The following is a 56,822-nucleotide window of genomic DNA, read 5'->3' on the forward strand; positions in this document are numbered from 1 at the left end:
TTCCGGCACTTCGATCATCCTGGCAAGTTCGAGCCCGATCGCGGGCCCGGCCTTGGAGAAACGGTCGAGGTAACGGGACGCAAGATCCTTCTCCGGTCCGGCTTTGAGCCGTCCCACGGCGAAAAGGCTGATGCGCATGTCCTGATCCGTTGTTTTCAGGGCTCTCGGCTGCTACTGCGCCGGCACGTCGTCAACGCGCCGCCGTTAGCATGCAATCGTCGCCTCTGGTCGGCTCAGGACTGTCCCGGCCTGTTAGTGAAGCACTGTGCCTTCCTCGACATCCGGAGCGGCCCACATCTTTTCGATGTTGTAGAACTCGCGGATTTCGGGGCGGAACACATGGATGATGATATCACCAGTGTCAATCAGCACCCAATCACCCGTCTCCATGCCTTCGACACGGGCCCCGCCGAGGCCCTCTGCTTTCAGGTCGGTGATGAGGTGATCGCAGATCGCCATGACATGCCGGCTCGATCGTCCGGAGACGACGACCATGTAATCTCCGAGAGCGGATTTTCCGGCAATATTGATGGTGACGATATCTTCTGCTTTGGAGTCCTCGAGGCTGGTGAGGACCTGATCGAGGGCATGGGCGGCGGCATCATCGCCACGTTCCAGGCTCTGCGGAATGACGGAGGCCGTCCTTCCCTTGGCGTGTACTGTTGTCAGGGTCGTTCCTTTCGTCCGGTAACAGCAACATCCTCTTCGTGCGAATCCCGTCTGATGACCGGCCGCATAAGGAAGGTGGCATTGAATGCTTTATCTTTCAAGTGATCGGAATGTTCCAGTTTTAGGAATTGGAAGTCTTTCCCGATGCCCGGATTGCCGTCGAACTGAGGGCCGAACGCGGACCGTGGATGAAGGTCCAAGCGGGCGGACGGCGCTTCCACAGCGTACCGGCATCTGTCTCGTCGACACGGGCATGCTGGAATGTGCGGGCCATCTTTGATGACAGGAAGGAAAGGGTGGCACCCGGCCGGTCTATCACGGCGATCGGGAAGGTAGAGACGATCTCCTGCCACTTCTGCCAATGGTGAAAGGTCCTGAGGCTGTCTGCACCCATGATCCAGATGAAATGGATATGCGGATTGCGCGCCTTGACGAAGGAGAGCGTATCGGCGGTATAGGCGCCGCCGAGTGCTTTCTCGAATGCGGTGACCTTGATGCGCGGATCCTGGATCAGCCGCTCGCTCATGGCGATGCGGTCGGGGAGGGACGCGAGTTCCGACCGGCTTTTCAGCGGATTGCCAGGTGTCACCATCCACCACAGCTGATCGAGTCCGAGCCGGCGAAGGGCGATCTCGGCGACCAGAAGGTGGCCTTCATGCGGAGGGTTGAACGAACCGCCGAAAAGGCCGACGGCCATGCCCCGTTCCACATGCGGCATGGCGAGATGGCGTCTTTCGATCCGCTCTTCCGTCACGTCAGGGCCGGATCTGGCCGGTGCCATGCACCCTGTATTTGAACGAGGTCAGCTGTTCGACGCCAACAGGGCCGCGCGCATGCATCTTGCCCGTGGAAATGCCGATCTCGCCGCCCATGCCGAATTCACCGCCATCGGCAAACTGGGTAGACGCGTTGTGGAGCAGGATCGCCGAATCGATCTCGTTGAAGAAGCGCGCGACCACGGCCGGATCTTGCGCAATCACCGCTTCGGTGTGGTTGGACGAATAGGTGTTGATGTGGCGGATCGCACCGGAAATGCCATCGACGATCGCCACCGAAATGACGGCATCGAGATATTCCGTGCGCCAGTCTTCCTCGTTCGCAGGCTTGAAGCCCGGGTGAACCTTGAGCACGGCCGCCGAAGCGCGGATTTCGCAGCCGGCTTGCGTCAGCGCCTCCAGCACCGGCATCAGGTGGGTCCCGATGGCAGCGCTGTCGACCAGCAGTGTTTCGGCCGCACCGCAGACGCCGGTGCGGCGCATCTTGGCGTTGACGACGATCGCCTTTGCCATTTCCAGATCCGCGGAGGCATCGACATAGATGTGGCAAAGGCCTTCCAGATGCGCAAAGACCGGCACGCGGGCTTCGGACTGGACGCGGGCGACCAGGCTTTTTCCGCCGCGGGGAACGATGACGTCGATGGCGCCTGACAGGCCTGACAGCATGGCGCCAACGGCCGCACGATCCGTCGTCGGCACGAGCTGGATCGCATGTTCGGGAAGACCCGCCTTCTTCAGTCCCGCCACCAGGCAGTGATGGATCGCCTGCGATGAATGGATTGAATCCGAGCCGCCGCGCAAAATCACCGCATTGCCGGCCTTGAGGCAAAGCGCGCCGGCGTCGGCCGTCACGTTCGGGCGGCTCTCGTAGATCACGCCGATCACGCCGAGCGGCGTGCGGACACGTTCGATATGCAGGCCGTTCGGACGATCCCAGGCCGCGATCACTTCGCCGACCGGATCCTTGATCGCGGCGATTTCGCGAAGCGCCTCCGCCATGCCGGCGATCGACTTTTCCGTCAGCGTCAGCCGGTCGATGAAGGAGGGGAGGAGCCCCTTGCCCTCGATGTTGCGGAGATCCTCGGCATTGGCGCTCAGGATCTCGGCGCTGTTGGCGAGTACCAGATCGGCCATGGCATTGAGCGCATCGTTCTTCTGCTCGGTCGATGCCGTTGCCAATGCGCCGGCTGCAGCCTTTGCGTTGACGCCGATCGCATCCATGATTGCGGCAACGTCGGTCGTCTGGACCTTATCCAACATGGACGGCATCCTCCTTGCGGGTGGTCGTGCGCCTGATCGCGCCTGTCATGACAAGGTCGTCGCGATGGACCATGGCGGCACGGCCGGCATAGCCCAGAATGGCTTCGATTTCCGTCGATTTGCGGCCGGTGATCTGGCGCGCTTCGTCGGCATCGTAGCTGACAAGACCGCGGGCGATCTCGCGGCCTTCCGCGCCGATGATCGCGACCGTATCACCCCGGTGGAAATTGCCCTCGATGCGGCGCACGCCAGCTGGCAGCAGACTTTTGCCAGAACCCAGCGCGCGTTCGGCGCCTTCGTCGACCACAAGTTCTCCGGCCGGCTGCAACTGTCCGGCAATCCAGGTCTTGCGGGCCGTCACCGGTGTGCCAGATGGGGCAAACCAGGAGGATCGCGCGCCCTGTTCGACGGCGCGCAGCGGATGATCCGGCTTGCCCGATGCAATGATCATGGCGCAGCCCGCAGTCGTCGCGATCTTGCCGGCGTCGATCTTGGTGCGCATGCCGCCGCGCGACAGTTCGGAAGCCGCACCACCGGCCATCGCCTCGATCTCAGGCGTGATGACATTGATGATATCGAGAAACTGCGCGTCCGGATCGAGATGCGGCGGTGCCGTGTAGAGCCCGTCGATATCGGAGAGAAGAACCAGAAGGTCGGCGCCGGTCATGGTGGCGACGCGTGCGGCAAGCCGGTCGTTGTCGCCGTAGCGGATTTCGGATGTCGCGACGGTGTCGTTTTCGTTGATGATCGGGACAGCGCCGATCTTCAGAAGCTGGTTGATCGTGGCGCGGGCATTGAGATAGCGGCGGCGCTCTTCCGTATCGCCCAGCGTCAGCAGGATTTGCCCTGCAACGATGCCGTCACGCGACAGGCTTTCCGACCAGGCACGCGCCAGCGCGATCTGGCCGACGGCTGCCGCTGCCTGGCTTTCCTCAAGTTTGAGGGCGCCGTGGGGAATGTCCAGCACAGTCCGGCCGAGGGCGATCGCGCCGGAGGAGACGACGAGAACATCGATACCCTTGGCCCGAAGCGCGGCGATATCGGCGCAGATCGCGTCGAGCCACGGAGATTTCAGGCCGGTCTTGCGATCGACCAAGAGGGCCGAGCCGATCTTGATGACGATCCGGCGATGGTCGCCGAGCGGCTTGCGACCGCCGGCTTGCCCGGAAGAGACTTGCTTGTGACCGATCTCGTGGCCTGGCGTCATTCGTCGACGTCCTCGTCGAACTCCTGAACAGGAACGGAGCGGTTCGGCAGAGCCGTGTCTTCGCCGACGCTTGCCGCGACGATGACATCGCGCAACGCACGCAGAACATCGGTCATGCCCGTGCCGGTGATGGCGGAGATCAGGAACGGTTTCTGGCCGCAGGCTTTCTCAAGCTCCTTGGCCTTCTTCTTCAGTTCCTTCTCGTCGAGCACATCGATCTGTGACAGCGCAACGATTTCGCGCTTGTCGGTCAGACCGCCGCCATAGGCCTGAAGCTCGGTCTTGACCGTCTTGTAGGCCTTGCCGACTTCTTCCTCGATGGAAGACACGAGGTGCAGCAGAACGCGGGTGCGTTCCACATGGCCAAGAAAGCGATCGCCGATGCCGACGCCTTCATGAGCGCCTTCGATCAGGCCCGGAATATCGGCGAGAACAAACTCGCGGCCGTCGATCGTGGCGACACCGAGGTTCGGGTGCAGCGTGGTGAAGGGATAGTTGGCGATCTTCGGGCGGGCGCGGGTAACCGAGGCCAGGAAGGTGGATTTTCCGGCATTCGGAAGGCCGACAAGTCCTGCATCGGCAATCAGCTTCAGCCGAAGCCAGATGGTGCTTTCCTCGCCCTCAAGGCCAGGGTTTGCCCAGTTCGGTGCCTGGTTGGTGGCGTTCTTGAAATGCGTGTTGCCGAAGCCGCCATTGCCGCCCTTGGCAAGCCTGAACCGCTGACCCTCCTTGGTCATGTCGATGATCAGCGTTTCGTTGTCTTCCTCGAAGATCTGCGTGCCGACCGGAACCTTGAGCGTGACACTGTCGCCATTGGCGCCGGTGCGGTTGCGGCCCATGCCGTGGATGCCGACCTTTGCCTTGTAATGCTGCTGGAAACGGAAATCGATCAGCGTGTTGAGGCCGTTGACGGCTTCGACCCACACGTCGCCACCACGGCCGCCATCGCCACCATCAGGTCCACCGAATTCGACGAACTTTTCCCGTCGGAACGAAACTGCGCCCGCGCCGCCGTCACCGGAGCGGATATAGACTTTTGCTTCGTCGAGAAATTTCATCGGTCTGGTAGTCCTGTTCTTGGTCGCTCCCGCTCTCCGGCGGGACGTACTTAAGGTTTTCGATACCGTCCGACAGGCTTTAGGTCAAAGCCTATCGACAGAATGCGCTGAAAACGGCCCCGGCGGACAAGCCATCCTCCGGGGCCGATCGTGATCAAGGCATGATCAGGCGCGATCATGCCGGGGAGCGGGTGCCAGAAGCCGGAAATCCTCCGGCACAAGCTCCGTCTCGATATGCGGTACCATGACATTGCGGGCACGGTTGAACACATCGCTTGCGCCGGTGATGCGGAAGCCGAGCTTTGTCTGCACATTGAGCGAACCGAGATTGTCGGCAAACGCGCCCGAATGGACGACAGTATCCGGCATGCGGCGGAAGAAGCGGTCGAGGACCCCCGACGCCGCCTCGCTCATATAGCCGCGGTCCCAATAGAGCCGGTTCAGCCAGTAACCGAGATGCCAGCGCCCGTGCCTGAGTTCCAGCCCGACAACACCGATATGCACATCGTCGCCGGTGGTGATCGCCAGCTGCCAGTTCGGCAGGATGCCCGAAGTTTGCGGCACCAGCCAGTCGAGCGCATCCTGACGGTCATAAGGCTGCGGAACACGCGACAGCATGCGGCTGACCTTGAAATCGCAAAGCGTTTCGGCAATCGCTGCCGCATCCGACAGGCGGTGCGGGCGAAGCGTCAGGCGTTGCGTGACGATTTCAGGGCAGGGGCCAGGCTCAGTGCGAACCGCTTTTGCCTTTTCGAGAACGACGGCACTCATCTCAGCTCTCCCCAGCTTCTCAGCGACATCCATGTCTTGCGGTCCAGCCGGAACCATTCGACGGGGACCATGCCGCCCACTGCCAGGCATTCGATCATGCCGGTGCCCTGGAACTGGAAGCCGCATTTCTGGATCACCCGCTTGGAGGCGATGTTGGTGACCCGGCAACGGGCATCGATGTGATCGATATGGCTGCGGGTGCGGAACGCCATGTCGATCAGCGCGTGGGCCGCTTCCGTGGCATAGCCCTTGTTCCAGTGGGGTTCGCCCAGCCAGTAGCCGATTTCGAGGGTTCGTTCGTCAAGCTGGGGTTCGAGTGCGCAGCAGCCGAGAAACTGGCCGTTGTCAGCTCGGGTCACGGCATAAACGCATTTGCCAATCTCGCCCGCATTCGTGCGTCGCACGAAATCGGCCGCGTCTTTAGACGTGTAGGGATGCGGCATGCGCGACACCATGGTCGCAATGTTCGCATTGTTGGCGAGATGGGCAAGTGCGTCAATATCGTCTTCGTGCGGTGCGCGCAGAACAAGGCTCTGCGACAGTAAGACGGGGCAATCGCTTCTCAGCCGGTCCGGCCTGAGCCGTTCCTCTGGTCTGGTTTCCGGCGGCCGTAATTGGCCAGCCCTTACTAATTCGCCTTGCATGGTTCAGTCTCCTTTGAGGGATAAAAGAAAAAGGGAAGATGGGTAGCGCCCCATCTCCCCTTTTCTTTGACTGAACCTTCAAACGTTCAACCGGGTCGATGAGACGCCGGTTGCTAAACGCTTGCCGGCTTTATTCTGCGGCTTCGGCTTTCGGCATAACGGACACGTATACGCGGCCATTAGCGCGCGTACGGTAATTCACGTTTCCTGCCGTCAGTGCGAAGATCGTGTGGTCAGTGCCGATGCCGACATTGGCGCCCGGATGCCACTGCGTGCCGCGCTGACGCACGATAATGTTGCCCGGAATGACGACTTCGCCACCGAACTTCTTCACGCCAAGGCGCTTGGACTGAGAATCGCGACCGTTACGCGACGAGCCGCCAGCTTTTTTATGTGCCATTGGTGTTCTCCTTTAACTTTCGAAAACCTGGATTAGCCGAGGATGTCCGTGATGCGGACGACCGTGTGATGCTGGCGATGACCGCGAATACGCTTGGAATTCTGGCGGCGACGCTTCTTGAAGGAGAGAACCTTCTTGCCACGGTTATGCTCTACAACTTCAGCCTTGACCGTCGCACCCGAAACGAAGGGAGCGCCGAACTTGGCATCGGCGCCGACGCCGATGACCAGGATTTCGTTGAATTCTACGATTGCGCCAGCTTCTGCTTCCAGCTTTTCGATGGTGAGCACGTCGTTGGCGGCCACGCGGTACTGTTTACCGCCGGTCTTGATGACTGCGAACATTGGTTATCCTTTCATGTTCGTTCCGGCTCTATCCCCAAAAGGACGGCCGTCTTTTTCTCAGTCGGGCTATAGCAGGGTTGCGAAAGACGGATCTTCCAGAACGCATCTGCCGGTGATTTTCTGCACGCCTCGGCGCGCAACGTCTGGTCTGGACATTTTTCCACACTTCGACGCGTCCGGCCTTACGCGAGGCCCTAAAAACTGTCAAGGCGAAAGGATATGAAGACTTGCATTTCACCCCTTGCCAGCCCGATTTTTCGCCGCTATGAGACAGCCGCGCATCAAATGCGCCGACCAGCAAAGCGGAGAGGTGGCTGAGTGGTCGAAAGCACCGCACTCGAAATGCGGCATACGGGCAACCGTATCGTGGGTTCGAATCCCACCCTCTCCGCCATGGTTGGCCTTCGGGTTTGCAGCACTTTCCCAACGGCTCTAAAGAGGCACTGTTTTTGTTTCGAAGATGCGCTCTCATCAACCGCCACACTCACGCCGCAACCATGTTCTCACCAATGATCGGCTAGCCTCGTTTTCGGACGTCATCGAACTTCAGGTTGAACCGCGCTAGATATTTTACGAGGCGATCCGCGTCGTTGCTGCTCTTCTTATCCAGTCGCGAGTTGGCGAAAAGGGCCCGGCCGGCGGCGCTCGCAGTTGGGTGTTCCCTGCAGGTGCGGATGACTTCGGAAAGCTGGGTTGCATCGAAGCGATCCAGGCACGCGGCCGCTTCGGAACTCAAAAACTCCTCAATCAGTGTATCGGCCGCGTGACCGTCTGATGACGCGCGCCAAAAGGTGTTCAGCCGCCGAACCTCGTCATCGACGACGTCCGTGGTGATCCGACCATGGGGCGCCAACGTCGCCATGCGGGTGATGGAGGCCGACAGGTCGCGGAAGTTGGCGCTCCAGACGCCATGCGGGCCGGTTGCGAAGCTGAGGTAACGCTCGCGTGCTTCCTTGTTGAAGGTGATGTTTTCGCCTTCGCGTTCCAGGTAGCGCTTCAATTCGAAATCAAGGTTGGGCTCGATGTCCTCTTTGCGCTCTCGGAGGGCCGGCAACTGGAAGGTCCAGAGATTCAGGCGGGCGTAGAGATCCTCGCGGAACTTGCCCCTTCGTACATCGTCGCCAAGCTCGCGATTGGTGCCGGCTAGAAGCTGGAAATCGGCGGAAACTTCCCGATCGGCGCCAACGGGGAGGAAACGTTTCTCTTCGATTGCGCGCAGGCACATGGCCTGCTCGTCGATGCCCAGTTCGCCGATCTCGTCGAGAAACAATACGCCCTTGTCCGCTGACCTCAGCAATCCGGAACGCTCACCGGCGGCCCCCGTAAATGCACCTTTCACGTGGCCGAAGAGAGTCGACATCGCCTGGTCGCCGCGCAGGGTCGCGCAGTTGACCTCAATGAAAGGGCCGCTCACCTTGCGCTGGCTCTTCTTGAGTTCGTAGATCCTGCGGGCAAGCTGGGATTTGCCCGCCCCCGTCGGACCGGTCAGCAGAACAGGTGCTTTCGAGCGAATGACCACCTTCTCGATCTCGTCGATCATCCGGTTGAAGGCGGCGTTGCGGGTCGAAATCCCTGATTTCAGAAACGAGGCGGCATCTTCACGCTCGGAGGCGAAGCGCTTGGCGATCTCGTCGTAACGCGAGAGGTCTAGGTCGATGATCCTGTGCGTGCCGGCGAAGTCCTGGTCCGGTTCGCGGTCGCGTGGCGGCGAAAGCTGCAGCAATTGGCCGGGAATGATGCGGGCCTCGGTCAACAGGAACCAGCAGATCTGCGCTACGTGCGTGCCGGTAGTAATGTTGACGAGATATTCCTCCGTGTCTGGATCAAACGGGTAGCCGCGGGAAAAATCCCGAAGACTTGTGTAGACCTCTGAAAAATCCCACGGATCACGAAAGTTGATGACATTGCTTCGGACCTCCGTTGCCGGCGATACTGTCGCAATATCAGCGGTGATCCGATTGGCGAGCGCGCTGGCGTGATTGTCATGGATGAGTTCCAACCGATCGATGAACAGGCCGGCTTGCTGGCAGAGCCCGACATTGGGTCGCCAGCGGCTCCAGCGATTGTCCCATTTCCCCATGTCCAGGGTGGTTCCCAAAATGCTGATGGCAACTCGTCGTTTCATGGCTTATCCAATTTTATAAGCAAATATATTAATAGATATATTATTGGAGATTCTGAACTTTGACAACTTCCGGAGGCTCATCGGCCGGTTGTAATTTTTATCAATAATAACAGTTAGATATAAAATATTTTGCTTGGTTATGGCTGATTTACTCGATCTGGCACGCGTCTTGAAATGTATCTGGCATGAACCAACGAAAAGGTGCTGTCATGGTCAACAAGGCGATCTTCAAAACCTACCTCGGAAAACTGCTTCCGGGCACGGACACGAAAAACCACGAAGCTGCGCCGGCTTACACACTGACGCCGCGCGAAACGCTGGCGCAGTATGCCGTGACGGGCACGTTCAACGGAACCTTTTATGCAGATGGTGCCGATCAGCTGGAGGCGGTCAAGGCGCTTGCGCTTAAGGTCGAGCCGGAGTTCCTGGCCAAGGTGGCTATCCATGCCGCCGAAAAAGGCCACATGAAGGACATGCCGGTCACCCTGCTGGCCATGTTGTCCGGTCTCCAGAGCGAGGCGTTTGCCCGTGCGTTTCCGCGCGTGATCAGGAGCGGCAAGATGCTGCGTGGTTTCGTCCAGGTGATGCGGTCGGGTGCGACAGGACGCAAGTCCCTCGGCACTCGGCCGAAGAAGCTGGTGCAGGCATGGTTGGAACGGGCAAGCAACGAGCAGATCCTGCGCGCGTTGGTCGGCAACGATCCTTCGCTCGCCGACGTTATCCGCATGGTGCACCCGAAGCCGGCGTCGGAAGAACGCAAGGCGCTCTATGCCTGGGCGATCGGCAAGCCGCACGACTATGCGGCATTGCCGGACCTGGTCAAGGCGCTGGAAGCCTTCCGGCGCGACCAGACGGGTCCGGTGCCGGACGTGCCGTTCCAGATGCTGACCTCGCTGCCGCTGACGCGGGAGCATTGGGTCGAGATCGCCGAAAAGGGCGGCTGGCAGATGGTGCGGCAGAATCTCAACACCTTCGCACGCAACGGCGTGTTCGAAGTCGAAGGGTTTGCCGAGGCGCTAGCTGCGCGGTTGGCCGATCCGGACGAGGTTCGCAAGGCCAAGGTCTTCCCCTATCAGCTGATGATGGCGTGGAAGATGGTCAGTGGCCAGGTTCCGGATGTCGTGCGCGATGCGCTGCAGGACGCGATGGATGTTGCGATCTCCAACGTGCCGTCGCTTGCCGGCAATGTGGTGCTCTGCCCGGACGTTTCCGGCTCCATGGGCTCGCCTGTGACCGGTTTCCGCAAGGGCGCGACGTCAGCGGTTCGCTGCATTGATGTCGCTGGTCTGATGACCGCTTCGTTCCTGCAGCGCAACCCGAAGGCACGGGTGCTGCCGTTCGAGAATGATGTCGTGAACATCTCGCTCAACCGTCGGGATTCGGTGATGACCAATGCCGGCAAGCTGGCCGCGGTCGGCGGCGGCGGAACGAACTGTTCCGCGCCGCTGCGCAAGCTCGCAGACGAGAAGGCGAAGGTCGATCTCGTCGTGTTTATCTCGGACAACCAGTCCTGGGTGGATGCGGGCAAGAGCGGCCAGCCGACGGCTGTGATGACGGAGTGGGCTAGGATCAAGAGGATCAACCCGGCTGCAAAGCTGGTCTGCCTCGATATCCAGCCCTATGCGACAACGCAGGCACCGACGCGCGACGACGTGCTCAACATCGGCGGCTTCTCGGACGCCGTCTATGAGGTCATCACGTCCTTCGCGGCCAATCCGAAGGGAGGAGACAGCTGGGTGAAAACCATCGAGGCGATCGAACTCTGACGCCACAAGCAATACCTCCGCGCCGCTGTGAACGGCGCGGAGACCGTGACGAATGCCGGAGAAACTACAGGCTGTCACCCTCCAGGTCGCGGGTTCGAGTCCCGCCGGGTCCTCCAATTTGTGGACCCGTAGCTCAGCGGATAGAGCAGGACGTTTCTCCAAACCTCGTCGTCACGGACGAATGACATGGCGAATGCAAAGGAAACTACATTAGCCGCGGTAGGTTCAAACCCTGCAGGGGAAGTCACGACCTCAAATGGTAGCGGATGTTTCCTCGAATACTGGTCGCCATGATGACTGAGGCAAATGCCCGGAAACGATATTGGTGCTCCGCGAATGGAGTTGCAGGTTCGAAGCCTGCTCCGCCGTCGTCTTCCATCGTGGAGGACCGGCGGGACGTTTCCGGGTGATTGTCATTCTGACGTGAATTGCAGCGGCGAATGCCGGACGAAACTACAGCACCGTTGGATGGTCTGGCAGGTTCGACTCCTCCTTGGCACACGCTCTCTGGCATGAGCGGGACCATCCGGTTTCGTCCACACTTGTCGCCGCTGCGACTACGACCCGGCAAATGCCGGCAGGACTACAGGTAGAGCAGCCGCCCGGTTTCCGGTCGGTGTGTCGGATGTTCAAATCATCCCGCGTTCCCGAAGGGAGTGCGTAGCTCAGAGAATACTGTCCCGCCACCCTTGTTGCCGGCGGAATTGAAGGAACGAAATGCCCGGCGAATGCCGGCAGGACTACATGGAAAGAGCAGCCCGCCGATCTTCGGCGGGAAGGTCGGGTGTTCGATTCATCCCGGTTACCGTGAGGTAACGCGTAGCTCAGACAACTGTCCTGTCAAAACTCGTCGCCGGGGTGACGAGAAGATCCTGGGCGAATGCCGCCGGAGACTACAGGGGCCGCATCGCGCCATGACCATGGAATGCGTGCGGTGAGCGATCTCCTGCAAATGCTTGTCGGCTAGGTGGCGTGACGAAATTGAAGTGAACCAGAAGGACTGCAAACGCAGAGAAGACAATGACAGAGGTAATGAGCGGACAGGACTTGATCGATGCCGGCATGAGCCAGGGCAAGTGGTTTCGAGATGCGCTGGAAGCGGCCAACCGGGTGCTGAGCGATGGCGGCTCCACGACCGATGCGCTGGCGGTTGCCCGCGGTTATCAGCCGGGGCCGACCCTGCCGCTTAAGGCGCAAAATGACGTGCTGATCCATATGAACATCCGTGCCGAAAACGCGTTCGAACAGGACAATATCGAGAAGGTGAGTGCGACGATGCGCGAGCTTTGCCGAACGCCGGTCGTGCGTGCAGCCGCGATCATGCCCGACGCCTGTCCCGCCGGCCCGGTCGGCACGATCCCGGTTGGCGGCGTGGTGGCGTCGGAAGCGATCCACCCCGGCATGCATTCGGCCGATATCTGCTGCTCGATGGCGATCTCGATCTTCCCGGGTATCGAGCCCAAGGCCTTGCTCGATGCCGTCCACGCGGTGACGCATTTCGGTCCGGGCGGACGTCCGCGCGGCGCCCAGATCAAGCCTTCCGAGACGACATTGTCGGCGTTCCACGCAAACCCTTTGCTGAGGGAAATCCTCAGTGTGGGCATCGATCAATTCGCCACGCAGGGCGACGGCAATCATTTCGCCTATGTCGGCCAGATGAAATCAACCGGCGAGACGGCGCTCGTTACCCATCACGGGTCGCGCGCTCCTGGCGCACGACTGTATGATCGCGGCATGAAGATCGCCAACCGGTTCAGGGAAGTGCTTTCGCCCGAAACGCATCGGGAGAATGCCTGGATTCCGGCCGAGAGCGAAGAGGGGGAAATGTACTGGTCGGCATTACAGACGATCCGCCAGTGGACGAAGGAAAACCACTACGCCATCCATGACATGACGGCAGAAAAGCTGGCGGCGAAGGTGAGCGACCGTTTTTGGAACGAGCATAACTTCGTATTCCGCAAGTCCGACGGTTTGTTCTACCATGGTAAGGGTGCCACGCCAGCTTTCGACAACTGGGCGGACGACGCGACCGATCTGACGATCATCCCGCTCAACATGGCCGAACCGATCCTGATCGTGCGCGGCTCGAATGCGCCCCATGGCCTCGGCTTCTCGCCGCATGGCGCCGGCCGCAATTTCTCGCGTACGGCGCATATACGTCGCCTCGGCGAGGAATTCGGCGCCGATAACCGGGGTCTCAGCCCGAATAACATCGCGGCTGTCATGGAGAGGGAGACGTCGGGCCTCGACGCCCGCTTCTTCTCCGGCACGCCCGATATTTCGGAGCTGCCGAGCGCCTACAAGAACGCCGCCAATGTCCGGTCGCAGATCGAACATTACGGCCTTGCCGAAATTGTCGACGAGGTCATCCCATACGGGAGCATCATGGCCGGCGACTGGCAGAAGGACGCGCCATGGCGCAAGAAGCGCCGATAGTTGGAAAGTGAGGGCGGGATTTTCCGGCGGCCGACCGGCACGGACCGGCGCGCTTGTCTCCATGGCTCCGTCACATCACTCGATATACTCGCAGCCGGCTTCCTTCAGTACCTTGTCAACCCAGTCGCGGTTGACTGTACCAGCTTCGGTCTCGGCCATCTGCTTGGTTTCGGCGTCGTGCTTCTTGATCGTGGCCGTCAAAATATCATGCGCATCGACCTTCGGCACGCTGACGACGCCGTCGAGATCGCCAAGGATTAGGTCGCCCGGTTCTATGACGGTGCCGTTGATCGCAATCGGAAGACCGATTTCTCCAGGGCCGGTGCGATAGGGGCCTCGATGGGTCACGCCGACGGCGAAAGTTGGAATGTTCCGTTCCAAAAAGGCTTCGGCGTCGCGGATGGCGCCGTTCAGCACGAAGCCGGCCACGCCGCGCCGGATGGCATGGGCAAGCATCAGCTCGCCCATCAACGAATTGGCCAAATCCGCGGCAGCATCAACGACGATTACGTCGCCTGGCTGAGCCATGTCGATTGCCTTGTGCAGCATCAGGTTGTCACCCGGCCGGGTCCGGACGGTCAGCGCCGGACCTGCAAGGTTGCCCGACTTATGCATCGGCCGCAATCCTGTGCCGAGCGCACAGATGCGCGACATAGAATCGCTCACATTGGCAACGGGAAGGCTTCGGAAGGACTGGACAAGCGCCGGCTCGACGCGGTCCCAGTTTAGTTTGATGCGAAATCCGTACGTCATGAATACCTCAAGCAGAAAGTTCGGTTGGGCGTGCAATCGAGCGTTCGTCCGGCGCATTGCCGTCGAGAACGCTGATAATGTGATGCGCGGCGATGATCGCCATCGCATCGGCGGAGCCATATGTGACACCGCCGATGTGTGGCGTTGCGATCAGCGTGTTGAAGGTCCAGAGCGGGTTGTCGGCCGCCGGCGGCTCGGTGGCGAAACTGTCGAGAGCGGCGCCTGCGACAGTCCCAGCGGCAAGAGCCTCTGCAAGTGCCGCTTCGTTGACAATGCCGCCGCGTGCCGTGTTCACCAGAACCGCGGAATTCTTCATCATTGCGAGCCTCCTCGCGTCGATCAGATCGCGTGTTGCCGCGGTCAGCGGGCAGTGAATGCTGAGAATGTCCAGCGCCGGCAGCATGGCGTCGATATCGTCTGAAGTTGCGAAACCATCGGCTTCTGCTGCGTCCGGCGCGAAAGGGTCATAGACCACGACTTCCATGCCAAGAGATTCGGCCATGCGTGCCGTCTCGCGACCGATCCCGCCGTAACCGACAAGACCTATCGTGGCGCCTAGGAAATCCTTGCCGATAAATGTTGGCTTCGGCCATTCACCGCTTTTCACGGCGCGATCGAGCGGCAGTATTTCCTTGATCAGACTGAGCACCAGCGCGATCGTGTGCTCGGCGACGGCACGCGAATTCGAGCCCATCGCCCGAAGCACGGGGATGCCAAGCTTGGCGGCGGCGGTGATATCGACATTGTCGACACCGACGCCATGCTTGGCGATGACCTTGAGATTGGGAGAAGCGGAAATCACCGCTTCGTCGATGCGGCCTTGGCGCACCATCAGTCCGTCAATCTTGAGATCGGCGGCGCGCTTGGCCACCACATCGGACGGATCGTAGGGTGGCGAGAAGAACACGTCGATATCATGCGCATTCAACAGTCTGATCGCCTTTTCAGCGATCTGGTTGTGGCTCACAAGGATGCGTCGGCCACGCATGCCGTGCTCGACCCCTTGGATGATGTCATGGATCATCAGCTAGCGCGTCCTTTCTGCGATTTGCGAATTAGATTTTCGGCGCGCGTGACGATCGGTGCGTCGATAAACTTGCCGTCCAGCATGAAGGCGCCTCGTCCAGCGGTCGCCTCTCTCTCGTTAGCGGCAACGACTTTCAGCGCCCAGGCGACCTCCTGCGGACTTGGCGCGAAACCTTCGTTGAGGATAGGAACGACGGAAGGGTGAATGCAGCTTGCCCCGTCAAAACCGAAGTCACGCGCCTCCAGTACGGCGGCGCGAAGGGCCTCCTTGTCGGCGAAATCCGCGATGGTTCTGAGAAGCCCGAGAGACAGCACGCCGGCCTCCTTGGCCGCGTAATGGATCATGAGCTTGGGATAACGCAGCACCTCCGGCGTCGGCTTCGCATCCATGGCGGTCGCAAGATCCTCGCCGCCGCAGGCAAGGGCCATGACGCGCGGCCCCTTGGCAATGGACCGAACCTCGAACAGGCCCTGCATGTCCTCTATCAGCGGCACGAAGGCGATCGGCGAGCGATCCTTTTCGTGGTTTTCGAGGCTCTTCGCCAAACGGACGAGAACATCGGGGCTGCAGACCTTCGGGACGTAAAGTCCGTCGGCACCGGCTTGCGTCGCGGCGATCGCGTCCTCGATCAGCCGCTCGGAGTGGTTGACGCGCACGAACACCCGGCCGCCGGCCTTCTTGATCGCCGGTACCCATCTCGCCAATCCATCTCGGGCTTCGGTCTTGGCTGCCTCGGGTAAGGCATCTTCAAGATCGACGATAACGGCATCGGCCCCGCGCTGACCGGCCTTTTCCAGAAAACGGGGCGCGTTGCCCGGTACGTAGAGGAGTGACGAGATCATGCCTTGTCCTCCAGGTCAGCCAAGGTCATGCCGATCTCGGCAAGGATTTCTTCGGTCTGTTCTCCGATGCCCGGTGCCGGATGACGAAAGCCCCCTGGAGTCGTCGAGAAGCGCGGAAAAATGTTGTGTTGCGGAATGCTGCCGAGATCGGCATCTTCCACATCCACGACGATTTCCCGCTCGGCAAAATGCGGGTCTGTACTGATATCGGCAATGTCATAGACCGGACCAACGGTTGCGCCAGCGGCACGCATGGCTTTCAACGCATCGTCGCGGGTGCGGGTGACGAACCACGCGCCGAGTGCTTCATCCACCAGCTCACGATGGCGGACACGTTCGACATTGGTCGAAAACCGCGGATCGTCCTTCATCTCCGGGCGGCCGACAATGTCGAAAATCCGCATCGCGATGACCTGAGTCGATCCCGAAAGCGCCACATATTTGCCGTCGCTGCACAGATAGACGTTGCGCGGTGAGACCGTATTGGAGCCTGAGCCGGAGCGCTGCTTGACCTTGCCAGTGACGCTATAGATCGATGCTTCCGGCCCAAGCGAGGCGAAGATCGGCTCCAGCAGGGAAAGATCGATCACCTGACCCTCGGCGTCACCGCGTTCGCGGGCAAACAGCGCCATCATTACGGCATTGGCACCCGTCAGTCCTGAGATCATGTCCGCCAGCGCCAGAGGTGGCAGTACCGGTTCGCGATCCGGAAAACCGGTGCGCGAGGCAAAGCCGCTCATCGCCTCGACCAACGTGCCGAAGCCGGGCAGCTTGGCATAGGGGCCGGTCTGGCCAAAGCCCGAGATCCGCACGATGATAAGCCCCGGGTTGATTTCCAGGAGGCTTTGCGGCGAAAGCCCCATTTCCTCCAGCGTGCCCGGCCGAAAGTTCTCGATGAAAACATCCGCCGTTTCGAGCAGCTTCTTCAGGGTTTGCAGCGCCTGCGGCTGACGCAGGTTGAGCGCGATCGAGCGCTTGTTTCGGCCATAGGTTTTCCAGTGAAGCGAATGGCCATGGTCGCGCCATTCGCGCAGCGCATCACCCTGTGGCGGCTCCACCTTGACGACGTCGGCGCCGAAATCGCCGAGCTGCAGCGATAGCATGTTTCCGGCAACCACGCGGCTGAGGTCAATGACGCGGATACCGTGCAGCGGGCCCTTTTGTTCCGGCTGAAACCGGACGGTTGTTTTCGTCTCTGCCATGAAAACCTCAATTCGCGCCGGGCTTGTCGGGGAAGACGGCGCAATGTTCCTGAGGAATGCGCACGAGGATCGAATCCTGCTTCAGCTCTGAAGGCGTCTGAACCCGGAACTCGATCGGGCCCGACCGGACCGCATATTGCCAGACCGAGCCGAGATAGGTCCGCTGATCGATCGACACCCGCATCGTGTTCGGGCCGGCCTCGCTCGTGAGCTCGATCTTTTCAGGGCGGATGGCAACGACGACGGAACCGTCCTTGCCTGCGGCACCGGGGGGCGTGACGAGCTCGCTGCCATCGGCCAAGCGGATGCGGGCTTTGTCGGCACCGTTCTCGACCATCGTTCCGTCGAAAAAGTTAGACGAGCCAATAAAGTCCGCGACAAAGCTGTCGGCTGGTCGCTCGTAGATTTCGCGCGGCGTGCCGAGCTGGCGCATCCGTCCCATGCTCATCACCGCAATCCGGTCGGAAACGGCCAGTGCCTCTGCCTGGTCGTGGGTGACGTAGATGGTGGTGACCTTCAATCGTTCCTGCAGCTCTCGGAGCCAGACGCGGGCACGCTCGCGCAGTTTGGCATCGAGGTTGGAAAGCGGCTCGTCGAGGAGCAGAAGCGGCGGGCGGTAGACGAGGGCTCGAGCAAGTGCGACGCGCTGCTGCTGGCCACCGGAAAGTTCGAACGGAAAGCGGTCCGCATAGGGAAGCATTTCCACGAGGCCGAGCGATTCCCGGATGCGCTCGTCACGCTCTGCTCTTCCAATCTTTCGGAGCGTCAGAGGAAAAGCGAGGTTCTCGGCAACGGTCTTGTGTGGCCACAGTGCGTAGGACTGGAATACCAGACCGATATTGCGCTTCTCCGGCGGCACCGTGTTTTTGGCGTTGCCATCGAACAGGATTCGGTCGCCGATGCGGATCGTTCCCGACGTAGCGTGGTTGAGACCGGCGACCGCGAACAGCGAGGTCGACTTGCCGCAGCCGGACGGCCCGAGCAACGTCAGAAACTCTCCGGATTGAACATGGATGTTGAGGTTATCGACAGCCGTGACGGCGCCGTACTTGATGGTCAGGTTCTGAAGGACGAGATCAGCCATAGATTTTGGCTCCCATGACGCGGCGAGCGATGATCACGAACGCGGCGGTAATGACGACTTGTATGGTTGCGAGGGCGGAGACCGGGCCGTTGTCACCTTGAGCGACAAGCTGCAGCATGGTGGTGCCGATGATTTCGGACCCCGGTTGATATAGGAAGGCCGCCGTCACGTATTCCTTGAAGAAGTGGATGAACAGCAACGCATAGCAGCTGAACAGCGCGGGCTTGAGGATCGGCACAATGATGCGTGTCACGGTCGTCCACCAGTCGGCGCCGGAAATGCGCGCACCGCGGTCGAGTTCCTCACCGACCTGAGCAAGCGCCGGCGCGATGGCACCAAAGCCGACCGGAATATAGCGGATCATGAAAGCAAGGATCAGCACCGCGATCGTGCCGCGGATGACGTCTGCTCCGGGCAGCCAGATAACTGCGTAGAAGAACCCAAGGCCAGCGATGATGCCGGGAAGCGCGCGCGGGAAAAGCGCGATATATTCTAGCGCCCGGCTATGCTTGAAATCCGACCGGCGGGCGACCAACGCGATGACCAGAATGAAGAATGTGCCGATCGCAGCACCGATCGTCGCGACCAGAACGGAATTGACGATCGAGCGCACGTAGGTGGCCGAGCCAAGAACCTGCTCGAAATTGGCGGTCGTCATCACCTTCCAGACTGGTATGAGCGGTGTGAGGAAGCTCACCGCCGAGCGCAGAAAAATGCCTCCGAAGATTGAAATGATCGTCAGGAATGCGAATGCGAAGACGAACAGGAACGCCGGCCAGCGCCAGGCACCGAGATCGAGCGTCGAGGGACGGCTTGCCTTGCCGCGCACGGTGACGAAGCGGCCGGCGCCTTTCATCAAAAAGCCCTGTAACCAGACAAGCAAGGCAACGACGACCAGTAGGATGACGGCAGCCGCGCCCACAATTCCGTATTCTGGCCGTACCGCAGCGTTGATGCCGGCGTTATAGAGAAAGGTCGTGACCGTCTGAATTCCAGACGGACCGCCGAACAGCAGCGGGATGGCCAACATCTCGATGCCAACGACGAAGTTCAGCACGGCCGAATAGATGATCGCGGGACGGATCATTGGGATGGTGACCGAAAACAGGGCTCGGAAGGGACCAGCTCCGGTCGAGCGCGCCGCATCTTCGAGCAGCGGGTCGGCCTTTGTGACGGCGGCAAGACACATGAGATAGGTGAGCGGCGCCTGGCTGAGACCTGCGACGATACCCATGCCAGTGACACTGTAGAGATTCCAAGGCGCACCGCCGAGATAGGTTTTCGCCGCCAGCGTCATGAAGCCTGACGGTCCGTACATGGTGAACCAGCCGAAGGCGATGACGAGGTTCGAGACGAACAGCGGCCAGATAAAGATCTCGCCCAGCCACTTGCGACCCGGCAGGTTGGTACGACCGACGAGCACCGCCATGACAGCACCGAAGACCTGCGCGACGACCATCGTCAACGCACCGAAATAAAGGGTGTTGAAGAAGACGCCGGCTATGCCCGGTTCGCTAAACAGGCGGCTGAAATTGCCGACCGTCATGACAGCCGTATCGTCGTAGAGCGGCTTGTCGAGGAAGGCCTGGAAGACAATCGGGGTGATCGGACCGAATACGAGGATCGTCGTCAGCGCCGCAACGCCCCAGTAGATCGCACGCGATCGGTCTATCCCCCGTCCGGCCGTGCCGGGGTGGCTGATATCCGTCATCGATATTTCCTGTCAGGGTTGATGGAAGGGCCGACGACCAGTCGGCCCTTTGGCTCGGCTTACTTGCCGGCGATCGCAGCGTTCCACTTTGCGACGAAGGGACCGGCTTCCGTAATCAAGCGCTGGTCGAAACCGGCCGTGATCACATTATCCTTGCCGACGATTTCGCTTATCTTCTGAAACGTGTAGCGAACCTGGTCCTCTGGAACGTCCTCGCGATAAGGCACAAGACCGCCCTTGCCGACCTGAGTCTGGCCATCCTGGCTCAGCGCATAATCGACGAAGAGTTTTGCTGAGTTCGGATTAGCCGCGCCCTTCGGAATACCCATGCCGCGCAGCATCATGATCGTGCCGTCGTCTGGAAAGGCAAAGCCGAGGATTTCGCCACCCGGCTGTTCGAGGCGCGGGAAGATGGTGATGCCGGAAACGGCAATGCCCATGAGATATTCGCCGGTGGCGATCTTCTCGTTCATCGGACCGCCCGAGGTTTCGCCGCGGATCATCGGACCGATCTTGCGAAGTCCGGCCCAGCCGGCTTCACCTTTCTTGTCCATATAGGCCCACCATGCGGTAAGGCCGAAGCTGTTGCGGGCCGCATCGTAGGTGGTAATCTTTTCCTTGAACGTATCCGGATCGGCAACGGCGTCTTCAACCAGTGAGGCGAAACCTTTCGGGCGCTGATCTTCCGGCAGAAGAGCGGCATTGTACGTGATGACCAGCGGATCGGTGGAAAGCACGTTCACGCCGGGATAGGGGTGGGCGAATTCCGGGAGCTTGGCGATCTCGGGGCTCTTGTAATCCTCCATCAGGCCGTCTTTGCCGTAGGATGCCCAACGGTCGTTGGCGCCAGAGACCAGTACGTCGGCGGTGCGGGCGCTCGAGCCTTTTTCGGCTTCCCAGCGCGAATGGACAGTGCCCGATCCCAGATCGACAGTCTCGATCTTCACCCAAGGATACTTCGCGTTGAAGCCCTTGATGAGCGGCTGCCAGTTGTTGTCGGCCATGTTGGAATAGATCATGAGGCCCTTTTCGGAGCGCGAACCTTCGATGATCTTCGAGTAATCAGCGGGATAACCGGCTGGGGCATCCTGAGCCTGCGCGAAACCGGCAATGCCGGCCAAAAGCCCGGCCACGGCCGAAAGTGTTACAAATTTCATTCCTTACCTCCCTTTGGATAAACGACGACTGCGGCGCGCCAACTCCTCGGTAATCGCGACTGCAGTTTCCCTGACCACGTGACTGATGCGGTCGGAATTTTGAATGAAGCGCCCTTGCGGGCCGGATATGTTGAAAGCAGCTATGGCTTTGCCATTTGCAGCAATGATCGGCGCGGCAGCACCGGCAGCACCTTCAACGACACCCATCGCATTGACGTAAAAACCTGATGCGCGCGAACTGGCGATAGCTTCTTGAAGTTTCGACTGATCATCCTCGGACAGGGACGACGCTTCCGCATAGGCTTCCACATCCGCATCGCTGCCCGATGCCAAGAGAACGACGCCGCTCGCAACCTTGTGTGCTGGACGCGTCGGCACGATGTCGCGATCGTAAAGGATCTCTCGCTTGGGTAGCACTTTGTTGAGATAGCGGATCGATGGACCTTCCAGCACGGCGATGAACCCGCTCTCACCCGTCTCTTGGACGGCATTCAAGAGATAAGGTGACACAAGCGCAATCAGCGCCCCGTAGTTTGGACCGTCTGCAGAGATCTCACCCGGGAGCCTGATAAGTTGGTACTCACCGCTGCCCAGCCGGTGGATGTAGCCGCGCTCGGCCAGCGATTGCAGCATGAGAAGCGCGCTCGACTTGGGCATGGCAAGTGCAGCCGCGATCTCTGAAAGGCTCGCGCCCTCCGGTGAAGCCGCAAACCACTCGATCATATCCAAAACACGCTCGACACCACGACCGCTCACGATAACCTCTATCTTCAAAAGTTCAGCATAATGAACAGATACAGAATAGTGAAAATTGACGAGGTAGTCAACACGCGACCATTTTGTTGCGTCTCTCCGTCTCGTGCTGCGGCATGCTGAGAGGCTTGAGTATCAGAGCCGGATACAGCAGCGGCGTGAAGGTTGGCGGCTCATTGACCAAAGCCGCAGTCCTGCGAATGGACGCGATCCAAGCCTGGCCTTGATCTGGCGATCCAGCGCGACAAATAGCTGTCTGATCGATGGGGAAATGCATCCGATGAAGACGCTCGCAAAGGCGGTTACCGCCTCGGTTCTGGTCCTGATCCTTCTTGGTTCGGTCCCATATCTTTTGGGGACATCCCCCGTACAGGCCCAGTCGCCACCTGATGCCACCGTATCTGACGCGGCGATGGGCAAGATGAACACGTACGTCGAGTTTCTCAACCAAACCCTGCGCGCGTCCGAGTCGCTACAGCGTTACGACAGTTGGGTCGACATGAAGAAGGGCCCGACCGGCAAGGAGCGCATCATCTATGGCATGTACTCTCTATACGACGTGAGAGAGTTGGCGGGCAAAGCCTTGGCTTCCGCTCAGGAAGAGCCAAAGCTGCCGGAGCTTGACGCTGCCATGACAGCCTATGTCGAGACCTACCAGCAACTGGCTCCCGTCATCGAGCGGGCGAACAAGTATTACGAGCGCCAGGACTATAAGTCGGACAAGATGGCAGACGGTAAGGCGTTCCATAAGGACATCGCTGCCCTATCGCCCGTCTATGAAGAACGCCGGAAGACGGTGGACGCCGCATTGAGGACCGAAAAGGTTGAGCTCGACCGCGCATCGCTACTCGCGCTCGAAAAGGCCGAGGGCAAGAAATCGCGCTGGCATGTGCGAAACGTCATGTTCCGGGCAGAGGCCGTGATGGACGTGATGCCGACAAACGAAAAGCCCGTGGTCGCCATGCCTGCATTCAGATTAGTGCTTGCCGACTACGCTCAGGCTGTCCGGGAGTTCGACGACTACGCGCTGCAGCATCCCAACTCATTCCACGTGTTTGAGTCCAGCCCGGCGTCGCTCCTGTCCAAGCTTCGCAATTTCGACGAAAAACTCGAGATGGCCAAAGGCGACGCCCGCAAAGGCGCGGGCGACGATCTCGAATGGCTTGTCTCTGACTACAACACGATGGTCTCCACCTCAGAGTCCGCTACGGTGTTTGCCAAGGACTGATATGCGTATGGCGATGATGGCGAAGGAGTGGCTGCATAGATGAGAACCCACCTCGAGAACGGAGCCTGGGTCAACGAGCCTGCGAACTGGGAGGTCTCGGCCGATCGTCTTACCATGACGACCGACCAGAAGACCGACTTCTGGCAGAAGACGCATTACGGGTTCGAGCGGGATAGTGGACATTTTCTTGGAGTTTCGGTCAGCGAAGGATTCACAGCGCGGGTCCGGGTCCAGGGAGTTCCGATCCCTGTATGACCAGGCGGGTTTGATGTTGCGGATTGACGAGACACGCTGGATCAAGACCGGTGTCGAGTTTACGGACGGCGAGCGCTTTCTGTCAACGGTTGTCACCAACGGAAGCTCGGACTGGTCCGTCTCGCAGCCGTTTCAAGGATTGGAAGACTTCATCATACGGATCACGCTCAAAAACGGAGCGGCAAGGATACAGGCCTCGTCGGACGGCAAGGTATGGCCGCTTCTCCGCCTGGCGCCGTTCCCTTCCGCGGATCGCTATCTCATTGGACCGACCGCCTGTACGCCGGAGCGCGGCGGGCTGAACGTGGGCTTTTCAGACTTTGATGTGGGTGAGGCCATAAGGAGCGATCTCCACGATCTGTCGGTATGAGGCCAGCTTGGAGTGGTGAAAGACTGATGAGCGCTGCGTGGTTCAACCGCCACGGCTCTCTGCCCTCAGAACCAGTTCTTCAACTCAACGCCAGAAAGGCGGCAATCAGCGCCCTTAAGAATACAATAGGGATGCGAGAGAGGCTGTCCGTAAGCCGACGTTCGAAACCTTACAGACCAGAAAACCCGGGCTTTTTCGTACCTCGAAACGGCCAGCGGCATCGCGACGGCTCCTGCTATCAGGCTGGACACCGATAGAGCTGATCCTCAACGTCCTGCACTCAGTCCGGTGAGTCCGCGGGCGAGCCACCCGTTCGATCTTTCCGAAGGGGTTACCGGACGTTACGCCGAGCGACGCGAGGGGAGCGCCGCATGCACGGCCGTTACGCCAATGACGACGATGGCGCCAAGGATGATGCCCAGCAAAGCCTGAAGCGAGGATGTCGTAAGCCACCCGACCACAGCCGGAGCAACCCCGATGGTAGTCGTCATGAAATGGGATGCCCCTTCTATGACATGCTCGGGTGTTGACAGCCCGAGCCCATCCAGCCCGTGGACGACGATACTGCCGCCGACCCAGAGCATGGCCGCAGTGCCCACGGCCGCCAGGATCTGTAGAAACACCGGCACACCCTTGACCAGGCTGCGGCCGATCACCCGTGCCGTGCCAGATCCCGCCTTTGCCATGTGCAATCCGATGTCATCGGCCTTTACGATGAAAGCCACGACGCCATAGACGGCAACCGTTATCAGCACTCCTACGGCAGCGAGCACCATAGCCTGGGTATAGATGCTGGAATCCGCAACATCGGCAAGCGTCAGGGCCATGATCTCTGCGGATAGGATGAAGTCCGTGCGGATAGCCCCGGCGACCTTCTGTTCTTCGAGCGCGACCGGGTCAACCGGTGTCGACGAGTCACCCACATCGTGCGCGTGGGGGGCCAGCAGACCGTATATTTTCTCAGCGCCTTCGAAGCACAGGTACAGGCCGCCGATCATCAACAGCGGGGTGATCAGCCAGTTGGCGAAGTAGCCGAGCAGGAGGCAGATGGGCAGGAGGAAGACCAGCTTGTTGCGCAGCGAGCCCAGAGCGATGCGCAAAATTATCGGCAGCTCCCGGGCCGGTGATAGCCCAACGACATAGGTCGGGGTTACAGCCGTGTCGTCGATAACAACGCCTGCAGCCTTGACGCTTGCTTTTGCAGTCTGGGCCGCAACATCGTCCAGCGACGTAGCAGCCAGCTTCGCTATTGCAGCGATATCGTCGAGTAGTGCTATCAGGCCTGTCGCCAACGAAATGCTCCGTTAATTTCCGATTGGACACTCACAACAGATCAATAGCACGTCAAGTTCCGTCATCTCTTTCCCTAGCTTTTTGAAGGTAGGGCACGCCTTTACCCCGCATTTTCGAAGCTAGGAACTAAGCTTAAACCCCCGTACTTCAATCACTCCAACCAGGGCAGGGTGCCCTTCGGCATGCTTGAGCCAATCAATGTCGCTCCCCCGGCAAGGCTCAACACGAGGAGGGTTGAGAGAACTGCGACTGCCGCTGCGCCAGTCGAGTTTCCTTCATACTGCAGGGCAAAAATCATCACACCTATGGTTTCCTTTCCCGACGACCAGAGCAGTGTCGAAAGCGTCAGCTCGTTGAGCGCCGTCATCACGACCAGAATCGCCCCGGCAGCCGCGGCCGGTAGCACGCCGGGCAAGAAGATGGACAGGATGCGGCGATTAAGACCGGCGCCGGTAATGCGAGCCGCCTCGTCCAGTGCGGGGTCGGCTGATTGCGCGGCGGCGGCCACGGGCCGGAGCACCAGCGGCAGGAAGCGCGAGAGATAGGCGATGACGAGGATCGCCATGGTCCCGTAGAGCGACAGCCCGATCAGCGGCAGCGGCTTGAGGAACGCGAGGATCATGCCGAGCGCGACAACAGTGCCGGGAACGACCCAGGGCCCCTCGATGACGAAATCAAGCAGCCGGAGCACAGGATTTGTACGGCGTTGAGAAAGAAAGGCCAGCGGTACGGCCACCAGCATCGAAATTGCGGCCGTGATCACGGCGAGCAGCAGCGAATTGGCAAAAGCCCTTCGCACGGTCGGATTGTCGAGCACGGCGCGGAACTGGTCGAGGCTTATCGTGTCGGGTCCGAAGGCCACCCCGATGGCCGGCAAGAGCGCAGTCATGGTCAGCGCCGCGAGCGGCACGAGCGACAGGATGAGCACCACGATCCACAGCAGGAACTCGATTACAGGCGCGCGGCGGGTAGGCACGAAGGGTGTCCCGGCCGGAAGCGGCACGGCGATGCGGGTCGTGACGATGTTGCGCAGGACGATGGCAAGCGCCGCCATGGCAGCGAGCATCAGCGCCAGTGTCGCCACTTGGCCGGCGGCGGCCGGGCCGAAGCCGTTCAGCCGTTGGTAGATCAACGTTGTCAGGACCGAGATGCGGCCCGGAATGCCAAGAAGTGCCGGCACGCCGAAATTGCCAATCGCCGCGGTGAACGCGATCAAGCTTCCAGCCAGCACCGAAGGCATGACGATGGGTAAGACGATTCCGAGGCCGATCCTGCCTGGCGAAATACCGAGGATGCGCGCGGCCTCGACAAGGTCGGCCGGCAGTGCCCGCAGCGCCGCCCGGACAGCAATGAAAACCAGCGGCATGTGTTCGATGCCCATCACAAGCGCGATCCCGCCAGTTGAATAAAGCGGGTTGGTGGAGCCCGGCGGTGGCGCAAGGCCGAGCGGTTTCAGGATCGGCGACTGCGCGCCAAAGAGTTCAATCCAGGCAAGCGCCATGGTTTGCGACGGCACGATCAGCGGGATCAGGATGAGAAAGGTCAGTGCGGCGCGGGTGCGGAGTTTCAAAAGGCTGACTGCAAAGGCGAGCGCCACGCCGATGACAGTCGACACGGCAACGGACAGAAGCGCGGTCTGCAGCGTTCCCGAGAGCGCCCTGAGTGCCGAGCGACTGGCGAGCGTGGTCAGCATCAGCCCGAGCGGCGTGCCGTCCTCGCCGGGTTGGAAGGCGGCGGAAAAGAGCCGCGCGAGCGGCCATAGCGTCGTGAAGGACACGTATAAAACGAGAAGGGAGACGAGCAGATGCTCGCCTCCCAAACGATGCGGCCGGCCCATAACGGGTCTGCGGATCATAGGGTCAACCGCCAAACAGTTCCGCGAACTTTTCCTTGGTTTCCTTGTCGGCCTTGAGCATGGCATCGCTATCGGCGGGCAGGATCTTCAGTGTGGTAAGCGCCGGGTACCCTTCCGGCTGCGCGACACCGGGCAGGATCGGGAAATAGCCCTGGGCGGCGGCCTGTACCTGGGCTGCCTTGGAGAGCTGCCAGGCGACGAAGGTCTTGGCTGCCTCGACCTGATCGGACCCCTTGAGCACGGCGACTGGCTGGGTGATCGAGCTTACACCTTCTGCGGGAAAGACGAAGTCGACGGGTGAACCCTTCTTCTTGGCGTTGAGGGCCATGTATTCGATGATGATGCCGTAGGCCTTTTCGCCGCGCGCAACGGCTTCGACAACCGTGCCATTGCCCTGGCCGGCAAGGGCGCCGGCCTCGGCCAGCTTTTCGTAATACGCCCAGCCGAATTCAGGCTGCTGCGTTACCGTGCCGACATGGATGACGGCCGCACCGGAATAGAGCGGGCTTGGCATGATAAGGCTCTTGGCCGCATCGGCGGCAAGCAGGTCGTTCCAGCTCTTCGGGGCGGTCTTCACGAGGTTCGTGTTGTAGATGATCCCTGTGGTGATCACCTTGGTGCCGAAAAAGGTCTTGTCGGCATCGATGAAGGCCGGGTTTATGCCCGCAACCGGAGCGTCGGTAAAGGCCAGAAGGCGGTCGTCGTTCTTCAACTGCGTCATCGCGACGGTATCAGCGATCAGGATGACGTCGGCCGGGCTGTTGCCAGCGGCATATTCAGCCTGCAGCTTGGCCATGACCTCGGTCGTGCCGGAACGGAAGAGTTCAACCTTGATCTCTGGATGGTCGGCGTTGAACGCCTCGATGACCTTGGTCATCTGATCCTGCGGCTGCGAGGTGTAAACGGTGATCGTGTCTGCGGCCGCGGCCTGGAAGGCGAGGCCGGCAAGAATGGTTGTGGCGACGAGCGTGCGGAAAAACATGAGAACCTCGTTGATAGGGCAGATTGTTTTGAACGCGGCCCCGCCCGGGCGATGGGGAGACGGCCACCGGTTCGGCAGGTGCTGTTTCGCCTAGCTCACAGAGATGACGGCAGAACGACAGGTTGACGATCGACCAGTGACACGGCCGGCCCAGGTTTGGCCTGTTCCGCCGTCGCCGATCACCCAGCCGCCCGTAAGGACGAGTTCGATCGATGTGCCGGGCGCTAACCGCTCCTCGAGCGGCAGGCTGACGACGTCGCCGTCAATCTCAGTCGGCAGACAGTGGCTGAGGAAGACGCCGTTCTGAAAGACCTGACCCAGGAGCTCGACCTTCAGGTGGCCGCCCTCAGGCACGCGCTTGAAATCGGAGGCATGACAGCACAGCCAGCCATAGCCTGTCGGGGCCTCGCCCGGCATGTCGAGGAGCTGCTGGCCGAGCATGACCTTCGTTCGACCCGCTCCGGACTCAACCACTTGGACCGGCAGCGTCCGTCCCCGACCGATGAAACGGGCAACCATGCTCGAAGACGGCTGGCGGTAAAGCTCTTCCGGCGTACCGAGCTGCTGTAGCCGGCCCCGGTCCAAGACGGCGACATGCGTCGCAACCGCCATCGCCTCGTCCTGATCATGGGTGACGAATACGAATGTGGCGCCGGTCAGACTATGGATACGGCGGAATTCCGCGAGCATGGCCTCACGCAAGTGAGAATCGAGATTGGCAAGCGGTTCATCGAGCAGGATGAGTTGCGGTCTGGTTGCGAGCGAGCGAGCAAGCGCTACCCTTTGCCGCTGTCCACCCGACAGTTCGTGCGGTCGGCGGCCATCCAGCCCCCGAAGCCCGACGACGTCCAGAACCTCATCGATGCGTTGGTTTCGCTCCTGAACCGTGAGCCCGGCGACTTTCAAGCCGAACTCGATATTTTTTCGTACGGTCATCGTCGGCCAGAGCGCATACGACTGAAAGACCATGCCAACGCGACGCTTTTCCGGTGGGACAAAGACGGCATCACCGGCGACTAACTGATCGTCGAAACGGATCTCTCCTTGATCGGGATGCTCAAGCCCGGCGATCAGGCGCAGAAGAGTGGTCTTGCCGCAGCCTGAAGGTCCAAGCAAGGCGAGAAACGCTCCGTCGGGTATCGCGAGCGAGACGCTATCCAGCGCTGTGAACTGGTCGAAGTGCTTCGATATCGCGTTGAGGCATAGATACGGCACGTAATCGCCCTCCGATCGTCAAGATCAGATTCCACGAATATGTGACGTGTGGATGACGGTCAGGTGCGAGGCATAGCCAGTTCCGACTGGGTAGGGCAGTAGAACGAGGTCGATATTCTCGCTATCGAATTCGTACTGAAGGCCATCAAGCCCTCGGAAATTGCTGTGACGGACGTGCCCGATGGACGCTGAGTGCGTCGGATTGAGCGGTGCCTATCTGCACTCAATGGATGCCTTTAGACGGTTCCGGTAATGTCGCGTCCTCTCGAATGGCCGGAATAATCGAGACCGTGCTTTCGAGCCTGTTTCTCAGTTCCTGTGAAACAAGTGGAGCCGGACTGTTTTCGTCATCTGTCTCCTGAGTTTCTTCATCGACCCCCAGCGAGGACAGGCGATAGTCGATAGCAAGCGCGTAGATTGCTTCCAGCAGACCCCTCTCCTTGATGTCCGGGTCGGACAACGCAAACAGGGAGGCTTTGACAATGCGTTTGCTCGATGTCTTCGGGCATTCGTCTACGACATGAGCATAGAGTTCTTTGCCGGTTAGACCGTCGGCTGCGCCACTGACGAGCGCCTCGTAGACCTTGTTCAGTTTCTTGCCCATGAGGATGATTCCTTTTTCGGATGAAAGTTCGGTTCCGATGACGACGGTGTGCGAATGTCGTTCAGGGCAAATTGATCCTGACGACTGCCCGGCCTGGTGTCAAACTGGATCGGGCTGACCTCGTGTCAGGATCGCACTCAATGCAGCCATCAGGACTCTTAAGCCCATCAGGTAACTCCCACGCAGGATTACGCAGACGACTGCTTGGCCAAGGCCATCTTATTCCTTAAGCCGCGTCACAAAACTGAAATAGACCAGGGATAGCTGGAGACAGCATTGTCGCTTCGGCGCGTGTTGCGTTGATCGAGAGTGTTACCTGGAGACCCGGTCGTTGAGAACCCATCTCGAAGTTGTGCATGCTTTATCGGATCTATTGCGACGATTGCGGCTGAGGCCGCCGTCGCAGATTCGGTTTCGCACGATCGCAAACACGCCGACGACAGTGAAGTTTTCCAGGCACGAGCTACTCAACGCTCTCTATGCCCTTGAATACGAGGGTGTTATCGCACTCCACAATGATCACAGCTTCAGTGTGCTGAAGCCCTCTTCCGCAATCTAGCCGAGGGGGCAAGTGAGCTGCGCCGCACCGGCACGCACGCGGCTGTGTCACAGTAAATTCACACTCCGTAGACATTTGCTTAAGAGCCGAAGGGCATTGATGCCGCTGTTTTCTTGCCTTTGAGGTCTAAGCCTTTGCTCTTCGCCAATCTTCGAATCTCGCAGCGCGTCATGCTCCTGGCGGCGATGGCGCTCGTCGGTATCATCACGATCTGCGCCATCTTTATCGGTCAGCGCCACGTCGAGCACGGATATCGTGCCGCTGCAGATGCGCTTGCCGAGAGCAAAGCCGACGTTGCAAGCCTGTCGGCCAGCGTGAGCGCCAGCTACATGTTCCAGCAGGCATTCCTGCTCGAAAAAGAGATGGCCAGCACGGAAAAGTTCAAGGCAGCCGTTTCTCAAGGTCGTGGCGTGCTGGCGAGCCTTCGTCGTTCCGCCACTCCTGATCTCGCAGCCCAACTCGACCAACTGAGCATTGGCCTGACCGCCTACGAAGCAGCGTTTGATACGCTTGTGAAGAACAATCAGGACCTTGGTCTCGATCAGGACAATGGCTTGCAGGGCGCCATGCGCTCGGCGGTGCATTCGATCGAGGGACGTCTGGACGCCGTCGACGATACCGCTATTCGCGCCAGCATGTTGATGCTGCGGCGTCATGAGAAAGACTTCATACTGCGTGGCGATGCCTCATATCTGCAAAAACACACAGAGGAGGCTGAGACATTCACGACGCTTGTGAAAAATGCCTTCCGTCCGGGTGCGCAGCGCAGCCGGGTGCTCGATGGCCTGGAAATTTACCGATCGGCATTTCGCTTTTACGCCGAAGCCAGCATTGGGGAAGCAGAGACCCGCAAGGATGTTGCAGCTGCCTACCTTGCGTTAGAGCCGCAGGTGCAGGTTGTCAGCGCAGCTTACGAAACGGAGCGCGAGACTATCCTCGTGGAAAATGAAAGAGTCGCGTCTCGCAACCTTACCGTCGTCGCCGGCCTGGTTCTGCTGGCGATCGTCGGGCTTGGTGGCGGCGTCTGGATTATCGGCCGGTCCATTACGCGGCCAGTCGCGGCGATGACCGGTGCCATGGGTAAACTCGCCGAGGGACAGACGGATCTTGCGATCCCGTCGTTTGGATCTCGCAGCGAATTCGGTGCCATGGCCGGTGCGCTGCACACGTTTCGGGAGGCGGCGATCGCCAACCGTCGTTTGGAAGAAGAAGCAGCGACCGCACGGGCCAACGCGGAAGGTGAACGCGTCCGCCTGCAACGGGAAGCAGAGACCGAGGCAAGGGCACGCTTGAGCCATGCAACCGGAGGTCTCGCCGAAGGGCTGCGGCGTTTGGCAAGCGGCGATCTCGCTTTCGAACTGACCGAGCCATTTGCGCCGGACTTCGAAAATCTGCGCCGCGATCTCAATGCAACAGTCGCCCAGTTGGCCGATGTCATGAGCTCGATCGCCCATGCAAGCATTTCCATCGAGGGGGGAAGCCGCGAGATCGCCTCGAGCGCCGACGATCTGTCCCGCCGCACCGAGCACCAGGCCGCATCGCTCGAAGAGACCGCGGCAGCGCTCGAACAGATCACTGCCAATGTCGGCAACGCGTCGCGCCGATCGCAAGACGCCCATCGTATTGCCAGCGAAACCAATGCCGCGAGTGAAAGCACAGCAGTGCTCGTTTCAAATGCGTTGAAAGCCATGGCACGCATCGAGATCTCGTCGACCAAAATCGGCGGAATCATCAGCGTGATCGACGAGATCGCCTTCCAGACCAATCTTCTGGCTCTCAACGCCGGGGTCGAGGCGGCAAGGGCGGGGGAGGCAGGACGAGGATTTGCGGTGGTTGCCCAGGAGGTCCGCGCTCTGGCAGGACGGTCGGCAGAAGCCGCACGAGAAATCAAGCAACTGATCCAGACGTCTGACCGAGAAGTTCTAGACGGCGTTCGCTGCGTCCGTGAGACCGGCGAAGGACTGACCGAAATCACCGGCCGCGTGGAAGCGATCACCACGCAAGTCGAAGCGATTGCCCTTTCGGCTCGCGAACAATCCGTCGGCCTCAACGAAATCAACACGGCCGTCAACATGCTCGATCACGGAACACAGCAAAATGCCGCGATGGTCGAGGAAAACAATGCGGCAAGCGCACTGCTGATGAATGAGGCGCAACGCCTACGCGGTCTCGTCGGCATGTTCCAGCTCGCGCAGGGACCATCAACATGCGACACTCACGCGAGTGGAGTGGACCACGCTGCTTAATTTCAGCGAGATTTCTGGAGCCGGCGCCTCGATCACCGGAGAGCAGCAGCTTCACATTGAGATGACTACGTGTCGGTGACGGGCGACGATCAGCGACCGCTCTCGTGGGAGACCCGCACCTCGCGACCGCGAGGAAGGTTGCGCGTCGTTGCGAAACCGTAATTAGTCCCGAACAACGCGTCTGAATGCACCGGACGAATCGAAGCGGCACTCGAACGTGGTGACCCGCGATCCCTCGGGTGGGAACTGGCCGTAGACAGTGAACCCGCCCCCCGTGCGCTCCACCGGGAGAGTAAGGATTTCCTGAGGCCTCCGACCGAACGTGGCTGATGCCTCTCCCTGGCAGAATTTACCCATGCTTCCGACGGAGACCCTCTGCCGCGACTTCGTTTCGATGTCGCGTTCCGGCGGCGGTGAATACGTGTTGCCGCGGAACGGGAAGTCCGGCTTGTCGCCACGGGAGTTCGGACATTCGTAGCTCATGGAGTACCAGGTCACCGGTCCTGGAACGCTGTCGCCGAGGAGCCCTCCGGCGTGGCTTTCACTGAAAAGAACGTGGTATTCGCCACCGCAGACGCGCTGGGCTTCCTGGATGCATGCTCCGCTGTTGCCCTTGCACTTCGTCTGATGAACGTCGTTTGCAGACGCGGGGAGGGCCGACAGCATGACTATTCCCATGAGAGATTTCGTTACGAGACGCATTCCAAGTCCTTTCGTTCGAAGGTTACGGCGCGAAGGCCATGAGGTGGATTTCTTAACGACCACCGGCCTTCGGGGTTCACTCCACTGCATTGATGGGTACATGCCCGAACTCCAAAACGAAGACAAATCCAGTCCAGTCGTTGATGATATGGGCGCCCGCGGAGACCCAGAGATTTCTCGTGACGATATAGGCGAGCGTGAGTATCAGGCGGGCGATACCGATGCCGATGAGAGACTGTGCAAAGTGCCAGTCATAGGTCGGCAGATGCGCCGCGCCGAAGAGCAGAGACGAAACGACAACGGCGATCAGGATCCCCAACCTTCGTGACAGGTGCAAACGCTGCACGCACAGCCACAATACAGCGAGGAAAGGCAGTATTCCGAAAAGCTCTTCCCCTACCAACTGGATGCCGGTCACCAGAAGCGTGGCGCTCACCTGGGTTGCCGACATCGCGGCGATCGCATCCGCGACGGGATTGGAGTAAAGTTCGAAAAACTGTTGCAGGACCAAGCCCATCGCCATGGATCCCAGCAGCGTAGCAACCCCGAACAGCACCATCAGCCCCACGGACCGAAATCCGACAGGACGGAACAGGCACTTCCAGTGTGGCCCGGCTACCTTGCTAAGCGCCAACACGGGAAGTGCGACGAACAGCAGCGCCGGAATGAGATTGTAGGGGAAGGTGCGAAGGGGAACGAGGGAGAGCACAAGCAAAGCGGCCGCCAACGATACCATGACAAGGAGCCAGCTTGGTCCATCAATTTCGACGGGCTTGCCGTTGTAGAACGGGAAATCGCGATCGGTTGAGATCATCGTTCGAACCTCGACATTTCCGGACGACGGTGTCGCACGCGGTTCGGATGACTACTCGACGTAGAGCGTGAGATCGTAGCTCGCGGTCTCGTCGCGCCTTGCTGCATTGCGCATCAGATAGACGTCGATGAGGTACTTGCCGCTGGACGGGATCGTGATGCTGGTGCCGTTTCCATCGATCGAACTGTTGTAGAGAGCCGCATCGGCGCCCGGAGCGGTCACATTGAAGTAGAGGCTTGTATTGCGGGAATTGAGCTGGACGCTCATCTTCTGGCCGGCCGTAACCGACAGCGCGTACTGAACCGTCTGGTAGCCTTTGACCGACGATTTGATGGTCGAGCTCGAGGATCCCGTAGCAAAACGAACCGTCTCGCGCCGCATCTCGTCGGCGACAGAGGGCACGGCTGCCATCATGGCGACCCCGAACATCAGGCTTTTCATCATCTTCATCGACTGGCTCCTCCCGTTCGATCTACGAGCAAAGTCTCTGGCACGGCTTGGCGCCTTGGCGAAGTTGTTCGGGTTCATACGACGACCTCACGGTGTCTATTTCAAAAATCTACATTAGCTGAAATGGCATGGGAAGCCTGTTCGGCCAAGTCCTTCACGGTGGCAGCTGCCCGCCTGCGCGCAGAGACAGGGCACTGCACAGTGACGTCTGGTGCCGACGCTGGTAAGAGGGTGCAACCCCACACAAGCATTAACGGGAAGGACTGGCACGTGGACTTCATGAAACTGCTGAAGTCGCTCGAAGAGCTCCTCTACGAGCTAGTGTCGTGGCTGGTCTTTTATCCCGTCACCATGTGGCGTGCGGTCGTCAGGCCACTTAGCATGATGCGCTACGCAGACATCGAACTCGCCGACGAGCCGGAAGAACAGTATCAGGACACGCTTAGTCCGCCCCTGTTCCTGCTCATTACGCTGCTTCTCTCACAGGCGCTGTCTGGAGCACTGCCATCGGTCTACGATCCGACGGAAGCTGCCCGCGAGCTCGGTTCGGGCTCCAATCTTCTGATCGCAAGAGGGGTGATCTTCGGTATCTTTCCGCTCTGCATGGCGGTAACGCTACTGCGATCGAAGAGGGTCAGGATCACCCGCAATTCGCTCCGCCCGCCCTTCTTCAGCCAGTGCTATGTCGCGGCACCCTTCGCCTTCCTTCTCGTGCTGGGCTTCGATTTCTTCAGCATGCCGCAGGAGCAGGGAAATCTCGCCGGCGGCGTCGCAGTGGCGGTTGCCACCATCTGGTACGCGCAGGCGCAGGTCCGCTGGTTCAGGCACGACCTTGGCGTCAGCGCGCTAAAAGCGATCGCTATTTTCGTCGGCGCATTCCTGTTTGCCACCATCGCGGCGTTTACCGTTGCAGCGGTGATTACTCTCGACGCTAAGAGCATCGCTCCCGCCCCTGGTTGATTGACTGGCGGAGATGCGCGACCGTGCCATGTCGTCATTTTCGTCCGTGACGGATGATCAGCCACATGGGGATGAAAACTCCGATGACGGCCCAGAGAACTACGGAGGCACCGAAGTGAAGTCTTCCTGTTTCGGCAATTGATATGCCGAGGACAATGGCCGCTACGGTTGTCACAAAGACTGTGACGGACATGATGATCCAGAAAAGCATAGTCATTCCATGATGATGTGGTCGGCACGGTACTTCACAGGACCATCCCAGCCGACGGGGGTCACGCCGGCCTCGGCGCAGATAGAATCTCAGACGGGCTCTCGCGATCAAAACGCGTGCGCCGTTTTGACGGCCTTGCAGCCTCAGGGCCTCTGTGTGACGATCCAACACTCAGGAGGGACCTCATGAACCGCGGCGAAGATTTTGCCCACATCGTCTACACGCTTCTCGTGGTGGAGAAGCAGATGTCGGTTGAGGAAGCGGCGGCCGCCTTGGGGATGAGCTACGCCTCGCTTCACTCGCGACTGATTGCTCGCAGCCCTTTTTCCGCCGACGAGATCCAGGCTCTGATCAGACTGTTACCGGACCCGAGACTGGTGTCTTATCTTCTGGACGGAAGCGTCTTTGTGGCAGCAGAGCGTATAATGCCTCCGGTCGAGGGACGCCTTGCTAACGAAGCGGTACAAAGGGGAGCGACAAAGGTCGTTGTCGAAGCGGCCGATATCCTTGAGTTTGTGGACGCTGTGTTGGCAGGCGGCGGGCTGGACCACCGTCACAAGAGGCTTCTACTGAAGGATATCGTTGAGGCCGAACGAGCGCTTGCAACACTTCGGTTGCAGATTTCGGAGGACTGATGGGATGCTGTTGCGTTTGAGAAATCTGCTTTGCGGAACTCAAGCTCGATCGCCGCGTCGTCCAGTACTGCTATAAGCTCGTAGTGCCTGTCAGACTCTTCAATCGCAAAATGACGGGCGGCTGCTTCGTTGACGAAGATGCCACCGACCAGCCCGAGGCGGTCGTTTACGATCCAACCACCCCGACGATTTCTGCCAATCAGGAATCTTGGTCCAGCGAAAGCTGTGTTGCCCGGGAGGGGAATCTTCTCATTCGCGGACTGTTTTTCGATCATCATTTGTTTCTCCTTTTGCTCAAGACGCATTCAAAAGCGGCAAAAGAAAAATAAGTCTGAGGGCATGTCGAAATCGATGTGGCTTCGCGACAAAGAAATATAGACGGCGTAGTTTTCAGGCTGGGGCGTGGTCAACGGTCGCTCCTCAAGAACTCCGCGCATACGGTGCGAAGGACGATTTCTTCGTCCCGCTCGAGCGGCATCAACGGCAACCGAACGTCGGTGGGAAAGGGGCGATCCAACGAGACGGCAACCTTCAGCCCCGCGACATCACACGTATCCAGTTGCGGTGTGGACCTTGCATCAACGGACCAGTTCGGTGACGTTACCGGTGCTGGGCGGATGTTGTTCAGCGCAGATATCACGCCCGATCCACCAAGTGCGAGGAAGGAAGACAGGGAGTGGTCGTCCCGGGACAAGTGCTTGAACCGGTTGCGCAACGAGGCCCTGATATTGGCGAAGTGGGCAAGACGTGCGGGGCCGTGGCAAATACCGACGACCTGAGCGAGGTCAGCAAGCTCGACAAGCATCTCTTCCCCGAAATCTCGCGCCGTCCTTGACGGATCGTCGTCGATCATGATGGGAAGCCGGACCGCAGCGTCGATCTGCCGGAAATGATCGACTACGCCTTTCAGGGTTGGCTTCGTGTAATAGGGCACCGTCAGCAGCAAGGCCTTTGCCCCCAGTTCCTGCGCCCTCAGCGAACGTTCAATCGTCTTCGCCGTACAGTTCGATCCTGTCGCGGCGATGACAGTCAGTTGGCTATCCGCACAGCGGACGGCCGTTCTCAAAAGCAGGTCCTGTTCCCTCTGCTCAAGCGCGCAGCTCTCCCCGATGACATCGTGGACGACGATACCGTCGATTCCCGCCGCGACTTGGTGGCGGACTTCAGCCTCGAAGACTGCGATATCGACGCTGGTGGCTAAGAACGGCGTCAGCATCGCTGTGATAGAAAAAGGCCCTGGCCCCCGAAAGAACGTCATGGTGATTTCCCGTTGAGACGAGACCGACGTCGAACTGATCGCCGATCTTCCAGATGTCGATGGGTCGGACGAACTCGTCAGCTTTCCGTGTGCAAGGATGGCGTCACGCTGTCAGGATTGCATAAACCTGGTCACCGGTCCTGGCCGCCCGTAGCCCTCGAACAGCGTCGCCCTCTCTAAAGCGCCTGGCGACGCATGACAGGACATTGAGGGCTTCCGTCCGTGCGGAAGCGGGTGTCAGAAGCAGAATGACGATGTCGACGGGCTCGCCGTCCACGGCCTCGAAGTCGATCGGGTGCGCCAGAAGAACCACAAGGCAAAATACGGATTCCAGTCCAGCGACTGCAGCATGCGGAAGGGCCACACCGCCCCCGATACCCGTAGAGCCCAGGACCTCGCGGTCGGATAGTGCTTTGGCGATTATACGGTAAGGAACCGAGGTCGCTTCGCCAGCCTTCTCAGATATCTGCCGCAGGAGGTGTTGTTTTGACGATGAACTCAACCCAACGAAGACGTTCTCCGCCAGGAGAAAATCGTGGACCAACATTTTCTCTCCTCCGTTAAATTCCGAAGCCTGGTTCGTCTCTGAACGAGCTGCACCACCAGCTGCGGGGTTTGCCCTTGTTCGGAAGTCGTGCTGCGTCATCGTGCCCAACACGATGACGCAGCACGACGGGCTTGCCCTGTTGTTTCCGACATTTCAGTTGACGGATGCAATGTTGGTGATGACCTTCGCCACGAACATGACCGAGCCAAGTGCGCAAACAATTCCGAAGATAACGTTGGAGCCACAACATGCCATCCTTGCGTTCCGGCGGGGAAAGACGGCGTTGCGAACAAAGCGCGCGAACATCACGAAACGCACTGAAGCCGCTCCTGACACCACTGCATGTGGGCAAGACAAGCCTCGAAAAGGATCGTCGAAGCTCCGAACAATCTGTAGTCGAACATCATGTCGCACCTTTTTCGGGTCGATGCCCAGGCGCAGGTTGGCGTGGGTCTCCGTCTTTATGGATCGGATACGCATAGGGATTCGAGACGGGGAGCAGGACTAGAATATAGAAAATGCATAGTGATTTTTGACACTTCGCGCCAGGTCACTAGCCCGCCCAACACACCTCCATCTGCCTTAACGCAGTCACAGCGTTTCCACGTCGGAGCGGCGTTCCTGAATGACGTCTTGTCTGTTCTTCGGGCGCTGTGACCTTTGCGCATTTCGGAAGTCTTCCTCGCCAAATCGCCACTCGTCGCCATTGCATCTCCGCATGTCGTTGTCGCGGCAGTCGAATGGGAATGATGGTGGTCTGCTGCTGGGGTTGAGGTACATTGTTTTGCTCGCCTGATCTTTTCGAGGAGGAAGAGATCAGGGAATGCGGCGGAAGTGCCGCTTCTAGCGAACTGCCGGCGAGCAGCATTGGCTTTCCGTCTAACCCAGAGGAGGAATGGGCATGAGCAGGAACAGAGGTGTCGTGTATTTGCGGCCGGGCAAGGTCGAGGTGAGGGATATCGACGACGCCAAGCTTGAGGCGCCGGATGGACGCCGGATCGAGCATGGCGTTATCCTGAAAGTGATTTCCACCAATATCTGCGGGTCAGACCAGCATATGGTGCGCGGGCGCACGACGGCCTTGCCGGGTCTCGTGCTTGGCCACGAAATTACCGGCGAGGTCATCGAAAAGGGCGTCGATGTCGAGATGCTTGAGATCGGTGATATCGTTTCCGTGCCCTTCAACGTCGCCTGTGGCCGCTGCCGCTGCTGCAAGTCGCAGGATACGGGCGTCTGCCTCACCGTCAATCCGTCGCGCGCGGGCGGCGCCTATGGTTATGTCGATATGGGCGGCTGGATCGGCGGCCAGGCGCGTTATGTCACTGTTCCCTATGCCGATTTCAATCTTTTGAAATTCCCGGATCGCGACCGGGCGATGTCGAAGGTCCGCGATCTGACGATGCTGTCGGATATCCTGCCGACTGGTTTTCATGGGGCGGTCAAGGCAGGCGTCGGGGTCGGGTCGACGGTCTATGTCGCGGGCGCCGGTCCGGTCGGTCTTGCGGCTGCGGCGTCAGCGCGCATTCTCGGTGCAGCGGTCGTGATGATCGGAGACTTCAACAAGGATCGTCTTGCCCACGCCGCAAAGGTCGGCTTCGAGCCGATCGATCTGTCGAAAAGCGACCGGCTCGGGGACATGATCGCCGAGGTGGTTGGGACAGACGAGGTCGATAGCGCCATCGATGCTGTCGGTTTCGAAGCCCGCGGACATTCGGGTGGCGAACAGCCGGCTATCGTCTTGAACCAGATGATGGAGATCACCCGCGCGGCGGGCTCGATCGGTATTCCCGGCCTCTATGTGACGGAAGATCCCGGTGCGGTGGATGACGCCGCCAAAAAGGGCAGTCTGTCGCTTCGGCTGGGTCTCGGCTGGGCGAAGGCCCAGTCCTTCCACACGGGCCAGACGCCGGTGCTGAAATACAATCGTCAGCTCATGCAAGCCATCCTTCACGACCGACTGCCGATCGCCGACATCGTCAACGCCAAGATCATTTCGCTTGATGAAGCGGCGCAAGGCTATGAAAGCTTCGACCAGGGGGCTGCGGTCAAATACGTGCTGGATCCTCATGGAGACCTGACGAAAGCCGCGTGATCACGCCGGCCGAGTGCAGCCCGCTACCCTTGTCCGGCGCCATATTGGGTGCCGGACAAGGCAGATTTGCCTAACGCTACCAAGTCCTCACGCCACATGGTTCCAGAAGCCACGCTTGTTTGCGTGCAGGCGCTTTAGCGCTGCGACATAGGCCGCGTGGGATATGAGCGTGCCGGGATCGAGGATATGGGGCGCGAGGGCTTGGGCTGTGCCGAGGTGCCGGGCTGCGTGCTTGTAGCGGCTGGCTTTTCCATGATCGAGCGAGAAGTCGATCATGCTGCGCAGGATCAGGGTTGCGGCGAGCGGATGATGGGGTGCGAGCATCTCGGCAGCTGATGTCATCAACTCGTAGAGATCGCCATTCAGTTCTGTCGGCCTGTTAATCACCAGTTTCGCCGCCTTGCCGAGTGCCGGCCAGCGCAGGAAGAAGGCGAGCGCCTGGTGAACATCGGGGAATGTCCGGGCATGGGCAAACGCCCTTTCCTCGGCGTCCATATCGTCGAAATCCGGCAGGCGTTTCAAGAATGCGCGCAGGTGAATGTCGCTGAGCGACTGTTCGAACCATCGCCAGCGATCGGCCTGGGCTTCCTCGGTGCGTCCCAGGGTTTCCAGCGTCTCGGCGCGGGCAAGCTGCCACTCCATCTCGCGGTCGGGCGAACCGGTTATCTCGGCGCCATCGAGTGCCTGCAGCGCTTCATCGGCGCGCCCTGCGGAGAGGAGCCGGCGGGCGATTTCGGCAGCGATTGCCGGTATCCGGCGGGTTTCCTCGGCCTGCTCGGCAATGTAGGCATCCACATCACCCGTGGCATCGGCGATCGCCTGAAGCGCGGTACGCACTGTCGTCTCATCATGCCGGTCGTGCCTCGGTGAGGTGGTGCCGATGCTTTCCCGGGCGCTCTCGTCGGGCTCGTTCAACCACTGCACAAGCAGCGATTTCAGGCGGTCGAGGCCTTGAGTGCCGAGGGCCGGGGCCATGGCCGAAATGAACGGGTCGAATTGTCCGTGGCCATTGTTCTGAACCGCCGCCAGAACCCTGTTGGCAAGAATATCGGGGTCGATGCCCGAAGCGCTGGCGATGACGCCGGCATCGCTGCAGGCCTGATGGAAACTCGCAAGAAGCACGCCGCTCGCATCGTCCGTTCTTTCGAAAATCGGCTCACCGAGGGAAAGGAACTGCCAGATCAGCTCGAAGCCTTCGCCTGGATCGTCCGGCGCCACGGTCTCGACGATCGTCTTGCGCTGGGTTTCGAGGTCGGCCTTCGTCGATTTTACCCGTCTCCAGCTGATGAAGGTTCGGGCGCGCGCTATGCTCCCGAGCCGCTTGCGAACTTCGCGCGCCACTTCTTCGCTGCTGTGGCTGCCGGCCAGTTCCATGCGCAGTCGGCGCTTGTTTGCAGCGCTGCCCATGCTGATCTCGATCAGCAACTCGGCAAGCCGTTGCGTGCCGAGCGCTTCCAGGTTCTTCGCGTTGAGGGTCGTCTTTGTAGCCATGGGGATGTCGATGCGGTCTTGCGTGAGGTGTCGGGAGCGACAGTTCAGAACCGGACCGGGATTTGCAAGTGTTTCAGCCCGGTTTTCGCCACCGGCCTGCTGCCGAGCGCTGTTGTGGGTCTTTCACGCCGAGGAAATCATTGGTAGAGGGTCGCCATGAACGCGCTTTCAGATGCCGCTCCGATCTATAACCCGCCGCAGGATCCCTATCTTTCGCTGCTGCATCGCGATGCGCATCTGCTTGTGTTCAACAAGCCGAGCGGCCTGCTTTCGGTGCCCGGGCGGCATCCGGCGCTCTCGGACAGTCTCCTGACGCGGGTCCAGAAAGACTATCCGCAAGCGCTGATCGTGCACCGTCTGGACAAGGATACATCCGGTGTCGTGGTGCTGTCGCTCAACCGCCGTGCACATGCGCTTGTCGCAGCGCAGTTCGAAGGTCGCACCACGCGAAAATCCTATGTGGCCGAGGTCTGGGGAAGGCTCGAGCAGGCGGAAGGCTTGGTCGACCTGCCGTTGGCGATCGATCCTGACAACAAGCCGCGCCACCGCGTCGATCCTGACCATGGCAAGCCGGCCCAGACGCGTTGGCAGGTGATGGGATACGGCGAGAACAGGACGCGGCTGCGATTGTTTCCGCTGACGGGCCGCACCCATCAGCTGCGTGTTCATATGAAAGCGCTGGGCCACGTTATTCTCGGGGACGAGTTCTATGCGGATGGCGATGCGCTTCTGGCCGCGAACCGTTTGCTTCTCCATGCCGAAGAACTAAGCTTCCGTCATCCTGCCGGTTCGGACGTCACGTTCACCGCACCAACTCCCTTCTGAGATCGGACATTGGCACAAAACCTCGAGAAAACGCCGCTGATCGTCGATTTTGTCGGCGGCGCGGTCGGCCACCGTTTCCGCTCCGGCGAGGGCCGCAAACAGGACCTGCCGAAGGCCGTCGGGTTTTCGAGCGGCACGATCCCTGATGTTGTCGATGCGACGGCGGGTCTTGGCCGCGATGCGTTTCTGCTGGCATCGCTCGGCGCGCGCGTCACGCTGATCGAGCGATCCGAAACGATGCATGCGCTGCTTCTGGAAGGGCTCGAACGGGCGAGGGCCGAAGGCGGGCGTCATGCGGAAACCGTGTCCCGGATGACGCTGGTGCATGGGGATTCCTGCGTTCTGCTGCCGCAGATGAAGCCGCAGGTGATCCTGATCGATCCCATGCATCCGCCACGCGACAAAACGGCTCTCGTCAAGAAAGAGATGCGGCTGATCCGGGATATCGTCGGGACCGATGCGGATTCGGTGCAGCTCATGCAGGTCGCGCTGGAGGCGGCCCAAAACCGGGTCGTGCTGAAGTGGCCGTTGCGCGCCGAGCCGATGGCGGGCGTGCGCAAACCGTCCCATCAGATATTGGGGAAAAGCACCCGCTACGACGTGTTCGTCAAGGCGAAAATCAGCGCCGAGTAGGTGGGTGATCGCACTGCCGTTGTTGCCCTGTGTCGACGGTTGCGCATAGTATCCCGCATTCCTTGGGAGTGCCTTGCCGATGTCAGAGAGCGACCAGAAGTCCGGCCCGTTTCCGGAAGAGCCGGGAATCCTTGAATTTCTCGATATCTGCGATCGCTTTTATCCCGCCGACGCCGTGGATGCGCCGATCGACCAGCAGCGTGGCTGGTACGACGCGCTCTGCGCCCGCTTCGACCAGCCGCTGCCGCAAGATCTGACGTTTCAGGACGAAATTCTGGTCGTGCCGATCCGGCGTTACCGTCCCGCGACGCTTAGCACCGAAACCGTTCTACTCTATATGCATGGCGGCGGCTTCGTGGTCGGGTCGCTGGATAGCCACCACGCGATCTGCGCCGAGATTGCCGATTTTGCCCAGGCGGAACTGGTCTCGGTCGATTACCGGCTTACGCCCGAACATGTCTGGCCGGCCCAGACGGACGATTGTTTCGGTGTGATGAAGCAGCTTTTAGGGGAGGGCCGAAAGGTCGTGCTGATCGGCGACAGCGCCGGCGGCAATCTTGCGGCGGGGCTTGCGTTACGGGCGCGGGACGAAAGACTTTCGGGGATTGCCGGCCAGGTACTGATCTATCCAGCACTTGGCGGCGATCTTGTGTCTGGCTCTTACCGTGAGATGGCCTATGCGCCGGGGCTTACCACGGCCGATGTCGCTTATTACCGGGCAGTCCTCAAGGCGCCAGAAATTGAACCCGTCGCGCATCCGCTTCTGGCCCGCGACCTATCCGGCCTGCCGCCGGCCTATATCACCGTTGCGCATTTCGATCCATTGCGAGACGATGGCGAACTCTATGCGCGACGGTTGCGAGAGGCGGGCGTCGAGGCGACGTTCCGCGAGGAGCCGCAGATGGTGCATGCCTGGCTGCGTGCCCGCCACATGAGTGCTGGCGCGCGCAGCGGTTTCGAGGCGCTTTGCGAGGCTGTGCGGCGGATGGCAGTTAGCGACTGACCTAGCTCTTAGCCTTGGACACCAGAACCGGATCGGCGCGGAAGGCAGTCGGGAAGATCGCCTTCAGATTATCGATCTTCGGCATGTCGTTATAGACGATATAGGGATAGCTGGGGTTCAGCGTCAGAAAGTCCTGGTGATACTTCTCGGCCGGATAAAAGGCGGAAAGCCTGGAGATTTTCGTGACGATAGCGGCTGGATAGAGTTTCGTCGCATCAAGCTGGGCGATATAGGCCTCGGCCACCTTCTTCTGCTCGTCGCTCGTGGTGAAGATCGCGGATCGGTACTGCGGGCCGCGGTCAGGACCCTGGTAGTTCAGCTGGGTCGGATTGTGGGCGACGGAAAAGAAGATCTGCAGCAGTTTGCCGTAGCTTACCTGCTTCGGATCGAAGGTGATCTCGACGGCCTCCGCATGGCCCGATCTGCCCGAGCTGACCGTCTCATAGGTCGCGGCTTTCTGGTCGCCGCCGGAATAGCCGGAAACGGCGTTGCTGACGCCCTTCACATGCTGGAAAACGCCCTGAACGCCCCAGAAGCAGCCGCCGGCGAAGATAGCTTTCTCGACGTCGCCCTTCGCGGCTTCATCGATCGCCGGCGCCGGAATGGCAACGGCGGCCTCCTCCGCACGCAGCGCCGATGCCGGGAACGCCATCACGACGGCGCAAAACATTGCCGCCGCCAGACGATCTGCGAAGACTGCCATGAGAACTCCTCCTGTTCGTGATGACTGTCTCAGGGATACCGGCCCAGCGTCAAATCACATCGACGTAGGCCGCCAGCCACGGCGGGCGACGCTTACATGCGATCGCGGGGAATGGCCTTCTCGAACGTCTTTCCAAAGATCTTCTTTTCGCCGTCATAGGCGAGGACGGAAGCGCTGATCAGCCAGTCGGTCGCCGTGCAGGCGAGTTTTGCTGACGAGACAGTACGGACGGACCATCGGTCGCGCTTCATGTCGCAGGTCCAGACCGAAGTGCCCGTCATCGACAGCGGATCGGTCGGGTCGATCGACCAAGCCTCCTCGCGCAACTGCCGCGTGGAGAGGCCGGTGCCGGGATGTTCGAACAGGCCGGTGTCTTCGGCCACCTCGTAGCGCGTCTGGTTGGCACTGAGGTCACGAGTGACGGTGCGACGTGTGGAGGGCGGCGCGTGCTCGATATATTTCGGCAGCAGATCCGGGTTTGCCGGCTGCTTCATCTCGAATGTCTCGTGATCGCCGAGAAGCGGCATGGCAAGGCCGAGCGAAGCGATATCGATCGTCAGGCCCGGATCTAACGGCGGCGGCAGGATCATCGGCCAGTAGGCTGTCGAAAGCGATAGCCGGATTCGGTGGCCCTCGCCGAACTGGTAGCCGCATGTATCAAGATCAAGACGGATCTCGACCGGCTGGCCGGGAATAAGCGGTTGTGGATCCTCGTTGCCATCGCGATGGGCGAGGTTGATCACGCCGAAGGAAACGCGTGTCGCGGTGCCGTCGGGATGAATATCGACGATCCGGGCGCAGAGATTGGCGAGCTCGGCATCGGCGCGCAGCGTCAATGTGATGCTCGGGCGTCCGAGAAAGGTTTTGGCCTCGTCAAGCGGCGGTGTCTGGAAGACCAACGATCCGGCATCGTCGCTGCGCTGGTCGCCGGCAAGTTCGGCATCAGGTTTCAGGGTAAACCACTCGCCGGCCGCAGTTCCGGTGTCGAGCGGTGACTTCAGATAGATCTCGTGGGCCGGCGCATGCGGGATCGGCATCCCTTCCAGCAGCGTACCGAACTGGTCGACGTAGAAGCATTCGCTTTCCGGGGCGCTCCAGCGCTCCTTGGAGACCCAGAAGCCCGGATCAACATCGCGCCGGACTGCCGGCTTCGGGCCGTCGAGGATATAGGCTCGAACCTGAGGAAGGGTCTCGATGCCGTTCTCCTCGCCCCGCAGCCAGCGGTTCCAGAAGGCGATCGCCTCGCCGTGGAAATCGGCGCGCGGTTTCGGCCAGGCGAAATGGGGATATTTGTGCACCCAGGGGCCGATCAGCGCCTTCGCCTTGTCGCCGAGCCCTTCGACGGCGAGCAGCGGCGTGTTGCGATACCCGTCTGCCCAGCCGGCAATGACGAGAGTCGGAATTTCGATAGCCGCATAATCTTCGCAGATGGAGCCGTGTTTCCAGAACCCGTCGCGGCGCTGGTGGGAAAGCCATTCCTCCAGGAAGAAGGGTTCGTTTTCCAGCCGCTCCATCCACATTTCGAGCCATCGATCGCCGACGATGTCGGGATCGGGCGAGCGTGACTGGTAGGCGAGCATGGTGGCTGCCCAGGAAAGCTGGGCCGACAGGTGGCAGCCATTCTTGTAATGGATGTCGTCATTGTAGCGGTCGGTGGTCGAGGCGATCGAGATCACGGCCTTGAGCGCCGGTGGTCGAAGCGCTGCCACCTGCAGGCAGTTGAAGCCGCCCCAGGAAATGCCCATCATGCCGACGCTGCCGTTCGACCAGGGCTGTTCTGCGATCCAGTTGATCAGCTCGCAGGCATTGGCAAGCTCCAGCTCGGTATATTCACCGTCGATGACGCCGTCGGATTCGCCGGAGCCGCGGATGTCGACGCGAATACCGGCAATGCCAGCTGCCGCAAATACCGGATAGGTGGATTCGTCGCGCGGGCTGGTTCCATCCCGCTTGCGATAGGGCAGAAATTCGAACACCGCCGGCACCGGATCTGCGTCGGCATTGTCAGGCATCCAGATGCGGGCGGCAAGACGGGTACCGTCCTTCAGCCTTATCCACTGGTTTTCGATGACGGTGAAGGAACGGTCAGTCATGGTCATGCGCTTTCAAATATCGATCTTCAATTTCCTGCACTTTCCATCCGCCGCGTTGCAAGCACCTTTTCCAGCCATCCCAGCTGCATTTCGGGCACGGATTTGAGGAGAAGGTCGGTATAGTCGTCGAACGGCGGCGACAGCGCTTTAGATTTCGGGCCGAAGCGGACGAGTTTGCCGCGATGCATGACGGCGACCGAGTCGGCGATTGCCTTCACGATTGCGATGTCATGGGTGATGAACAGATAAGACAGCTGCTGTTCTTCCTGCAGCTTCATCAGCAGCTTCAGGATCCCTTCCGCCACCAGCGGATCGAGCGCCGATGTGGGTTCGTCGCACAAGATGAGCTCGGGCCTTGCGGCAAGGGCGCGGGCAATTGCCACGCGCTGCTTCTGGCCGCCGGAAAGCTCAGCCGGATAGCGATCGATAAAGCCGGTGCCCATCTCGATCTGGTCGAGCAGTTCCTTGACGCGTGCGGTCTTGGCCGAGCCACGCAGGCCGTCATAGAAGGTCAGCGGACGGCCGATGATGTCGCGCACCGTCTGGCGCGGGTTCATGGCCGTATCGGCCATCTGGTAGATCAGCTGGATGCGGCGCAGGTCGTCTCTCGGCCGGCTTTTCAGCAACGGCGTCAGCGGCCGGCCCTCGAAGGTGATCGCGCCGCTGCTAGGCGCCAACAGGCCGGTGATGACGCGCGCCAGCGTCGACTTACCCGAGCCGGATTCGCCGACGACCGCAAGCGTCTGGCCCTTGCACAGATGCAGGGAAACATCGTGCAGCACCTTGAACCCGTTCGAATACTGGGCGCTGACATGATCGACCCTGAGAACCGCTTCGGTCTGGTCAACTGCCTCCTCGCGGGCTGCCTGGCGCACATTGACCAGCGCACGGGTGTAATCCTGTCTCGGTGCCTCGATGATCTCCTGCACGGGACCGTATTCGACCATCTTGCCGTGGCGCAGCACCATGATGTCGTCGGAGATCTGCGCGACGACGGCCAGATCGTGGGTGATGTAGAGCGCTGCCGTATCGGTTTCCTCGATCGCGTGCTTGATCGCCGCGAGAACGTCGATCTGGGTCGTCACGTCGAGCGCGGTCGTCGGTTCGTCGAACACGATCAGGTCGGGTTTGGAGCAAAGCGCCATGGCCGTCATGGCGCGTTGCAACTGGCCGCCGGAAACCTGGTGCGGAAAGCGATCGCCGAAAGTTTCGGGGTTCGGCAGACCGAGAACCTGGAACAGGTAGAGAGCGCGCTCGCGAGCATCTTCCTTGCTCATCAGGCGATGCTTGACAGTCGCCTCGATAACCTGGTCGCCGAGCTTGTGGGCGGGGTTGAATGCGGCAGCTGCCGATTGCGCGACATAGCAGACGCGGGCGCCGCGCAGCTTGCGGATGCCACTCTTCCCCAGTTGCAGGATGTCGGTGCCGTCAAGTTTCACTTCGCCGCCGGTGATTTCGGCGCCGCCGCGGCCGTAGCCGAGCGCCGCGAGCCCGATCGTTGACTTGCCGGCACCGGATTCGCCGATCAGGCCTAAAACCTTGCCCTTGGCGAGATCGAAGGAGACGTCGTCGACAATGGTGATCCGCTTTGGCTGCTCGCCGGGCGGATAGCTTGTCGCCTCGATCTTGAGGTTACGGACGGACAGGAGATGGGATGAAGCTTCACGCATCGCCGCGGCCTCCCTTCAGGCTGGAGGTTCGCTTCAGGAGCCAGTCGACCACAAGGTTGACGCAGACGGCGAGAGCCGCAATCGCCGTTCCAGGCACAAGCGCTGCGGGAATACCGAAGATGATGCCGTCCTTGTTGTCCTTCACCATGCCGCCCCAGTCGGCCGTCGGCGGCTGGATGCCGAGGCCGAGGAAGGAGAGGGTGGAGAGAAACAGGATCGCAAAGGCGAAACGCAGGCCGAACTCGGCCAGGAGCGGCGACAGCGTGTTGGGCAGGATTTCCCGAAAGATGATCCAGATCTTGCCTTCGCCGCGCAGTTTTGCCGCTTCCACGAATTCCATCACGGCCACATCCAGCGCCACGGCCCGGCCAAGCCGGTAGACGCGGGTGGAATCGAGGATCGCCATCACCAGGATGAGCACGATCAGGTGTTGCGGCAGCACGGCCAGCACCACGAGCGCAAAGATCAGCGTCGGGATCGACATCATCAGGTCGTTGAAGCGGGAAAACACCGTATCGACGAGGCCACCTGAAACGGCGGCGGTAAAGCTCAGGATGATCCCGAGCGAAAAGGAAATCACGGTTGCCGCCAAAGCGACAATCAGCGTCGTGCGCGCACCGAAGATCAGGCGCGACAGGATATCGCGGCCGAGATTGTCGAGGCCGAAGAAGAATTGCGCATCGGCCTCCTGCCAGACATTGCCGACGACTTCGGTCTCGCCGTAAGGGGAAATCCAGGGCGCGAACAGGGCGCAGAAAACAGCGAGCGCGATGCCGAACAGGCCGACCCAGGCGGTGATGGGGATTTCTCTCAATCTCATCGTGGATGCCTCAGACGGGGGTTGGCGATGATCGCAAGAATATCCGCCACCATGTTGAGGAGGATGTAGACGGCTGCAAAGATGAGGCCGCAGGCCTGGACGACCGGCATGTCGCGCACCGTTACCGCATCGACCATGTACTGGCCCATGCCGGGATAGACGAACACGACCTCGACCACGACGACGCCAACGACGAGATAGGCGAGGTTCAGCGCCACGACGTTGATGATCGGGGCGAGCGCATTGGGTGCCGCATGCTTGACGATCGCGCGCCAGCCGGACAGGCCCTTGAGCTCGGCGGTTTCCATATAGGCCGAGGACATGACGGAGAGGATTGCCGCCCGCGTCATCCGCATCATGTGGGCGAGCACGACGAGAACGAGCGTCGCTGTGGGCAGGGCGATCGTCTGGAGGCGCTCCAGAAAGCCCATGCCCTGATAGACGGTCGCCGGGAAGGTGGCGATGCCGAAATTGACGGCGAAATAGAGGATCAGCAGGTAGCCGACGAAGAATTCCGGAAGCGAGATGGCCGCGAGCGAGATCACGTTGATGATCTTGTCGGGAATGCGATCCCGGAAATGCACCGACAGCATGCCGAGACAGATCGCCAGCGGCACGGCGATGACGGCCGCAAAGGCCGCGAGGAAAAGCGAATTGCCCAACCGGTTGCCGACCTGTTCCGAGACCGAATTGCGGCTTGCCCAGGACGTGCCGAAATCGCCCTGCAGCACGCCGCCCAGCCAGTCGAAATAGCGGGTGACAAGGGGCCGGTCGAGGCCGAGTTCGGCGGTGATGTTGGCGACAGCTTCCGGTGTTGCCGACTGGCCGAGATAGGTGGAGGCGAAATCGCCGGGCAGCGCTTCGACGCCGCCGAAAATCAGGGCCGACACTGCCAGAAGCAGGATCAGCGAAAGCACCATGCGCTGGGCGATAATGCTCAGCAGCGGAAAGCGCTCTCTCAAGCTGCGGGCCGGCGAGCCGCCAGCCTCTGTGGAATTGGACATGTGGCGCGATCCCGTATCCGAAATGAAGGGTTCAGACCGCAGGTTTTCCTGCGGTCCATATTCATCGGCGGGGCTCTACAGCCCCTGTCGGGTATCAGGCGTCGAGCCAGACGCGGGTCGCGACATAGCCGTTCGACATGTCGTTGCCGATGTCCTTGACGTAACCCTGAAGCTTCTTCGACGCCGCATTCACGAAGTCGTTGAACATCGGCAGGATCGTGCCGCCTTCATCGCGCACCAGCACCGCCATCTCGCGGTACATTTCACGGCGTTTGGCTTCATCCAGTTCGCCGCGGGCGGTGATCAGCAGCTTGTCGAACTTCTCGTTCTTGAAGCGGGTGTCGTTCCAGTCGGCGGAAGACAGATAGGCGCCGGAATAGAACTGGTCCTGCGTGGCGCGGCTGCCCCAGTAGGAGGCCGAGAACGGCTGCACGTTCCAGACGTTCGACCAGTAGCCGTCACCCGGCTCGCGCTTGATCTCGATGTCGATACCGGCCTTCTTCGCGCTCTGCTGGAAGAGAACCGACGCATCGACAGCGCCCGGGAAGGCGACTTCCGACGTGCGCAGAAGCACCGAGCCGCTATGGCCTGACTTCTTGAAGTGGAACTTCGCCTTGTCCGGATCGTAGGAGCGTTGCTCGATGCCCTCGGGGAAGAGCGCATAGGTGTCGTTGATCGGGAAGTCGTTGCCGACCTTGCCGTAGCCGCCGAGGATGCGCTTGACCATTTCCTCGCGGTCGATGGACAGTTTCAGGGCCATGCGCAGATCGTTGTTGTCGAACGGCGCCTTGTCGCAATGCATGATGAAAACGTAGTGGCCGCCGCCGGACGTGGTCAGAAGCTGCACGGTTGGGGCGCGGGTCAGAAGCGGCACGGTCTTCGGATCGACGCGGTTGATGAACTGCACCTGCCCGGACGACAAGGCTGCGATACGGGCAGTCGCGTCGTTCATGGTGATGATTTCGACCGTCTCGACATAACCGCGGTCGGAACGCCAGTCGCTGGTGTTCTTCTCGAACGTCATGCGAACGCCAGGCTCGAAGCTCTTCACCTTGTAGGCACCGGTGCCGATGCCGGCGTTCGGCGCGTCGACGCCGCCGTTCGGCTGGATGACGAGATGGTAGTCGGTGAAGATCGCGGGAAGGTCGGCATTGCCGCTATCCAGCGTCACGACCAGATCGCCGCTCTTGTTTTCGATCGACTTGATGGATTTCAGAACGCCGGCTGCACCGGATTCGGTCTTGCTATCGCTGTGGCGCTTCAGGGTCGCGACCACGTCGTCCGTGGTCATCTCCTTGCCGTCGTGGAACTGCACGCCCTTGCGGATCTTGAAGGTCCAGGTCTTGGCGTCGGGTGATGGCGACCAGGATTCGGCAAGCGATGGAACCGGCGCGCGGGTTTCAGGATGGGTTTCGACCAGCGTGTCGCCCCAGGTGCGGACCGCGGTGAACATCACCTGCGAGGTCGCCTTGGCGGGATCGATGCTGTCGGTGGCTGCGCCGCCCTCGAGGCCGAGCTTTAGGTTGCCGCCCTTCTTGGGGGCCTGCGCAGAGGCGCTGGTTGCGTAAAGCTGGCTTGCTGCAGCCAGTGTCACGCCCGCTGCCATGGCGCGGCCCATGAATTCGCGGCGGTTCATGCCACCTGTCGTGACACGGCCAGCGAGGTATTTCGTAATATCGTTCATTTCCCTGTTCCCTTTTATTCGATGCAGTTTTCTGCGTTCTCTATCTGCGCTGTCTCGCCGGGTTTCCTCTTCCACAGCGGTTTGCGCATTATTCCGTCGATCGTGGGAAATGGTTCGGTTGCGGCCGACATAACTTCCTTTCTGATGCAGTCCCCGGCTCTTATCGTGCGAGCTCTATGCCTCGGGAAATAGTCTGCTTAGCGATCGAAGGCCCGTTGAGGCGTGATGGAGATTACGGTCGCGTTGCCGCGTGGGTGAGCCTTCGCTACGACATTAAGTGCCTTCGATGCGACACATTTAGCAACCCCCCATGGGTTGCGAAAATTAGGCGCCTGTCGAAAGGGATGCAAATCCTGCTAATCGCGCGCTATCGCATGGAAAAACGTGCCGGTCACCCTTCCCCGGAAACCGCCCGACGGACCTATTTCGTCGCCTCGACCATCTGCAATCATAGCGAGAGGTTGGTCGGTTCCGGCTTCGATCACTCGAGCATAATGGAATTCGTGGCCCCGCACCACGTCGCCTATTTTACCAATGGCACTTTCTCTCATCAGGCGCGCCTGGCGGTAGCCAAGGTTCATCTTACGCTTGGAAAAGCTCGTGGAATGGGAAAGCAGGCCGGTCATGGTGTGGCTGACGCCGTCGGCATCCTCCAGCCTTTCGCCAAGCACCATGTAACCACCGCATTCGCCGTGAACCGGCTTGGTCTGCGAGAAGGTCTTCAGCCCCGTCTTGAACGTGTCAGCCGCTGCAAGCCGCCCCGCGTGCAGTTCGGGATAACCGCCCGGCAGCCAGCAGACGTCGCAGTCGGCAGGCGGTGCCTCGTCGGCAAGCGGCGAGAAGCGGATGATCTCTGCCCCCATCGCCTGCCATTCCCGCTTGATATGCGGGTAGAGAAAGGTAAAGGCGGCGTCTTCGGCGAGAGCGATCCGCTGTCCCGGCGGAGGCAATGCCTTTTCGGTCGTACCGGATGGGATATCGAACGGACGTGCTGCCTCGAAAATCGCGTCGAGATCCAGCGACTGTTCCATCGCATCGGCCAGCCGATCGATATGCGCGTCCATCTGCGGATGTTCGCTTGCCTGCACGAGGCCGAGATGGCGCTCGGGCAGCGTCAGCGTGGGGTCGCGCAAAATCGTGCCGACAACCGGAAGCCCGATTGCGGAGATGGCGTCGCCCGAGAGTTTTCGGTGGCGCTCACTTCCGGCCCGGTTGAGCACGCAGGCTGCCATCTTCACCGTCGGATCATAATGCATGAAACCGCAGGCGACGGCTGCGGCCGTCTGGCTCTGTCCTGATACGTCGAGCACCAGCAGAACCGGCAGGCCGAACAGGCGGGCGAGATCGGACGCGGCACCTGAGCGACCGGGTTCGCCCAGAATGCCGTCGAAAAGACCCATGGCGCTTTCGATCAGGATAAGGTCCGCATCCTCTGCCTGGCCGCGGGCCAGATGCCGCAGAAGATCGGGGGCCATGGCCCAGCTGTCGAGATTGAGCCCGGGCAGGCGGGTTGCCGCTTCGTGGAAACCGGGATCGATATAATCAGGCCCGGTCTTGATGCCGCGCACCTTGATGCCCCGCCGCTGGAAGGCACGCAAAAGGCCGATGGTGACGCTGGTCTTGCCGGAGCCCGACCGCGGTGCACCGATGATCAGGGCGCGGGCCGTCATGGTGCAGGTCCCGAAAGGACCGCCTGCATATCGACGATCCGGCCGATCACGATCAGCGCCGGCGCCTGGAAATCCTGGCGCTGCACTTCTGCTTCAACGGTCGCAAGCGTCGCAGTCATCGAGCGCTCCAAGGGTGTGGTTGCCGCCATCAGAACCGCGACGGGCGTATCGCCTGCCAATCCGCCCTCCATCAGCAGCCGCGCGATCGTGCCGATCGTGCTCACACCCATATAGACGACGATGGGCTCGCCCGTCTTCGCCAAAGCTTTCCAGTCGAGATCGCCAGGCGTGCCGGCGGCATGTCCGGTTGCCAGCGTGATCGAGCGGCTGATGCCGCGCATCGTCGCCGGAATGTTGGCACAGGCGAGTGCGGCAAGGGCAGAGGTCATGCCGGGCAGAATCCGGAAGGGGATATCGGCCTTCACCAGCGCTTCGGCCTCTTCGCCGCCGCGGCCGAAGATAAACGGGTCGCCGCCCTTCAGACGCAGCACGCGTTTGCCGGATCTTGCGAGTTCGATCAGCCTCGCGGTGATATCGTCCTGCGCCACCGAAGGCTTGCCGCCGCGCTTGCCGACGAAGATCATGTCGCTTGTCTGCGCCAACGCGAGGACGGCGTCCGAGACCAGCGCGTCATGCACGATCACGTCGGCCTTTTGCAGCGCATCGGCGACTTCCAGCGTCAGATAGCGCGGATGACCGGGGCCGGAGCCTGCCAGCCAGACATGGCCGGGCTCGAACTCCGGTGCTTCGACGATGGTTTCGATCAACTCATTCATGGGCATGGAGTGCAAACCTTTTGCCGGCCGGTGAAGGCCGGGCTATAGAAACGACCATGGAAGCCGCCATCGATATTGACAGCAAGACCCTGCGACGTGGCTGGACCACGGGAACCTGCGCTGCGGCGGCCACGAAGGCTGCCTGTCTGGCGCTGATGACAGGCGAATTTCCGGCGCTGGTGGAGGTGACCCTGCCCGGCGGCCAACGGCCGGGTTTTGCGCTGGCCATCGAAGAGGTGGGCGAGGGTTTCGCCAAGGCTGGCATCATCAAGGATGCCGGCGACGACCCAGATGTCACCCATGGCGCGCTGATCATGAGCACGGTGCGGCGCGGGGCGGCGAAGAGCGGCATCACCTTCAAGGCTGGACCAGGCGTCGGTACGGTGACGCGGCCCGGTCTGCCGCTGCCACCCGGCGAACCCTCGATCAACCCGGTGCCGCGGCAGATGATTGCGCAGGCGATAACAGAGGTTGCCGGCGAGGGCGCCGATTTCGAGGTGGAGATTTCGGTACCCGACGGTGAAAAGATCGCCGAGAAGACGCTGAACGGCCGGCTCGGCATCGTCGGCGGAATATCGATCCTCGGTACGACCGGGATCGTCATTCCGTATTCGTGCTCGGCCTGGATCCATTCCATCTGGCGCGGCATCGATGTGGCCCGCGCGGCCGGCCTTGATCACATTTCCGGCGCCACCGGCAATACGTCCGAAAAGGCGGCGCAGGCCTATCATGACCTCTCTGACGTCGCGCTGATCGACATGGGCGATTTCGTCGGCGGCATGCTGAAATATATCCGCAGCCATCCGGTGCCGAAGGTGACGGTTGCCGGCGGCGTCGCCAAGATGACCAAGCTCGCCCAAGGCATGCTCGACGTGCATTCCAAGCGCGGGCTCGCCGATCTCGAAGCGCTTGCCAAGGTTGCGGAAGACGCTGGCGCCGATGCCGATCTCGTTGCGCGGATCATCGCTGCAAACACCGTCGCGCAGGCGTTCGAGATGGCCGGCGCGCGTGGTCTGAAGCTCGGTGACCGCATTGCAGCACTTGCCTGGAAGACCGCCGCAAAGTCGCTCGGCGACCCCAAGATCGCGCTGGAGATCCTGGTGTTCGACCGGCACGGGCAGCTTGCCGGACGAACGGAATTCACGCCGTCCGATCATTCCGGGTCCTTAGCCGCAGAGAGCTGATCCCAGCCGGGGCGGAAGCGCCTTACATAGTCTGCATTGTATAGCTGGCTTTCGACGAAATCCGTCGCTCGCAGCCCTTTGCCGACGAAGATCAGCGCGGTGCGTTCTGCCGGTTCTGCGGCCAGCTTCGCTGCAATATCGGCAAGCGTGCCGGTGATGATGCGCTCTTCCGGCCATGAGGCGCGCACGACGATCGCGACCGGGCAATCGGGACCGTAAAGCGGCGTCAGCTCCTCGACGATCCTGTCGAGTGCATGGATGGCGAGATGGATAGCAAGCGTTGCACCTGTCGCGCCAAAGGCTTTCAGCGTTTCGCCCTCGGGCATTTTCGAGGCGCGGCCGGAGACGCGTGTGAGGACAAGGCTTTGCGCGACCTCGGGAATTGTCAGCTCCCGCCGCAACGCGGCTGCGGCGGCGGCAAACGAGGGGACGCCAGGGGTCAGCGTATAGTCGATGCCGTGCTTTTCCAGCCGGCGGATCTGTTCGGCCACGGCGCTCCAGACCGAAAGATCGCCTGAATGCAGGCGGGCTATATCCTTGCCGGCCTGGTGAGCGGCAACATATTCGGCCTCGATATCGTCAAGCGACAGGGAGCCGGTATCGATTATCCGTGCATCGGCCGGGCAATAGTCCAGCAGTTCCTTCGGCATGATCGAGCCTGCATAGAGGCAGACGGGCGAGCGGCTGAGGATATCGCGGCCACGGACGGTGATCAGATCCGCGGCACCGGGGCCGGCGCCGATGAAGTGGACGGTCATGAATAGTCTTTCGTTTGCGCCAAGGCGCAGGTGGCGCCCTGGGATATCAGCCGCGGCACGATGATTTCGGACCATTCCCCCGCAGCCGCAAGCGCCGCGCCTTCGGAGAGGCTTGATGACGGCGTCTGCGCAAGGCTGTGGCGGGAAACGGTCTTGGTCCGCGGCTCGGCGTCCAGCAAGGCTTGGTCGCTGACGATGTGAAGCGGAATGCCCAGCGTTTCGGCCAGTTGCAGAATCCCCGGTTCCT

The 56,822-nt window shown here is 60.6% G+C and carries 52 protein-coding genes, 1 tRNA gene and 1 pseudogene (2 of these 54 only partly in view); 14 read left to right on the forward strand and 40 right to left on the reverse strand.

Going from position 1 to position 56,822, the window contains the following annotated elements; translation table 11 throughout:
- The 10 genes from rlmH to rplU all read right to left on the reverse strand — a co-directional run.
- A protein-coding gene (gene rlmH, locus ACQY1L_RS15280; protein ID WP_430241580.1) for a 23S rRNA (pseudouridine(1915)-N(3))-methyltransferase RlmH crosses the window boundary here: on the reverse strand, positions 1–138 show its beginning. 345 nt of this gene lie to the left of the window's left edge; the window shows 138 of its 483 coding nt (coding positions 1–138); the start codon lies at positions 136–138; its stop codon lies beyond the left edge, outside the window.
- A 114-nt stretch (positions 139–252) separates the two neighbouring features.
- Positions 253–669 (reverse strand): ribosome silencing factor, encoded by a 417-nt coding sequence (rsfS, locus tag ACQY1L_RS15285; protein ID WP_062577032.1) that lies wholly within the window; start codon positions 667–669, stop codon positions 253–255.
- Between the two features lie 121 nt (positions 670–790).
- Positions 791–1,450: a nicotinate-nucleotide adenylyltransferase gene (locus ACQY1L_RS15290; protein ID WP_430261888.1), complete on the reverse strand. Its 660-nt coding sequence runs from the start codon at positions 1,448–1,450 to the stop codon at positions 791–793.
- Positions 1,425–2,705, reverse strand: coding sequence for a glutamate-5-semialdehyde dehydrogenase (locus ACQY1L_RS15295; RefSeq protein WP_430241584.1), 1,281 nt, complete (start codon positions 2,703–2,705; stop codon positions 1,425–1,427). Before ACQY1L_RS15295 ends, ACQY1L_RS15290 begins: the two co-directional genes overlap by 26 nt.
- Complete coding sequence (gene proB / locus ACQY1L_RS15300) at positions 2,695–3,912, reverse strand: glutamate 5-kinase (protein WP_430241586.1); 1,218 nt, start codon at positions 3,910–3,912, stop codon at positions 2,695–2,697. Before proB ends, ACQY1L_RS15295 begins: the two co-directional genes overlap by 11 nt.
- The gene (gene obgE, locus ACQY1L_RS15305; protein ID WP_062462745.1) at positions 3,909–4,970 is read right to left on the reverse strand and encodes a GTPase ObgE; all 1,062 of its coding nucleotides are present in this window, start codon (positions 4,968–4,970) and stop codon (positions 3,909–3,911) included. Before obgE ends, proB begins: the two co-directional genes overlap by 4 nt.
- A gap of 165 nt (positions 4,971–5,135) precedes the next feature.
- Positions 5,136–5,741 carry a GNAT family N-acetyltransferase gene (locus ACQY1L_RS15310; protein ID WP_430241588.1) on the reverse strand — a complete coding sequence of 202 codons (606 nt, stop codon included), beginning with the start codon at positions 5,739–5,741 and terminating at the stop codon, positions 5,136–5,138.
- Entirely contained in the window at positions 5,738–6,385 is a 648-nt protein-coding gene (locus tag ACQY1L_RS15315; RefSeq protein ID WP_430241590.1) for a GNAT family N-acetyltransferase, read from the reverse strand. Before ACQY1L_RS15315 ends, ACQY1L_RS15310 begins: the two co-directional genes overlap by 4 nt.
- Before the next feature lie 130 nt (positions 6,386–6,515).
- Complete coding sequence (rpmA, locus tag ACQY1L_RS15320; RefSeq protein ID WP_062462735.1) at positions 6,516–6,785, reverse strand: 50S ribosomal protein L27; 270 nt, start codon at positions 6,783–6,785, stop codon at positions 6,516–6,518.
- A gap of 32 nt (positions 6,786–6,817) precedes the next feature.
- A complete protein-coding gene (gene rplU, locus ACQY1L_RS15325) occupies positions 6,818–7,129 on the reverse strand; it encodes a 50S ribosomal protein L21 (protein ID WP_062462732.1) in 312 nt (103 codons plus the stop codon).
- 304 nt (positions 7,130–7,433) lie between these two features.
- Between rplU and ACQY1L_RS15330 the strand changes: the two genes are divergently transcribed.
- A tRNA-Ser gene (locus tag ACQY1L_RS15330) sits at positions 7,434–7,523 on the forward strand.
- Positions 7,524–7,646: 123 nt separating this feature from the next.
- On the opposite strand, the gene rtcR is transcribed toward ACQY1L_RS15330, so the two are convergent.
- Complete coding sequence (gene rtcR / locus ACQY1L_RS15335) at positions 7,647–9,254, reverse strand: RNA repair transcriptional activator RtcR (protein ID WP_430241592.1); 1,608 nt, start codon at positions 9,252–9,254, stop codon at positions 7,647–7,649.
- 209 nt (positions 9,255–9,463) lie between these two features.
- Between rtcR and ACQY1L_RS15340 the strand changes: the two genes are divergently transcribed.
- Together ACQY1L_RS15340 and ACQY1L_RS15345 are read left to right on the forward strand one after the other, a co-directional pair.
- Entirely contained in the window at positions 9,464–11,020 is a 1,557-nt protein-coding gene (locus ACQY1L_RS15340; RefSeq protein ID WP_430243995.1) for a vWA domain-containing protein, read from the forward strand.
- Between the two features lie 1,032 nt (positions 11,021–12,052).
- Positions 12,053–13,456 carry an RtcB family protein gene (locus ACQY1L_RS15345; RefSeq protein WP_092665073.1) on the forward strand — a complete coding sequence of 468 codons (1,404 nt, stop codon included), beginning with the start codon at positions 12,053–12,055 and terminating at the stop codon, positions 13,454–13,456.
- A 75-nt stretch (positions 13,457–13,531) separates the two neighbouring features.
- Here the strand turns inward: ACQY1L_RS15345 and ACQY1L_RS15350 are convergent, their stop codons facing one another.
- The 8 genes from ACQY1L_RS15350 to ACQY1L_RS15385 are packed head-to-tail and all read right to left on the reverse strand — an operon-like array spanning position 13,532 to position 21,988.
- Positions 13,532–14,209, reverse strand: a complete 678-nt coding sequence (locus tag ACQY1L_RS15350; RefSeq protein ID WP_092665070.1) for an RraA family protein — start codon at positions 14,207–14,209, stop codon at positions 13,532–13,534.
- Positions 14,210–14,216: 7 nt separating this feature from the next.
- Positions 14,217–15,233, reverse strand: a complete 1,017-nt coding sequence (locus ACQY1L_RS15355) for a hydroxyacid dehydrogenase (protein ID WP_430241594.1) — start codon at positions 15,231–15,233, stop codon at positions 14,217–14,219.
- Entirely contained in the window at positions 15,233–16,078 is an 846-nt protein-coding gene (locus ACQY1L_RS15360) for an HpcH/HpaI aldolase/citrate lyase family protein (RefSeq protein WP_092665067.1), read from the reverse strand. Before ACQY1L_RS15360 ends, ACQY1L_RS15355 begins: the two co-directional genes overlap by 1 nt.
- Positions 16,075–17,280, reverse strand: coding sequence for a CoA transferase (locus ACQY1L_RS15365; RefSeq protein ID WP_113166357.1), 1,206 nt, complete (start codon positions 17,278–17,280; stop codon positions 16,075–16,077). The genes ACQY1L_RS15360 and ACQY1L_RS15365 overlap by 4 nt, the downstream gene beginning before the upstream one ends.
- Positions 17,281–17,287: 7 nt before the next feature.
- Positions 17,288–18,364 carry an ABC transporter ATP-binding protein gene (locus tag ACQY1L_RS15370; RefSeq protein ID WP_092665061.1) on the reverse strand — a complete coding sequence of 359 codons (1,077 nt, stop codon included), beginning with the start codon at positions 18,362–18,364 and terminating at the stop codon, positions 17,288–17,290.
- Complete coding sequence (locus tag ACQY1L_RS15375) at positions 18,357–20,075, reverse strand: ABC transporter permease (RefSeq protein ID WP_062576981.1); 1,719 nt, start codon at positions 20,073–20,075, stop codon at positions 18,357–18,359. Before ACQY1L_RS15375 ends, ACQY1L_RS15370 begins: the two co-directional genes overlap by 8 nt.
- A 59-nt stretch (positions 20,076–20,134) precedes the next feature.
- The gene (locus tag ACQY1L_RS15380) at positions 20,135–21,232 is read right to left on the reverse strand and encodes an ABC transporter substrate-binding protein (RefSeq protein WP_430241597.1); all 1,098 of its coding nucleotides are present in this window, start codon (positions 21,230–21,232) and stop codon (positions 20,135–20,137) included.
- A gap of 3 nt (positions 21,233–21,235) precedes the next feature.
- Positions 21,236–21,988, reverse strand: coding sequence for an IclR family transcriptional regulator (locus ACQY1L_RS15385; RefSeq protein WP_082471705.1), 753 nt, complete (start codon positions 21,986–21,988; stop codon positions 21,236–21,238).
- A 277-nt stretch (positions 21,989–22,265) separates the two neighbouring features.
- Here ACQY1L_RS15385 and ACQY1L_RS15390 point away from each other — a divergent pair, with 277 nt between their 5' ends.
- Positions 22,266–23,213 carry a YiiG family protein gene (locus ACQY1L_RS15390; RefSeq protein WP_430241599.1) on the forward strand — a complete coding sequence of 316 codons (948 nt, stop codon included), beginning with the start codon at positions 22,266–22,268 and terminating at the stop codon, positions 23,211–23,213.
- A gap of 39 nt (positions 23,214–23,252) precedes the next feature.
- A pseudogene (locus ACQY1L_RS15395) lies at positions 23,253–23,838 on the forward strand (DUF1349 domain-containing protein).
- 341 nt (positions 23,839–24,179) lie between these two features.
- Here the strand turns inward: ACQY1L_RS15395 and ACQY1L_RS15400 are convergent.
- From ACQY1L_RS15400 to ACQY1L_RS15420, 5 genes are all read right to left on the reverse strand, one after another.
- Positions 24,180–25,130, reverse strand: coding sequence for a DUF808 domain-containing protein (locus ACQY1L_RS15400; protein WP_430241601.1), 951 nt, complete (start codon positions 25,128–25,130; stop codon positions 24,180–24,182).
- 152 nt (positions 25,131–25,282) lie between these two features.
- Positions 25,283–26,986 carry an ABC transporter permease gene (locus ACQY1L_RS15405; RefSeq protein WP_430241603.1) on the reverse strand — a complete coding sequence of 568 codons (1,704 nt, stop codon included), beginning with the start codon at positions 26,984–26,986 and terminating at the stop codon, positions 25,283–25,285.
- Between the two features lie 4 nt (positions 26,987–26,990).
- Positions 26,991–27,968, reverse strand: coding sequence for an ABC transporter substrate-binding protein (locus ACQY1L_RS15410; RefSeq protein ID WP_430241605.1), 978 nt, complete (start codon positions 27,966–27,968; stop codon positions 26,991–26,993).
- A 90-nt stretch (positions 27,969–28,058) separates the two neighbouring features.
- On the reverse strand, positions 28,059–29,183 hold the full coding sequence (locus ACQY1L_RS15415; RefSeq protein WP_082476353.1) for an ABC transporter ATP-binding protein: 1,125 nt from the start codon (positions 29,181–29,183) through the stop codon (positions 28,059–28,061).
- Between the two features lie 223 nt (positions 29,184–29,406).
- On the reverse strand, positions 29,407–29,787 hold the full coding sequence (locus tag ACQY1L_RS15420; protein WP_174197535.1) for a hypothetical protein: 381 nt from the start codon (positions 29,785–29,787) through the stop codon (positions 29,407–29,409).
- Between the two features lie 729 nt (positions 29,788–30,516).
- On the opposite strand from ACQY1L_RS15420, the gene ACQY1L_RS15425 reads away from it, so the two are divergent.
- The gene (locus ACQY1L_RS15425) at positions 30,517–32,592 is read left to right on the forward strand and encodes a methyl-accepting chemotaxis protein (RefSeq protein ID WP_430261890.1); all 2,076 of its coding nucleotides are present in this window, start codon (positions 30,517–30,519) and stop codon (positions 32,590–32,592) included.
- A 162-nt stretch (positions 32,593–32,754) separates the two neighbouring features.
- Here ACQY1L_RS15425 and ACQY1L_RS15430 read toward each other — a convergent pair whose 3' ends face one another.
- The 3 genes from ACQY1L_RS15430 to ACQY1L_RS15440 all read right to left on the reverse strand — a co-directional run bounded on the left by ACQY1L_RS15430 (position 32,755) and on the right by ACQY1L_RS15440 (position 34,558).
- Positions 32,755–33,270 carry a hypothetical protein gene (locus ACQY1L_RS15430; protein WP_430241611.1) on the reverse strand — a complete coding sequence of 172 codons (516 nt, stop codon included), beginning with the start codon at positions 33,268–33,270 and terminating at the stop codon, positions 32,755–32,757.
- A gap of 100 nt (positions 33,271–33,370) precedes the next feature.
- Positions 33,371–34,108, reverse strand: a complete 738-nt coding sequence (locus ACQY1L_RS15435) for a CPBP family intramembrane glutamic endopeptidase (protein WP_430241613.1) — start codon at positions 34,106–34,108, stop codon at positions 33,371–33,373.
- Positions 34,109–34,159: 51 nt separating this feature from the next.
- Positions 34,160–34,558, reverse strand: a complete 399-nt coding sequence (locus tag ACQY1L_RS15440; protein WP_430241615.1) for a hypothetical protein — start codon at positions 34,556–34,558, stop codon at positions 34,160–34,162.
- Positions 34,559–34,828: 270 nt separating this feature from the next.
- Between ACQY1L_RS15440 and ACQY1L_RS15445 the strand changes: the two genes are divergently transcribed.
- The 3 genes from ACQY1L_RS15445 (at position 34,829) to ACQY1L_RS15455 (ending at position 36,693) form a co-directional block, all read left to right on the forward strand.
- The gene (locus ACQY1L_RS15445; protein WP_113166279.1) at positions 34,829–35,518 is read left to right on the forward strand and encodes a permease; all 690 of its coding nucleotides are present in this window, start codon (positions 34,829–34,831) and stop codon (positions 35,516–35,518) included.
- A gap of 396 nt (positions 35,519–35,914) precedes the next feature.
- Positions 35,915–36,364 (forward strand): phage regulatory CII family protein, encoded by a 450-nt coding sequence (locus ACQY1L_RS15450; protein ID WP_430241617.1) that lies wholly within the window; start codon positions 35,915–35,917, stop codon positions 36,362–36,364.
- A gap of 83 nt (positions 36,365–36,447) precedes the next feature.
- Positions 36,448–36,693: a hypothetical protein gene (locus ACQY1L_RS15455; RefSeq protein WP_156461718.1), complete on the forward strand. Its 246-nt coding sequence runs from the start codon at positions 36,448–36,450 to the stop codon at positions 36,691–36,693.
- A gap of 77 nt (positions 36,694–36,770) precedes the next feature.
- Here ACQY1L_RS15455 and ACQY1L_RS15460 read toward each other — a convergent pair whose 3' ends face one another.
- Complete coding sequence (locus tag ACQY1L_RS15460) at positions 36,771–37,622, reverse strand: dihydrodipicolinate synthase family protein (RefSeq protein ID WP_430241619.1); 852 nt, start codon at positions 37,620–37,622, stop codon at positions 36,771–36,773.
- A gap of 103 nt (positions 37,623–37,725) precedes the next feature.
- On the reverse strand, positions 37,726–38,169 hold the full coding sequence (locus tag ACQY1L_RS15465) for a PTS sugar transporter subunit IIA (protein ID WP_062576960.1): 444 nt from the start codon (positions 38,167–38,169) through the stop codon (positions 37,726–37,728).
- Positions 38,170–39,070: 901 nt separating this feature from the next.
- Between ACQY1L_RS15465 and fdhA the strand changes: the two genes are divergently transcribed.
- Positions 39,071–40,261, forward strand: coding sequence for a formaldehyde dehydrogenase, glutathione-independent (gene fdhA, locus ACQY1L_RS15470; RefSeq protein WP_062463529.1), 1,191 nt, complete (start codon positions 39,071–39,073; stop codon positions 40,259–40,261).
- Positions 40,262–40,348: 87 nt separating this feature from the next.
- On the opposite strand, the gene ACQY1L_RS15475 is transcribed toward fdhA, so the two are convergent.
- Positions 40,349–41,752, reverse strand: a complete 1,404-nt coding sequence (locus ACQY1L_RS15475; protein ID WP_430241621.1) for a DUF6880 family protein — start codon at positions 41,750–41,752, stop codon at positions 40,349–40,351.
- Positions 41,753–41,908: 156 nt separating this feature from the next.
- Between ACQY1L_RS15475 and ACQY1L_RS15480 the strand changes: the two genes are divergently transcribed.
- The 3 genes from ACQY1L_RS15480 (at position 41,909) to ACQY1L_RS15490 (ending at position 44,213) form a co-directional block, all read left to right on the forward strand.
- Positions 41,909–42,577: a pseudouridine synthase gene (locus tag ACQY1L_RS15480; protein WP_430241623.1), complete on the forward strand. Its 669-nt coding sequence runs from the start codon at positions 41,909–41,911 to the stop codon at positions 42,575–42,577.
- A gap of 9 nt (positions 42,578–42,586) precedes the next feature.
- A complete protein-coding gene (locus tag ACQY1L_RS15485; protein ID WP_113165451.1) occupies positions 42,587–43,210 on the forward strand; it encodes a class I SAM-dependent methyltransferase in 624 nt (207 codons plus the stop codon).
- 79 nt (positions 43,211–43,289) lie between these two features.
- Positions 43,290–44,213, forward strand: a complete 924-nt coding sequence (locus tag ACQY1L_RS15490; protein WP_430241625.1) for an alpha/beta hydrolase — start codon at positions 43,290–43,292, stop codon at positions 44,211–44,213.
- 1 nt (position 44,214) lies between these two features.
- Here the strand turns inward: ACQY1L_RS15490 and msrA are convergent, their stop codons facing one another.
- From msrA to cobA, 8 genes are all read right to left on the reverse strand, one after another.
- Positions 44,215–44,916, reverse strand: a complete 702-nt coding sequence (gene msrA / locus ACQY1L_RS15495; RefSeq protein ID WP_430241627.1) for a peptide-methionine (S)-S-oxide reductase MsrA — start codon at positions 44,914–44,916, stop codon at positions 44,215–44,217.
- Between the two features lie 92 nt (positions 44,917–45,008).
- On the reverse strand, positions 45,009–47,015 hold the full coding sequence (locus tag ACQY1L_RS15500) for a CocE/NonD family hydrolase (protein WP_430241629.1): 2,007 nt from the start codon (positions 47,013–47,015) through the stop codon (positions 45,009–45,011).
- Between the two features lie 20 nt (positions 47,016–47,035).
- Positions 47,036–48,679, reverse strand: coding sequence for an ABC transporter ATP-binding protein (locus ACQY1L_RS15505; RefSeq protein ID WP_430241631.1), 1,644 nt, complete (start codon positions 48,677–48,679; stop codon positions 47,036–47,038).
- The gene (locus ACQY1L_RS15510; RefSeq protein ID WP_113165455.1) at positions 48,672–49,499 is read right to left on the reverse strand and encodes an ABC transporter permease; all 828 of its coding nucleotides are present in this window, start codon (positions 49,497–49,499) and stop codon (positions 48,672–48,674) included. The genes ACQY1L_RS15505 and ACQY1L_RS15510 overlap by 8 nt, the downstream gene beginning before the upstream one ends.
- Positions 49,496–50,503, reverse strand: a complete 1,008-nt coding sequence (locus tag ACQY1L_RS15515) for an ABC transporter permease (RefSeq protein ID WP_062576949.1) — start codon at positions 50,501–50,503, stop codon at positions 49,496–49,498. The genes ACQY1L_RS15510 and ACQY1L_RS15515 overlap by 4 nt, the downstream gene beginning before the upstream one ends.
- A gap of 94 nt (positions 50,504–50,597) precedes the next feature.
- Positions 50,598–52,187, reverse strand: coding sequence for an ABC transporter substrate-binding protein (locus ACQY1L_RS15520; RefSeq protein ID WP_062463547.1), 1,590 nt, complete (start codon positions 52,185–52,187; stop codon positions 50,598–50,600).
- A gap of 356 nt (positions 52,188–52,543) precedes the next feature.
- The gene (locus ACQY1L_RS15525) at positions 52,544–53,857 is read right to left on the reverse strand and encodes a cobyrinate a,c-diamide synthase (RefSeq protein WP_430241634.1); all 1,314 of its coding nucleotides are present in this window, start codon (positions 53,855–53,857) and stop codon (positions 52,544–52,546) included.
- Positions 53,854–54,639 carry a uroporphyrinogen-III C-methyltransferase gene (gene cobA, locus ACQY1L_RS15530; protein WP_430241636.1) on the reverse strand — a complete coding sequence of 262 codons (786 nt, stop codon included), beginning with the start codon at positions 54,637–54,639 and terminating at the stop codon, positions 53,854–53,856. The genes ACQY1L_RS15525 and cobA overlap by 4 nt, the downstream gene beginning before the upstream one ends.
- A 62-nt stretch (positions 54,640–54,701) precedes the next feature.
- Between cobA and ACQY1L_RS15535 the strand changes: the two genes are divergently transcribed.
- The gene (locus ACQY1L_RS15535; RefSeq protein WP_430243998.1) at positions 54,702–55,817 is read left to right on the forward strand and encodes a cobalt-precorrin-5B (C(1))-methyltransferase; all 1,116 of its coding nucleotides are present in this window, start codon (positions 54,702–54,704) and stop codon (positions 55,815–55,817) included.
- Here ACQY1L_RS15535 and cobM read toward each other — a convergent pair.
- Positions 55,787–56,575 carry a precorrin-4 C(11)-methyltransferase gene (cobM, locus tag ACQY1L_RS15540; protein WP_430241637.1) on the reverse strand — a complete coding sequence of 263 codons (789 nt, stop codon included), beginning with the start codon at positions 56,573–56,575 and terminating at the stop codon, positions 55,787–55,789. The genes ACQY1L_RS15535 and cobM overlap by 31 nt on opposite strands.
- Positions 56,572–56,822 carry the 3' portion of a cobalamin biosynthesis protein gene (locus ACQY1L_RS15545; protein ID WP_430241639.1) on the reverse strand. It continues 136 nt past the right edge of the window, so only the last 251 of its 387 coding nucleotides appear in the window; the start codon falls outside the window, past its right edge; its stop codon occupies positions 56,572–56,574. Before ACQY1L_RS15545 ends, cobM begins: the two co-directional genes overlap by 4 nt.

It is taken from the genome of Neorhizobium sp. DAR64862/K0K3, from assembly GCF_050500185.1.
GTDB classification, from domain to species: Bacteria; Pseudomonadota; Alphaproteobacteria; order Rhizobiales; family Rhizobiaceae; genus Neorhizobium; species Neorhizobium soli.

What these genes read in the sequence shown, in the direction of transcription:
- ACQY1L_RS15290 (WP_430261888.1), bottom strand. Translation starts at nt 1,450, where the DNA reads ATGGCACCGGCCAGATCCGGCCCTGACGTGACGGAAGAGCGGATCGAA.
- ACQY1L_RS15295 (WP_430241584.1), bottom strand. Translation starts at nt 2,705, where the DNA reads ATGTTGGATAAGGTCCAGACGACCGACGTTGCCGCAATCATGGATGCG.
- proB (WP_430241586.1), bottom strand. Translation starts at nt 3,912, where the DNA reads ATGACGCCAGGCCACGAGATCGGTCACAAGCAAGTCTCTTCCGGGCAA.
- obgE (WP_062462745.1), bottom strand. Translation starts at nt 4,970, where the DNA reads ATGAAATTTCTCGACGAAGCAAAAGTCTATATCCGCTCCGGTGACGGC.
- ACQY1L_RS15310 (WP_430241588.1), bottom strand. Translation starts at nt 5,741, where the DNA reads ATGAGTGCCGTCGTTCTCGAAAAGGCAAAAGCGGTTCGCACTGAGCCT.
- ACQY1L_RS15315 (WP_430241590.1), bottom strand. Translation starts at nt 6,385, where the DNA reads ATGCAAGGCGAATTAGTAAGGGCTGGCCAATTACGGCCGCCGGAAACC.
- rpmA (WP_062462735.1), bottom strand. Translation starts at nt 6,785, where the DNA reads ATGGCACATAAAAAAGCTGGCGGCTCGTCGCGTAACGGTCGCGATTCT.
- rplU (WP_062462732.1), bottom strand. Translation starts at nt 7,129, where the DNA reads ATGTTCGCAGTCATCAAGACCGGCGGTAAACAGTACCGCGTGGCCGCC.
- rtcR (WP_430241592.1), bottom strand. Translation starts at nt 9,254, where the DNA reads ATGAAACGACGAGTTGCCATCAGCATTTTGGGAACCACCCTGGACATG.
- ACQY1L_RS15340 (WP_430243995.1), top strand. Translation starts at nt 9,464, where the DNA reads ATGGTCAACAAGGCGATCTTCAAAACCTACCTCGGAAAACTGCTTCCG.
- ACQY1L_RS15345 (WP_092665073.1), top strand. Translation starts at nt 12,053, where the DNA reads ATGAGCGGACAGGACTTGATCGATGCCGGCATGAGCCAGGGCAAGTGG.
- ACQY1L_RS15350 (WP_092665070.1), bottom strand. Translation starts at nt 14,209, where the DNA reads ATGACGTACGGATTTCGCATCAAACTAAACTGGGACCGCGTCGAGCCG.
- ACQY1L_RS15355 (WP_430241594.1), bottom strand. Translation starts at nt 15,233, where the DNA reads ATGATCCATGACATCATCCAAGGGGTCGAGCACGGCATGCGTGGCCGA.
- ACQY1L_RS15360 (WP_092665067.1), bottom strand. Translation starts at nt 16,078, where the DNA reads ATGATCTCGTCACTCCTCTACGTACCGGGCAACGCGCCCCGTTTTCTG.
- ACQY1L_RS15365 (WP_113166357.1), bottom strand. Translation starts at nt 17,280, where the DNA reads ATGGCAGAGACGAAAACAACCGTCCGGTTTCAGCCGGAACAAAAGGGC.
- ACQY1L_RS15370 (WP_092665061.1), bottom strand. Translation starts at nt 18,364, where the DNA reads ATGGCTGATCTCGTCCTTCAGAACCTGACCATCAAGTACGGCGCCGTC.
- ACQY1L_RS15375 (WP_062576981.1), bottom strand. Translation starts at nt 20,075, where the DNA reads ATGACGGATATCAGCCACCCCGGCACGGCCGGACGGGGGATAGACCGA.
- ACQY1L_RS15380 (WP_430241597.1), bottom strand. Translation starts at nt 21,232, where the DNA reads ATGAAATTTGTAACACTTTCGGCCGTGGCCGGGCTTTTGGCCGGCATT.
- ACQY1L_RS15390 (WP_430241599.1), top strand. Translation starts at nt 22,266, where the DNA reads ATGAAGACGCTCGCAAAGGCGGTTACCGCCTCGGTTCTGGTCCTGATC.
- ACQY1L_RS15405 (WP_430241603.1), bottom strand. Translation starts at nt 26,986, where the DNA reads ATGATCCGCAGACCCGTTATGGGCCGGCCGCATCGTTTGGGAGGCGAG.
- ACQY1L_RS15410 (WP_430241605.1), bottom strand. Translation starts at nt 27,968, where the DNA reads ATGTTTTTCCGCACGCTCGTCGCCACAACCATTCTTGCCGGCCTCGCC.
- ACQY1L_RS15420 (WP_174197535.1), bottom strand. Translation starts at nt 29,787, where the DNA reads ATGGGCAAGAAACTGAACAAGGTCTACGAGGCGCTCGTCAGTGGCGCA.
- ACQY1L_RS15425 (WP_430261890.1), top strand. Translation starts at nt 30,517, where the DNA reads ATGCTCCTGGCGGCGATGGCGCTCGTCGGTATCATCACGATCTGCGCC.
- ACQY1L_RS15430 (WP_430241611.1), bottom strand. Translation starts at nt 33,270, where the DNA reads ATGGGAATAGTCATGCTGTCGGCCCTCCCCGCGTCTGCAAACGACGTT.
- ACQY1L_RS15435 (WP_430241613.1), bottom strand. Translation starts at nt 34,108, where the DNA reads ATGATCTCAACCGATCGCGATTTCCCGTTCTACAACGGCAAGCCCGTC.
- ACQY1L_RS15440 (WP_430241615.1), bottom strand. Translation starts at nt 34,558, where the DNA reads ATGAAGATGATGAAAAGCCTGATGTTCGGGGTCGCCATGATGGCAGCC.
- ACQY1L_RS15450 (WP_430241617.1), top strand. Translation starts at nt 35,915, where the DNA reads ATGAACCGCGGCGAAGATTTTGCCCACATCGTCTACACGCTTCTCGTG.
- ACQY1L_RS15460 (WP_430241619.1), bottom strand. Translation starts at nt 37,622, where the DNA reads ATGACGTTCTTTCGGGGGCCAGGGCCTTTTTCTATCACAGCGATGCTG.
- ACQY1L_RS15465 (WP_062576960.1), bottom strand. Translation starts at nt 38,169, where the DNA reads ATGTTGGTCCACGATTTTCTCCTGGCGGAGAACGTCTTCGTTGGGTTG.
- fdhA (WP_062463529.1), top strand. Translation starts at nt 39,071, where the DNA reads ATGAGCAGGAACAGAGGTGTCGTGTATTTGCGGCCGGGCAAGGTCGAG.
- ACQY1L_RS15475 (WP_430241621.1), bottom strand. Translation starts at nt 41,752, where the DNA reads ATGGCTACAAAGACGACCCTCAACGCGAAGAACCTGGAAGCGCTCGGC.
- ACQY1L_RS15480 (WP_430241623.1), top strand. Translation starts at nt 41,909, where the DNA reads ATGAACGCGCTTTCAGATGCCGCTCCGATCTATAACCCGCCGCAGGAT.
- ACQY1L_RS15490 (WP_430241625.1), top strand. Translation starts at nt 43,290, where the DNA reads ATGTCAGAGAGCGACCAGAAGTCCGGCCCGTTTCCGGAAGAGCCGGGA.
- msrA (WP_430241627.1), bottom strand. Translation starts at nt 44,916, where the DNA reads ATGGCAGTCTTCGCAGATCGTCTGGCGGCGGCAATGTTTTGCGCCGTC.
- ACQY1L_RS15500 (WP_430241629.1), bottom strand. Translation starts at nt 47,015, where the DNA reads ATGACCATGACTGACCGTTCCTTCACCGTCATCGAAAACCAGTGGATA.
- ACQY1L_RS15505 (WP_430241631.1), bottom strand. Translation starts at nt 48,679, where the DNA reads ATGCGTGAAGCTTCATCCCATCTCCTGTCCGTCCGTAACCTCAAGATC.
- ACQY1L_RS15510 (WP_113165455.1), bottom strand. Translation starts at nt 49,499, where the DNA reads ATGAGATTGAGAGAAATCCCCATCACCGCCTGGGTCGGCCTGTTCGGC.
- ACQY1L_RS15515 (WP_062576949.1), bottom strand. Translation starts at nt 50,503, where the DNA reads ATGTCCAATTCCACAGAGGCTGGCGGCTCGCCGGCCCGCAGCTTGAGA.
- ACQY1L_RS15520 (WP_062463547.1), bottom strand. Translation starts at nt 52,187, where the DNA reads ATGAACGATATTACGAAATACCTCGCTGGCCGTGTCACGACAGGTGGC.
- ACQY1L_RS15525 (WP_430241634.1), bottom strand. Translation starts at nt 53,857, where the DNA reads ATGACGGCCCGCGCCCTGATCATCGGTGCACCGCGGTCGGGCTCCGGC.
- cobA (WP_430241636.1), bottom strand. Translation starts at nt 54,639, where the DNA reads ATGCCCATGAATGAGTTGATCGAAACCATCGTCGAAGCACCGGAGTTC.
- cobM (WP_430241637.1), bottom strand. Translation starts at nt 56,575, where the DNA reads ATGACCGTCCACTTCATCGGCGCCGGCCCCGGTGCCGCGGATCTGATC.